Raw genomic sequence first — 57,549 nt, forward strand, 5'->3', positions numbered from 1 at the left:
GGTGCAGAAAAAATTGCCGCGCTGCAGCAGCTGGGCGTGTGGCGCGCCATTGATCGCCATAGCGAAGATTTTGTGGCGGTGATTCAGACGCTGACCCGGGAACGCGGCGTGGATGTGGTGCTGGATAACGTCGGCGGCGACTACATTGCGCGCAACCTCAGCGTGCTGGCAGCGGGCGGGCGGCACGTCAGCCTCGCCTTTATGCAGCGGGCCACGGTGGAGATCGATTTACAGCTGATTATGCGCAAAGGCTTAAGCCTGACCTCTTCCACGCTGCGACCGAAAAGCGCAGCGGAAAAAGCGCGTCTGGCGCAGTGCGTGCGCGCCCATCTGCTGCCTTTACTGGCCGCCGGGCGCATCACGCCGCAGGTGCATCAGCGATTGCCGCTGACGGCCGCCGCGCAGGCGCACCGCATCCTCGAAGCCAATGCCAATATCGGCAAAGTGCTGCTGCTGCCAGATGCGGAGGCTATGCCATGATGGAACTCTATTACGCCTCTACCTCGGCTTACGTGCGAAAAGTGATGGTGTGCGCCCAGCTGCTGGGTCTGGCGCCGGAGATCACCCTGCTGGCGTCGGCGGCGCACCCCATCGAGCGCGATGCGCGCATTGCCGCGTTTAATCCGCTGGCTAAAGTGCCGGCGCTGCGCACCGAACAGGGACTATGTTTATACGACAGCCGGGTGATCTGCGAATACCTTAACCACCGCGCCGCGGGCCAGTTGCTGCCGGCAGACGGCGAGGCGCGCTGGCTGTGCCTTACGCGCCAGGCGCTGGGTGATGGGCTGCTGGACGCCGCGCTGCTGGCGCGCTACGAAACCAGCGCCCGCCCGCTGGAAAAGCAGTGGTCAGCGTGGCGCGATGCGCAGCTGACCAAAGTGGCGGCTGCGCTGGCGGCCATTGAGCAGCAGGCGGAGGCGTTCAGCCGCACGCCTGACGATCTCGGGCTGATCGCCATCGGCTGCGGATTGGGCTACCTCGACTTCCGTTTTGCTGAACTCAACTGGCGCGCCACGCATCCGCAGAGCGCCGCCTGGTTTGCCCTCTTTGATGCGCATCCGGCGATGGCCGCGACGCGCCCGCACCTGTAACGGAGCCGCAATGTCTCAGATTTTCTTTCTCAATGGGCCCAATGCCAATCTGTACGGCATGGATCGCCACGGTACTTACGGCAGCGACAGTTTCGCCAGCATCGGCGAGCGCTGTCAGCGGCGCGCCGACGCGCACGGCCTCAGGCTGCAGTTTCGTCAGAGCAACCATGAAGGAGTGCTGGTGGACTGGATTCAGGAAGCGCGCCAGCAGGCGGACGGGCTGATCATCAATGCCGCCGGGTTGTCGTACCGATCAGTACCGATTCTGGATGCGCTGCTGATGTTCGATGGCCCGATCATCGAAGCGCACATGAGCAATATCTGGCAGCGCGAGCCGTTTCGTCATCAGTCGCTGGTGTCGAAAGCCGCCACCGGCGTGATCGCCGGGCTGGGCGCGCTGGGTTATGAACTGGCTATCGATGCGCTGGCGACGCTGCTACAGGAGCCCAGCGCATGACGACGCTGGTGTTTTATAGCGAGTTCGACAGCTTCGAGGCGTGGTCGGCGCTGCTGGCACCACAATTACCGGATGTCACTATCTGCCGTGCCGATCAGGTTGCGGATGCCGATAGCGTGCAGTTTGCGCTGGCGTGGAAGCCGCCGCGCGGCTTTTTTGCCCCGTATCGCCAGCTGAAACTGCTGGTGAATCTGGGCGCGGGCGTCGACTCGCTGGTGGGGCGCGACGACCTGCCTGACATCCCGATCGTCCGGCTATCGGACCCGGATATGGCGCGCATGATGGCCGGTTACGTGCTGTTTGCCGTGCTACGTTACGCGCGTGACATACCGGCATTTGAGCGCGCACAGCGTGAACGTCGCTGGCATTATCTGCATCCGCGCGAGCCGGCGTCGATTCGCGTGGGCGTGTTGGGGCTGGGCGAACTGGGTGCGTACGCGGCGCGCGAGCTGGCGCGTCAGGGCTTCGACGTGCGCGGCTGGTCGCGGTCGCCCAAAGCGCTGGACGGCATTCACTGCGTCAGCGGTGCGCAGGCGCTGGATGCGTTTCTGGCCAGCAGCGACATTCTGGTGGTGATGCTGCCGCTCACGCCGCAAACCCATGGTTTGCTGGATGCGCAGCGTCTGGCGCGGTTGCCACCGGGTTGCGCGCTGATCAACGTGTCGCGCGGCGCGATTATCGATCAGCCCGCGCTGACCGCGGCGCTGCAGAGCGGACAGATCGGGCACGCCACATTAGACGTGTTCGATCGTGAGCCGCTGCCGCCCGACGATGCGCTGTGGGGCATGGAGAATGTGCTGATCACCCCGCATCTGGCGTCGGTGGCGATCCCTGCCAGCGCCGCGCGTCAGGTGGCTGATAACATCCAGCGGGTGATGCGCGGCGAGCCGGTGCTCAACCAGGTGTTTCCCGCGCGGGGTTACTGAGCGCGTCAGGCGACGCGCACCACCTGCGGGTCGAAGTAGCTTGGCGCGGCCATGCCGGGAATGTATTGATCGGAGATGAACATGCGGCAGCGTTCGGCGAAGGCGTTGACCACCATCGACTGCTGCACGTGGGCCACCGTGGCGTATCCCAGTAACATCGGCCGGTTCACGCCGGCAAGGCGCACGCGGATCACCCGTTTGCCATCCTGCGACAGATTGGCTTTGGGCCGCACATTGGCGATGCCAAATCCCACGCCGTTGGCCACCATCGCGCGTACCACTTCCATATTGCCAGAGCGCATCACAATGTTGGGCGTGACGCCCGCTTCGCTAAACAGGCTGAGAAAATATTCGCGGCTCCATGGCATATCCAGCAGCACCATCGGCACCGTAGCGAGATCCTGAATGGTCACCGCAGACTGACTGGCAAACGGGTGATGTTCGCCGACCATCACATACGGCGGCAGCTGCGCCAGCGACTGAAACGCGATGTCGCTGGCCGGCACCAGATCGTAGGTCAGCGCGATATCGATATCGGCGGCGCGCAGCTGTTTCAGCAGCTGTTCATGATTGCCCTCCACCAGCGTGATGCGCACGCCGGGGAAGGCACGGCCAAAGCCAAACACCAGCTCCGGCGTCAGCATCGGGGCCAGCGTGTCGAGACAGCCGACGCGCAGCGGGCCGCGCACGTTATTCAGCGACTCTGAGGCGATGGTATACAGATTCGACATCTGTTCCAGAATCAGCTTCGCCTCTTTTAATACCTGATGGCCAATGGCGGTGAGCGACACGCCCTGCGCGTGGTGGCGCACAAACAGCTGCACCCCCAGCTCGGATTCGATGTGGGTAATGGCGGCCGAGATCGACGGTGACGACACGTGAATACGTTCGGATGCGCCAATAATGCTGCCGGCTTCGCCGGACGCGACGAAGTATTCCAGCTGGCGCTGGGTGATGCGACTGAGCATGCAGATTCTCCTGGTGTCGCCAGCGCGATCTTGTCGCGCCGGCTTTTCTATTTACCCCTGTTTCCATGCATTTATCATGCCGGACAGCGAATGGCAGCATAATCCCCTGCCTGGGCCTTCACGCCCATTCGCTTCTGCCTCACTAAGGCTTAAGAAAATCCGTTGCAAAGCAGCGACTTTTTTAGCGTCAGAAATTCCGATGCAACGGCGAGGAAAAGGCTGTTTTACCGCAGCAGCGGCCAGCGGCAGAATCGCTGTGACACCTGCTTTTCACTTTCGCACTGTTTTGGCGCAGCGCGCCGTGGCGAATCAACGGTGGTTCAGAGCAGCGATAACAGCCTTTTCATTCACTGGGGACAAAAATATGTTGCGTAAGATGTGTGCCTTAACGTTGTTAACCACGGGAATTCTGAGCGCAGGGAATGCCATGGCCGCCGACAAGCTGATTGTCAGCACCTGGGGCGGCAGCTTTAAAGATCTGATCGATCAAACCATCGCTAAAGAGTTCACCAAAGAGACCGGCGTCGAAGTGCAGTTCGTCACCGGCGGCACCATCGATCGCCTCAACAAAGCCAAACTGGCGGGCGGTTCGCCGGAAACTGACGTGACCTTTACCACCGCGCACGTCGGCTATCTGTATGCCAACAGCGGCCTGTTCGAGAAGCTCGACATGAGCAAAATTCCTAACGCGGTCAATCTGGTGCAGCAGGCGAAAGTCAGCCCGTATCATCTTGGCGTGTGGGGCTACGTCTACACCATTGGCTACCGTCCGGATTTGGTGCCGAAAGGGGAAACCTTCACCAGCTGGAACGACCTGTGGAAGCCGGAGCTGAAGGGCACGCTGGCGCTGCCCGACTGGGATCCGAGCCACATCATCGCCGTGGCCGCCAAACTCTCCGGCAGCGATGCGGCGCACTGGCAGCAGGGCCAGGCGAAGCTGAAAGCGCTGATTCCTAACATCAAATCGTTCTACACCGATGATGCCAACAGTCAGCAGCTGATCTCCACCGGAGAAACGCCGGTGCAGGTGATGCTGTCGATGAACGCCTACAGCATGATTGCGGAAGGGGTCAACATTAAGCTGGCGATACCGAAAGAGGGCGCGATCCTCGGCGTGGATACCGTCGGCATCAATAAAGGCAGCAAACATGCCGATCTGGCGTACAAGTTCATCAACATCGCACTGAAACCGGAAATTCAGCAGCAGGTGGCGAAGATCTATCGCGGTAGCCCGACGGTGACCAACGCGCATATCGATCCGGAGCTGGCGAAACTGCCAGGCATGCTGACCACGCCGGCGCAGTGGAATGCCACCATCAATACCGATCCCCAACTGCGTGCGGAGAAAACCGCCGAGTGGCGTCAGTGGTTCTCTGAAAACATCATGTCTCACTGATTGTCCTGGTGCTGCGGCGGGGCGGGTGCCTCGCCGTAGCCGGTAACACCTATGCAGGCAGTAACGTCCATGACGAAAAAACCGACATTTTTACCCTGGTTCATTCTTCCCGCCACGCTGACCGCGATGGGGCTGGTCGTCGCGATGTTTGCGGTGATGCAGTTCAGCGTGCGTGCATACATCCCCGGCTCGCTGGATGTCGGCGGCTTTACGCTGGCCAATTTCAGTGGCCTGTTCAAACGCATCTATGGCGACGCGTTTCTCAATACCGTGCTGCTCAGTGCCAAAACGGCCCTGTTTGGTTTGCTGATGAGTTACCCACTGGCCTATGCGCTGGTGCGCACCCGCACTGCGTGGATCAAATCCACCATTCTGATCATCGCGATTACTCCGCTGTTTCTGGGGGAAGTGGTGCGCACCTATTCGTGGATTATCGTGCTCGGTAATAGCGGCTTTCTTAATAGCCTGCTGCTGGCGCTGGGCATCATCAGCCAGCCGATCCAGTTTATGTTTACCCAGACCGGTGTGGTGGTCGCGCTGGTGCATGTCACCATGCCGATCATGGTGCTGATGCTGGCGACGGCGCTGTCACACATCAATCCGGACTACGAAAAAGCCGCCACCAGCCTTGGTGCCGGGCCGGTCCGCGCGCTGCTGACGGTGACCATTCCGCTGTCCATTCCCGGCATCATCGCCAGCCTGACCACCGCGTTTGCCTGGACCTTCAGCGCTTTCGCGACACCACAACTGATTGGCGGCGGGCGCGTCAGTACCGTGGCTACGCTGGTGTATCAGCTGGGCTTCTCCTCGATGAACTTCCCGTTTGCCGCAGCGCTGAGCATTGCTGGCCTGCTGCTGACCATTCTGCTGCTGCTGGCGCTGAAGCGCATGACGCGCTTCCTGCACGCCATGGGAGGGCACTGATATGACCCGTTCTCACAACGACAAACTGATTGCGCTGCTGGGTAAACTGCTGGTGATCGCCATTCTGGCGTTTGTCATGTTGCCCACCGTCGTGGTGTTTATCTCGTCGTTCAGCAGCACCTCCGTGCTGTTCTTCCCGCCGAAAGGCTGGTCGCTGCGCTGGTTTGAGCGGGCGCTGAGCTACGACGATTTTCGTCACGGCTTCTGGTCCGGACTGATTGTCACAGCATGGGCGTCAACGCTGGCGGTGGTCATCGGTGCCACGCTGGCGATTGCCATCGAGCGCTATCGCTTTCCCTGCAAACAGGTGCTGGAGAGCATTCTGCTGTCACCACTGTTTATTCCGCATTTCACCATTGGCCTCGGCCTGCTGATGCTGGTGTCGCAGCTCAACCTGGGACGCGGCTACGCGCTGGTGATTTTCTGCCATGTGGTGTTGGTGCTGCCGTTCGTGCTGCGCAGCGTCTATGTATCGCTGAAAAATCTCGAGCAGCGGATAGAACTGGCGGCGGCCAGCCTCGGCGCATCGCCGCTGCGCGTGGTATGGACCATTACCGTGCCGCTGATTCTGCCGGGCCTGTTTGGTGGCTGGCTGTTCGCGGCAATTCTCTCATTCAATGAATTCACCGCCTCGCTGTTTATTACCACCCAGGCGACGCAGACGCTGCCGGTGGCGATGTACAACTACGTGCGCGAATTTGCCGACCCGACGCTGGCGGCGCTGTCGGTTATTTATATTGTGGTGACCGCCGCGATGTTAATTATCGCCAATAAGTTTTTCGGGCTGGGGAAAATATTAAACGTTGAGGCCGGGCATTAATTTCGCTGTGCCATCGGGCCGCCGTTAAACATGACAACCTGGTGTTAATCGCCAGCGGCGCAATATTTGCGCCGCGCTGGTGGCATGCCAACTATTCGGGGATGACCTATGTCAGTAGAAAAAATCAATACCGTGATTGTCGGAGCGGGCCAGGCGGGTATCGCCATGAGCGAACATCTGGCGCAGATGCAGATCCCGCACGTGGTGCTGGAGCGCAGCCGCATTGCCGAGCGCTGGCGCTCCGAACGCTGGGACTCGCTGGTGGCAAACGGCCCGGCGTGGCACGACCGCTTTCCTTCGCTGAAGTTTGATAACATTTCACCGGAGGCGTTTCCGCCGAAAGAGCGCATGGCGCAGTATTTCGAGGATTACGCAAAGATGCTCAACGCGCCGGTGCGCACCGGGGTTGAAGTACAGCAGGTGACGCGGCTGCCCGGACGCAGCGGCTTCCGGGTGGTGACGTCGGTGGGAGAATTCGACGCGGACAATGTGGTGGCTGCCACCGGGCCGTTTCAGAAGCCCGCGTTCCCGGCCATCGTGCCTGAAGGCGCGGTGCCGCAGCAGATCCACTCATCGGCGTACAAGAATCCACAGCAGCTGGCGCCCGGAGCGGTGCTGGTGGTGGGTGCGGGTGCGTCCGGCACCCAGATTGCCGAGGAGCTGCGTCAGGCCGGCCGCGAGGTGTTTCTGTCGGTCGGCGAGCACTACCGCCCGCCACGCGCCTATCGCGACCGTGATTACTGCTGGTGGCTTGGCGCGCTGGGGCTGTGGGACGAAGTGAAAATCAAGCCGAAGAAACAGCACGTGGCCTTTGCCGTCAGCGGCTATGAAGGCGGTAAAACCGTGGATTTCCGCCGGCTGGCCCATATGGGCATTACGCTGGTCGGCATCACCGAGCGCTGGGATAACGGCGTGCTGCGCTTTGCGCCGGGGCTGGCTGAGAACATCGCCGAAGGTGACAGAGCTTATTTCGAGGTGCTGCGCGATGCGGATGCGTACATAGAACGCAACGGGCTGGATTTACCGGCCGAGCCGCAGGCGTGGGAGCTGTTGCCGGATCCGGACTGCCTGTTAAATCCGCTGATGCAGCTGGACGTGCAGGCGGCGGGCATCAGCACCATTATCTGGGCCACCGGGTTTAAATTTGATTTCAGCTGGCTGCAGGTGGATGCGTTTGATGAACAGGGCCTGCCATTCCACAAGCGCGGTATTTCTGCCGAGCGCGGTATTTATTTCCTTGGCCTGCCCAATCTGGTCAACCGGGCGTCGTCGTTTATTTACGGCGTGTGGCACGATGCGAAATATATTGCCGACCACATCGCGCTGCAAAATGCCTATTCGGATTATGTGAAGTCGTAATTATTTTCCCAGGTGCGCATGAATGCGCACCCTACGGAAGATTCACAAAGCCCGCACGTACTGTTGCCTTGCAACCTTTGAATTAGCACGATAAATCGTGCCGCTACACCAGGTGCGGTTGGAAGATGCAGTAATCACAACGCGCACAAACCGTAGCGGCGCAATTTATTGCGCAACAGGCAGCAGTGCGATGGACAACTAGCACGATAAATCGTGCCGCTACATAAGGTGCGGCTGCAAGGTGCAGTAATCACAGCGCGTACAAACCGTAGCAGCGCAATTTTATTGCGCAATCTGACACAGCATTCAGCCAATCCTCAGACAAAAAAATGCCGGTGGGCGATTACTCGCGCACCGGCATCGGTTCGATTGACTCAGCGATGGCGCTATTACAGCGCCATATCCTGCTTCGCGGACTCTTCGCGCGGTTTGGCCTGCGCAGGTGCCGACTGCTGATCGTCCATGTTAATCACTGGCGGTTTGGTCAGCTGCAGCACGGATGCGGTGTTATCCCATACCTGCTGGGTCAGCGCGGTGTTGCCGTTCAGCTTCTGGCCGAAGCTTGGCACGATAGCGCGGATCTTCTGCTGCCACTCTGGCGACGCGAACTGCTGCGGGAACAGCTTCTGCATCACGTTCAGGGTGATCGGTGCCGCAGTTGATGCGCCCGGAGAAGCACCCAGCAGGGCCGCCACGGTTTTCTGCTGATCGGTCACGATTTCGGTACCCAGCTTCAGCACGCCGCCTTTCTCAGCATCTTTCTTGATGATCTGCACACGCTGGCCGGCCTGAATCAGTTTCCAGTCCTCTTTACGCGCGTTCGGGTAGTACTCTTTCAGCGCGGCAAAGCGGTCGTCATCGTTCAGCATCACCTGACCAATCAGGTATTTCACCAGGTCAAAGTTATCGATGCCCACGTGCGTCATCGGCATGAAGTTGCTGGTGGTGGTGGCGCTCAGCAGATCGAACAGCGAACCGTTCTTCAGGTATTTGGTCGAGAACGTGGCGAACGGTCCAAACAGCACCACTTTTTTACCGTCGAGGTTACGGGCATCGATGTGCGGTACCGACATTGGCGGTGCGCCTACGGAAGCCTGACCATACACTTTCTGCAGGTGACGGCTGGTGATTTCCGGGTTTTCGGTCATCAGGAACGAACCGCCCACCGGGAAACCGCCGTAGTTATCGGCTTCAGGAATACCGGTTTTTTGTAGCAGCTTGATCGCCGCACCGCCCGCGCCGATGAATACGTATTTCGCATCCACTTCACGGTTTGCGCCGCTCTTCACGTCTTTGATGGTGACGTGCCAGGAGTTGTCGCTGTTGCGTTTGAAATCGGTGACCTCAGAGGAGGTTTCCAGCTTGAAGTTCTGATCTTTCTGCAGGCTGCCGATCAGCTGACGGGTAATTTCACCGTAGTTCACATCGGTACCCACCGGCGTCCAGGTGGCGGCCACTTTCTGATTCGGATCGCGACCTTCCATCACCAGCGGTGCCCACTGCTCGATCTGTTTGTGATCGGTAGAGAACTTCATGCCCTGGAACAGGGTGGTTTTCTGCAGCGCCGCATAGCGTTTGGTCAGGTATTCGACATTTTTGTCGCCCCAGACAAAGCTCATGTGCGGGGTGGAGTTGATGAACGAACGCGGATCGTGCAGCACGCCACGCTGTACCTGGCTGGTCAGGAACTGGCGGGTAATCATGAACGATTCATTGATTTCCAGCGCCTTACTCACATCGATGGAACCGTCTGCACGCTCTGGCGTGTAGTTCAGCTCCATATTGGCAGAGTGGCCAGTACCGGCGTTATTCCAGCCGTTGGAGGATTCCAGCGCGACGCCGTCGAGACGCTCAACCATCAGTTGTTTCCAGCCCGGTTGCAGCTCCTGCAGCCAGGTACCGAGCGAGGCGCTCATGATACCGCCGCCAATCAGCAGCACGTCGGTTTTTTCTGGTGCGTTCTCAGCGTGAATCGCTGAAGAGACAAGCAGTGCCGTCAGCGAAAGCGCGGACACAAGTTTTTTGGTCTGAGTCATGCCAGTCCTGTTTATTCTTTGCAGATGAACGTTAAAAATTCGGTTGGCAAATTAAAAGATTGTTACGAAAAGATTAACTTGTTTTTAGTTAATTAACTATTGATGGCAATTAATTAACTTTCATAAAAGCGGGATGGCGAAATAAACGGCAGGAATACAGCAGCAGTGCGGGAAAAAGCAACAATATATCCGCTAACGGAGCGCGGTTATTATTTATAACCACGGGCAAGACTTAGGTCAAATTAAATCCGCCGGCGCGATGACAAATCATGCACTATCACTGCACGGAGCGTGTTGATGATCTGACGCCGAATGGGTTTACCCTAAGGTCTCTGATGACTTGTTTAACTTTCGCGTGGACATGAGCATGGCGGGCAAAACCCTGTATGAAAAGCTGATCGAACAGCATGTGGTACGTCACCTGGACGATGAGGGGCACGTGCTGCTCTATATCGACCGGTCAATCCTCAATGAATACACCAGCCCGCAGGCGTTTAGCGGTCTGCGCGACCGGTCGCGTCGCGTGCGCCATCCGGCCACTATTCTACTCAACGTCGACCACGTGAACCCGACGCGGCCAGTGCGCGATGCGGCGATGACCGACGCTGGCGGTCAGCTGCAGGTCGATTACTTCCGCAAAAATGCTGAACACTTTGGCATCGAGCTGTTTGACGTGCTCGACCCGCGACAGGGCATTGAACATGTGGTGGCGCACGAGCAGGGGCTGGTGATGCCGGGGATGGTGATTGCCGCCGGCGACAGCCATACCACCACTTACGGGGCGTTTGGCGCGCTGGGCTTCGGCATCGGCACCTCGGAAATCGAGCACCTGCTGGCGACACAGACGTTGATTTATCGCACGCTGAAAACCATGCGCGTTGAAGTCACCGGCGAGCTGCCGTTTGGCTGCGCCGCCAAAGACATCGTGCTGGCGTTGATCGAACAGATTGGCGCATCCGGCGCTACGGGGTATGCGATTGAGTTTACCGGCAGCGCGATTGATGCGCTGAGCATGGAAGGGCGTATGACGCTGTGTAACATGGCGGTGGAAGCCGGCGCGCGCGGGGCGATTATCGCGCCGGATGACAAGGTCTACGCTTACATTGCCGGCAAACCGCAAATGCCGGTGGGCGAACTGTGGCAGCAGGCGCTGGCCGAGTGGCGCACGTTGCGCAGCGATGATGATGCGGTATTTGACCGGCAACTGACCATTGATTGCAGCGATCTGGAACCGAAAGTCACCTGGGGCATCAGCCCGGATCAGGCCTGCGCCATCAGCGGCCACGTGCCTAATCCGGCTGACGAACCCGATCTGGTGAAACAGCAGGCGATGAAAAATGCGCTGCACTACATGGGGCTGCAAGCCGGCACGCCGCTGGCCGGCATTGCCATCACCCACGCGTTTATCGGCTCCTGCACCAACGGGCGCATTGAAGATTTGCGCGCTGCGGCAGCGGTGATTGGTACCCGCAAAATCGCGCCGCACGTGCGCGGCATCATCGTGCCGGGCTCAACCCAGGTTCGGCAGCAGGCGGAGGCGGAAGGCCTGGCGGCGATCTTTATCGACGCCGGCTTCGAGTGGCGTCAGTCGGGCTGTTCGATGTGTCTGGCGATGAACGAGGATGTGCTGGCATCGGGCGATCGCTGCGCATCGGGCACCAATCGCAACTTTGCCGGCCGTCAGGGCGCGGGCGCGCGCACTCACTTAATGAGTCCGGCGATGGTCGCCGCCGCTGCGCTGGCGGGCCATCTGGTTGATGTTCGTCACTATCTGCAATCCGGGGTGTAATATGCAAGCTTTCACTACCATCACCGGCAAGCTGGCACCGCTGCCGGCTGCTAACATCGATACCGATGTGATTATGCCCAAGCAGTTTCTCAAAGGCATTGACCGGCAGGGGCTGGATCGCGGCGTGTTCTTTGACCTGCGCTTTCTGGCCGACGGTGCACCAAACCCTGATTTCATCCTTAATCAGCCGGGCTGGCAGAACGCGACGTTTTTGCTGGTCGGTGCCAATTTTGGCTGCGGCTCCAGCCGCGAACATGCGGTGTGGGGGCTGAATCAGCTGGGCATCCGCGCGATTATCGGCACCAGCTTCGCCGGCATTTTTGACGATAACTGCCAGCGTAACGGCGTGCTGACGCTGAGTCTGAGCGAGGCGGATTATCAGCGTCTGAGCGCGGTGGCCGCCGATGCGCAGCGCAACACCATCAGCGTGTCGCTGGAGCAGCAAACCATTCAGTTCGCGGATGAAGTGATTCACTTTACGGTCAGTGCCCTGAAGCGCGAAATGCTGATCGGTGGCGGCAGCGCGGTGGACTGGACGCTGCAATATGAAGCGGATATCAGCCAGTTTGAAGCGCAGCACTTTGCGCAGCGTCCGTGGCTACAGCGCACCAGGGAGCAACCATGAGTAAGATTATCGACCGCGGCCCGTCGCCGTTTATCGCCGGTTTTACCCTGCAGGATGTGACGCTGGATAATGGCGTTACGCTGCGCGTGGCCAGCGGCGGCAAGGGCTCGTCTTTACTGATGCTGCACGGCCATCCGCAAAATCATCTGGCCTGGCGTAAAATCGCACCACAGCTGGCGCAGCATTATCAGGTGATCCTGCCGGATTTGCGCGGCTACGGTGACAGCGACAAGCCCGCCAGTGACGCTGAGCATCTGCCGTATGCCAAACGCAGCATGGCGCAGGATATCAGCCAGCTGATCGACGCGCTCGGCCTGCAGCGCGTGGCGTTTGTCGGCCACGATCGCGGCGGGCGCGTCGGGCACCGGCTGGCGCTCGATCATCCGGAGAAAGTCAGCTGCTGCGTGTTTGTCGATATCGCACCCACTGCCACCATGTACGCGCTGACCGATCAGGCGTTCGCCACGCGCTATTTCTGGTGGTTCTTCCTGATTCAGCCGCACCCGCTGCCGGAGACCATGATTGGTCACGATCCGGCGTTCTTTTTGCGTAAACACATTGATGGCCAACTGAAAACGCCGGGCGCGACCGAAGCGGCGGTGTTTGAAGATTATCTGCGCTGCTATCGGGATCCGGCGATGATCCACGCAGTATGTGAAGATTATCGCGCCGCCGCCAGCATCGATTTGCAACACGATGCCGCTGACAGCGACCGGCGCATTGCCTGTCCGCTGTTACTGCTGTGGGGCGAAAAGGGCACGGTCGGTCAGCTGTATGATGTGGTGCACACCTGGCAGGACAAGGCGCTGCAGGTGCAGGGCGAGGCGTTACCGTGCGGCCATTCACCGCAGGAAGAGGTGCCAGAGCGGTTTCTGCACTCGCTTCAGCGCTTCCTGGGATCTGTGTTATAACCACGTGGCGTTCACTCACCATGTGCTGTTATGAAAATACTGCTTGCCGGAAAAAGTTATCAGAAGCCGTTACAGGGTTGGCCGTCGATTGAAGACCTGTACGTGTTTATCAGCGTGGCGCGGCATGACGGTTTCGGCCGCGCGGCGATTGAGCTGGGTCAGTCACCGTCTTACATCAGTAAACGCATCGCCATTCTGGAAAAACAGCTGGAGACGCGGCTGTTTTTCCGCACTAACCGCGTGATGCGCCTGACGCCGGAAGGTGAAAAAGCGCTGGAGGGCGCGTTGCAGGTAGTGCAGGAAATGGATGGCTTTCTCAATAATTTCCGTCAGTGGCGCGGCGAGCTGACCGGGGAAATTACCGTCGGCTGCTCATTTGGTTTCGGTCAGGACTATTTATCGGATGCGGTTTCGGCATTTATTCACCAGCATCCGTCGCTGAATATTAAACTGATGCTAAGCGATCGGGCATTCGATTTGCTACAGAGCGGCACGGATGTGGAAATCTGCGTTGGCGACGATCTCAATCCTTCCTATATTGCCCGCCGGCTGATTGCCAACCGGCGCATTTTATGTGCCGCGCCAGCGTATTTATCCCGCGCCGGTATGCCAGCCTCGCTGGATGCGTTAATTCATCACAGCTGTCTGATCATTAATGAACGCGATAATTCATTTGGTAACTGGGCATTGACCAATGGCGAGCAGCAGGTGTTGTGTCGCCTGAACAGCCATTACTCTTCCAATAGCGGCAAGGTGATTCTGCACTGGGCGTTGCAGGGGCATGGTATTGCGCTGCGTTCAGCGTGGGATGTGGCGCCGTATCTGGCGACGGGCGAGCTGGTGGCGGTATTACCGCAGTGGTATCAGGAAGCCAATATCTGGGCGGTGTATACGCAACGCGGCGCAGAATCGCAGCGTATTAAAGTTTTTCTCGATTTTCTCGCCGCCTATTTTAATGAAAAAAGCCTGCCGGAAATGACGGGCAGGCCATAAACAGAAAACGCGTTAATCCGAGCATCAGCCGTAAGCCACCTTATCATTGATGTGATACAGCGTGGCGGTGGCCGCCATCACGTGCTGGCCGTCGTGGCCCGGCTCATGCGATTCAACGTCGGTGATGTGATAACCGACGGCTCCGGCCGCCTGGGCTTTTTTCACAATGGCGTCTGTTAACTCTTCCATTGACGTGGCCCAGCTTACGGAGGTCACACCCGCTGGATGGATTGAAGATAATTCGCGGTGCGTCAAATCGGCGCGAATTAAAACCGGTTTAACATTTTGCGGCGTAAAAATGGAAATCACATCGTTAATTAACGCTTTCATGGTCTTACTCCTCAAAAATAACAACAGAGCCGGAAGTGAATTAACCGATCCTGAGATCGTTGTTTATTGGTTTATACATTCCGGCAAAGCGCACGGTGAATCATCATGCCGGTAGGGTTAATAAACACCTTTTGAGGTTATGCGTTTTAGCTTTAATTGCTAATCAGATGTTAAGAAAAGTTCCGCCACAACTCCGGTAATGTTTCGCTAATATTTTTTCATCTGCTTACATTTACCGCGCAGAATAAAAGGCGGGAGGAGCAGGCCATCCGTGGCCTGAGGTTTAAAATTCGCGCTGACCGCCCAGCTCAATCACCCGGTTGGGCGGAATATGAAACTGCTCATGGGCACGTAATGCATTGCGCTGGCAGAAGTGAAAAATTCCGCCGCGCACCCGCGCCAGACCGCGGCGTTTTTTCATCACCAGCGTATCGTGTGCGGTAAAAAATGACGCTTCATTCACCGTGCAGCCAAAACCTTCCAGTCCGCACAGATGCAGAATCTCGGCCATCGACGGCACTTCACGCCAGCCGTAGGCGGCAGTGACCTGCCAGAACGACGGCGACAATTGCGTAATGCTGATGCGCTGCTGGTTATAGACGCGCGGCGTATCAGTGGTGCGGATATGCAACAGCACCACGCGGCGGTGCAGCACGCGGTTATGCTTGAGGTTGTGCAACAGCGCCTGGGGAATTTCAAACTCCTTACGCGCGAGGAAGATGGCGGTGCCCTCGACGCGGTTCGGCGGATTGCTCTCCAGCGATTTTATCAGCGCCAGTAAACCGTCCTGATCGTTATTCAAACGGCGAATCAGGCGGTTACGCTCGCTGCTCCAGATCAGCATCAATCCCATCATGGTCAGCGCCAGCAGCACCGGTACCCAGCCGCCGGACAGCAGTTTCATCAGGTTGGCGATGAACAGCGGCACGTCGACCACCAGCATACACAGCAGGAACAACAGCGCCAGCGGCAGCGGCCAGCGCCAGTTACGCAGCGCCACCACGCCCGCCAGACAGGCGGTGATCACCATGGTGCCGGTCACTACGATGCCGTACGCCGAGGACAACGCCGACGACTGACGGAAAGCCAGCACAATCAGCATCACGGCGGTGAACAGCAGCCAGTTCACCACCGGAATGTAAATCTGCCCGGACTCGGTATGCGAAGTAAAAATGACGCGCATCGGCGGTAAAAAGCCCTGGCGAATGGCCTGATGCGTCAGGGTATAGACGCCGGAAATCACCGCCTGCGCCGCGATGACCGTGGCCAGCGTTGACAGTACAATCAGCGGAATCTGCGCCCAGCCGGGAGCCAGATTAAAGAACGGATTGTTCAGCGCCTGCGCATCGGCGATCACCAGCGCGCCCTGGCCGAAGTAATTCAGTATCAGCGCCGGCATGGCGATCACCAGCCAGGCGAGACGAATCGGCGCTTTGCCCAGGTGGCCCATGTCGGCATACAGCGCTTCCGCGCCGGTCACCGCCAGCACCACCATGCCCATCGCCGCGAGCGAGAGCGCTTTGTGGCTGAGCAGGAAGGTCAGCGCATAGGACGGACTGAGCGCGTGCAGCACTTCCGGGTTGAGCAGAATACCGCGTATACCAAGTGCGCCGATGGCCACAAACCAGACAAACATTACCGGGCCAAACACCCGGCTGACCTTTTCCGTGCCGTGTTTCTGGATAATGAACAGCAGCGCGAGAATGGTGAGCGCCAGCGGCACCACATATTTTTCCAGCCCGGGCGAGACCACCTGAATCCCTTCAATGGCCGACAGCACCGAGATGGCCGGGGTGATCACGCCATCCCCATAGAAAAATGCGCCGCCAATCAGACCGGCCAGCACGATGATATGACCGGCTTTGCGGCCAACGTTGCGGCGTGCCAGTGACATCAGGGTGAGAATGCCGCCTTCGCCGTCGTGGTCGGCGCGCATCACGAAGCAGACATATTTCAGCGTGACGATGAGCGTCAGCGCCCAGAATATCAGCGACAGAAAGCCCATCACCGCCAGCGCCGACGGCGCGCCGTCCGGCAAAATCGACAGACACTCTTTGAGGGTATACAGCGGGCTGGTACCGATATCACCAAACACGATGCCGGCGGCGGCCAGCATGCCAGCAGGCAGAGACTGTTTCTCTGATTGACTCATACATTTCCTGTTTTTTCAGGGAGAAAGGGCGAGCGCCATCAACCGCACTGGCGTGTCGCAATCACCCACTTTTATGCTGGCGAAGATAGCGTTTCAGCGGCGTAATCGGTAGGGGTTGGCGTTTTTTTGTACGCGATTTTTATACCAATCGGCCAAATTTTTACGCCATTTTTACACCGCTGCGGCTTTTTCAACCTGAAGTGTAGACGATTCAGACAGCAGGAGAAGCGGGCTGGCTGGCAGAAAATGGGATGGGGAAGCGCAGATAGCGAGATGACTAAAAATACAGGAAATAGCGATGCTAAGACTTTGTACCAAAAATTATGTCCGTACCCTCTGACCGCACAATTTGTAGCGGCGCGATTTATCGCGCTAAGTTAAACACTTCACAGTTGCCGGAATGCGCAATGAATTGCGCCGCTACGATCCGTGCGGCATTGTATTTCGGCACCACCATCCTGCACACATTGTAGCGGCGCGATTTATCGCGCTGAGTGAAACACCGCACAACTGCCCGAATGCGCAATAAATTGCGCCGCTACGATGGGTGCGGTAATCCTGTTCCTGCCTGCATCAACAGGCAGGTAATCCTTACCAACCCTTAATAATATCGCCTTTATAAATCTCGTTGGCTTTATCCAGTACCGGCTGTGACTGGAACGCTTCTTTCAGCTTCTGCACGTTCGGGCTGTCTTTATTATCTTCGCGCGCCACAATCGCATTCACATATGGCGACGCTTTGCCTTCCATAAACATCCCGTCACGCGAGGCGGATAAATTCACCAGCGCGGCAAAATTATTATTAATGATCGACAGATAAACCTGCGGATCGTCCAGCGTGCGCGCCAGCTGCGGCGTATCCACTTCCACAATCTTCAGCTTTTTCGGGTTATCGGTAATATCCAGCGTGGTCGGCAGCAGACCGGCTTCGGGTTTCACCTTCAGCAGGCCCTGCGCCTGCAGCAGCAGCAGGCTACGCCCCAAGGTGGTCGCCTCGTTAGACACGGTCACGGTAGCGCCATCCGGCAGATCCTGCAGTGATTTAATCTTGCGTGAATAACCGGCAATCGGGAATACGAAGGTATTGGTCACGACGGCAAATTTATATCCGCGCTCTTTGGACTGCATCTCCAGATAAGGCAGGCTCTGGAACGCGTTGGCGTCGACATCTTTATTGTACAGCGCTTCGTTCGGCTGCACGTAATCGTTAAACGCCACCACATCGACATCGAGCTGATATTTATCGTGTGCCACCTGCTTCACGGTCTGCCACAGCGCCTCATCCGGTCCGGTATTGATCGCAACTTTGATTTTGTTGTCGTTGTGGTTGTCACAGGCGCTGAGCAGGGTGACAGAGGCCGCCAGCAGGGCGGTAAGCCATGTTTTTTTCATTGTTTGCAGGTTTCCTTATGTTTGCAGGAAACCGACTATAGTATACGTCCAGACGTCTGTACATCCGTGCGCGGTGCGATCGCCTGGTATTTATCCAGCGCGCCTGTGTAAGCGCTACGGCTGTGGATGTTGCAGACAGGCCAGATAGCGGCGGCCCGACTGCTGCACCGCCTCATCGGCACGCGCGAGAATTTCGCGGCCGGCAAACGCGCCGTACAGGCGCGTAAACTTCACGTCCTGCAACCGCTGCAGCATGGCTGTCACCGTGGCGCCGGCCAGCGGTAGCATATTGGGATAGCTCCACATAAACGAAACCGCACTGGCACCGGGCGTTACCTGCAAAATATCGCCGCTCATCAGCACGCCGCCGTCGTGCGCCCAGTGCAGCACCGTGCCGCCGGCAAAGTGGCCGCCGAGACGTAACAGCCGCACGCCCGGCAGCAGATCACAGCTGTCGCCGTGCCAGGGCTGCAGACGGGGCGATGCGCGCATGATCCACTCGCTGTCGCTGGCGTGCAGATACACCGGTGCGTCGAAGGCGTCGGCCCAGTCCTGCATGGTGCTGTAATAGTGGGGATGGGAGATGGCGATGGCGTGCAGGCCGCCGAGCGCACGCAGCAGCGTGACGGTGGCGTCATCCAGATGCGCGATGCAATCCCACAGGATATTGCCGTGCGGCGTTTGCAGCACAAAGGCGCGCTGGTTGATGGCAAAATCCGGTACGGTTTGCAGGCTGAGCAGCCCGGGCGCCAGCTGTTGCCACTGGTTTTGATGCGAGGCGCGCAGCGCAGACTGATCGATCCACTGCTGCCCGCCGGGCGGCACAAACTGGCGTTCATCCTGACAAATGCGACACTGCGTAAGGGCAGGTTGCTGCTGCTGATAAGACGTGCCGCAGGCGGTACAAATGGTGATCATGGCTTCTCCTCACAGTCCAGTGAGGATCAGTGTAGGCAAGGTGCGAGGTTAGCGCGCGGTGTCCTGCTGTGGCTGCAGCTGATAAATCCACGCCGTCCGCTGCTGGCCGTCGGACGTAGTGACCTCGACCGGCACCCGCTCGTAACCATCCTCAAACTCATCCAGCATCGGCCAGTGCAGCGCCAGCCGATCCGAGATGAACAGATAACCCGGCACGCGCGCGCCGTGCTCATCAAGTACGATGCCGGGAAAATCGGCGGCCGCGCCCCAGCCGTTGGCATAGTAAGTGCCGGCGACCGTCCCTGCCAGCCACTCACCGCCGATGTTTTCCAGGATATGCGCATTGCACTGGCCCGGCTGCAGCGTGCCGTAAACGAAAAGCGTGTTCATTTTCCCTCGTAAAATCATGCAAAAGCGTTACTTTACCTGCCTGCTGCCGCCCTGTCATCCGCCAGGGAAAGGCCACACCGGCAGCGAAATTCTGCGTTACCGGTTGTGCGATGGCTCGTAATGTGAGGACGCGCGCGGCATAAAACGGTTAACGTAGCCGCAGATGTTTACCGCTGCTGCCAGCCAGCTTTCTCATTTTCGAGGTATCCGCGCTATGTTGAAGGGTTCCAGCCTCTGCCGGGGGGCAATCAGGGAGTATCCGCACTCCGCCCAGTTTGATGGCAAAAAGTTTCGCAATGTCCAGCCGCGTCAGTCGCTGAGCTTTGGCGACTACCGCAAAATGCTGTGGGATTTCCTGTTCAATAAACCCAAAGATACCCAGCCGCCGGCCGCGCTGCCGTTGCAGCCCATCACGGCCGCCGCGCTGGCACAGGCCGCGCCCACCAGCGTCTTTCGCCTCGGCCACTCTTCGCTATTGCTGAAGCTCAATGGCCAGTTCTGGCTGACCGATCCGGTGTTCGCCGAGCGCGCGTCGCCCTTTAAGCGACTGGGACCAAAGCGCTTTCAGCCAGCGCCAATTGCCGTGGCCGATCTGCCGCCGATCGAAGGCATTATTTTGTCGCACGACCATTATGATCATCTCGATTACCACACCATCATGCAGCTGAAAGATCGGGTAAAGTACTTCCTCACGCCGCTCGGTGTCGGTGATTTGCTGATTAAGTGGGGCGTTGCGCCGGAGAAAGTCATCCAGCTTGACTGGTGGCAGTCGCGGGATATGGGCGGCATCCATTTTGTCGCGACGCCGTCGCAGCACTTTTCCGGACGCGGCCTGTTCGACAGCAACAAACGGTTGTGGTGTTCGTGGACGCTGATTTCTGACCAGTTCCGCCTGTTTTTTGGCGGTGACTCCGGTTACTTCGACGGTTTCAAAGCGATTGGCCGGAAATACGGCCCGTTTGATGCGGCGTTTCTGGAAAATGGCGCTTACGATGCGCGCTGGGCCGACATTCATATGCTGCCGCAGGACACGTTGCGCGCGTTTCAGGACCTCAACGCGCGCTGGCTGTTTCCGATTCACAACGCGGCTTTTGATTTAGCTTTTCACCGCTGGGACGATCCATTTACCCAAATCGTCCAGCTGGCGGCAGAGCATCAGGTTGCACTGTGTCTGCCGATGCTGGGCGAGGGCATTGATCTGTTACAGCCGCAGCCCACCGCGGCCTGGTGGTAAAGCACGCAACCCGATGGCCGTTTGGCTATCGGGTCGCGCTGGTCAGGCCGTGAGTTCGTCGTACAGGTTGCGCAGCCGGGTGCGCAGAAACAGAACCGCTTTATGTTTGCGCGACAGCAGCGCCTGCACGCTGTCGCCGCTTTCGGCGGCAAGATCCTGATAGCTGAAGCCGAGCAGCTCGGTCTTTTCAAATACCTCGCGCTGCGCAGCAGGCAGTTCCGCGAGCGCATCGTCCAGCTCTTCCCACAGCAGCGTTTTCAGATACTCATCCTCCGGCGTCTGCGCCACGCCAAACAGCGTTTCAGCAATTTCATCTTCGGGAAAATCCTCGTCTCCGGCGGCGTTGAACAGCGAGAGTTCGCGTTTTTTTCGCGATCGATCGGTGATCTCGTTGCGCGCGGCGCGAAACAGCCAGGCGCTGACGTTCTCCACCGGCTGTTCCACCTGCAGCAGTTTCCAGCTGATCTCCTGCAGGATATCTTCGGCCTCATCGTGCCGCTCGCTGCGGCCGCGAATAAAGGCGCTGAGCTTAGTGCGGCAGGCGGCGAGGGCCGCCAGCAGCCGCGAATCCTGCGGCATGCTGTTTACTCTGCATCCGGGGATTTGGCGGGCGCATCGTCCGCGGGCGGGCGCGGATCGTCACGCTGGCTGCGGCGATCGTGCCAGTCACAGCGTCCGCCATGATGACCACGACCGCCAAACCGCTCGCGCCGCTGCTGCATAAAGGCTTCGCGCTGCTCCGGGGTCATCTGCATCCAGCGTTCATGCATGCGGCGACGCGCCATGCCAAACATACCGGGATGGAAGCCCAGCCCGCCGAACAGGATGCGACACAGCACCAGTAGTCCCAGCGCCTGCCAGAAGCCAATACTTTTTACGCCGGTCAGTTCCGGCAGCAGCGCATTCCACAGCGACATTACCAGCAGGCCAAGGGCAGCAAACAGCACCACGCCGAGCAGCAGCGGTTTCGCCATACGGTGATGACCAAAGCGGTGACTACGTGAATGCTGATGCCTGTCAAAATCTCTCATTGGGGTTCCTCATTACAGTGACAGAATAGGTTAGTGATGAGGTAGACGAATCAGCGATGAAAATATTGCTGAAAAAATAAAAAAAGTGCGCGCTGCACGCCAGGCCGCTGGCTTGACTTCTTCCCTGCCTGCCAGTAGGTTGACCGATCTCTGTTGTTCTACCGGATTGCGTTATGACTGCCCGTTCCTCTAAAGCCCGCGAAATCATGGCCTGCACCCGCCAGTTGCTCACCGCCGGCGGCTATAAAAGCTTTAGCTATGCCGATATTGCCGCCCAGGTGGATATCCGCAAGGCCAGCATCCACCACCATTTTCCCGGCAAAGCCGATTTGGTGAAAGCGGTGGTGGAGGAATATCGTGCTGAGGCGCAGGCGGGCATGCAGGCGATGGATGAACAGATCAACGATCCGCTGAACGAAGTGAAAGCCTACGTCGATTACTGGGCGCACTGCATTAAAGAGGGGGCTTCGCCTTTCTGCATCTGCGCGATGCTGGCGGCGGAAATGCCCACGCTGCCGCCGGATGTCGCCACGGAAGTCAGCGGCCACTTCAGCGATCTCTCCGGCTGGTTAGCGCGCCAGCTGAGCAAAGGCGCCGCCAGCGGCGTTTTCCAGCTCAGCGACAGCGCTGAAAACGAAGCCAAAACGCTGATGGCCAGCGTGCACGGTGCGATGCTGGCGGCGCGGGCATTTAATAACGCCGGGATGTTTGAGCAGATTACTCATCCGCTGCTGCATAAGCTGATCAAAAACGCCTGACGGCGTGCAATCAGTGCGCGCCGGCCTGGGCGGATGTGGTTTGCTGACGCAATGAGGCTTCCATCCTGTCCACCAGCGTTAGCGCTTCCCGCAAATGCAGCAGGATAATTTCCCTGTCTTCCTGCATTTCCGCCAGCTCTTCCAGCATTTCGCACTGCTCCGTCAGCTGACGGATGCCGGTGACGCGCAGCGATCCGGTGATGCGATGAAACAGGCTGGCGGCAGCCGCGAGATCGCCGCTTTGCACCACGTCAATTGCCTGCGTCAGATCGGTGCGTGCTTCATTAATCACGATGTCGAGAAAATCCGCGATCGCGCCGGGGCTGTTGGGCATATATTTCTCGATTTCGGCGATATCCACCCAGTCAGAAAAATCATCACTGACCGACAGCGCGCTGGCGCTGTGAATCTGGCTCAGAATGGTGGTTAACTGCGCCAGTTTAACCGGCCGGAACACGCACTCGTTCATGCCCGCTTCGAGGCAGCGCTGACGCTCCGACTGCTGCGCGTTGGCGGTAATGCCGATGATGTAGGTGCTCTTATCTTCCCGGCGGATGTTGCGCGTCATATCCAGACCGTTCATCACCGGCATATTGCAATCGGTAATGATCACATCCGGCTTCTGCTGCCGCCACTGCGCCAGGCCTTCTTCACCGTTGTTCGCTTCGCGGAAACGATGACCTAACAGCGTTAGCTGACGCGAAATCAGCAGGCGGTTGGCCGGATGATCGTCAATGATCAGCACATTCAGCGCGACCTGCGGCGCAGCGGGCAACGGTTCCGCGACCGGAGACGGCAGCGGGGTAGCGATATCACGCACGCTGACCGGCACGGCGACGTTCAATACCGTGCCGACGCCGGGTTCGCTCTCCAGAGAAATGCTGCCGCCCATCAGGCGGGTGATCTCCTGACAGATAAACAGGCCCAGCCCGGTGCCAGCGTTATCCGACAGGCCCGCCTGTTCGAACGGGCGGAACAGCGCATTTTGCGCTGCTTTATCGATGCCGCGTCCGGTATCGGCCACCTGGATCCGCAGCTCGGTATGGCTCTCCAGCGGCGTCAGACCCACCGTAACCTTCACTTCACCCTGATCGGTGAACTTGACGGCGTTACCCACCAGATTAGACAGCACCTGGCGTACGCGGCTGGCATCGCAAAACAGATCGTCATCGCCGACCGGCAGCATCAGGTTCAGGTTGATGCCTTTTTGCCGCGCCAGGCCGTCGAAGGCACAGATCACCGGACGCACCAGCGCATGCAGGCTGACCCACTGCGGCTGCAGCGTCATGCGTCCGGACTCAATCTTCGCCATATCGAGAATGTCGCCGACGATATCCATCAGGCTGACCGCCGCTTCGTGCGCCACGCGAATCAGTTCGGTATCGGCGCGGCCTTCCTGCGTCTGCAGTTCCAGCAGGCCAATCACCGCGCTGAGGGGCGTGCGAATTTCATGGCTCATGGTGGCGAGGAAGTCGCTTTTGCTCTGGCTGGCCAGCTCGGTGGCTTCGCGCGCCAGCGAAAGATCTTCCAGCAATTGCAGGTAGTCGGTGACATCCTGCCAGCCGCAAATCAGCCCGCCGCTGCCGACTTCATCGCCGGTGTACGAAGTCATCCAGTGGCGGATATGGCGCTTCTGCCGCCCGTCATCGATAACAAATTCCGCCTCTTCCGGAATGTCGCCGGGCTGGATGTTTTTGTCGATCTGCTGCCACACGTGATACAGCGGATGGCGACAGTCATACAGCGAATAGCCCAGATGGGTTTGCTCTTCCGGGGTGAAAAACTGGGTAAACGCCGGATTGGTGTGTACGATCATCCCATCCAGCGAGGCCACATAAAATGGCCGCGGCGGACCATTGATCAGGCGATCGCGCAGCTGAATTTCCTGGCGCAGCAGCGCTTTGGTGCGGCGCGTCCGTTTGACCTGCCGCATCAGCAGCACCGCCCAGACAAAGGTGACGGCGATGATAGTGGCTGCGCCCAGCGCGCCGACATAAAACTCTTTACGGTACAGCTTCCAGGTGTCGAAATGCGCGGCGGGCGTGGCCTGCCAGTGGGTTAATACATCGGTCATCATGCCGGCCGGAATGGCGGCCAGCGCTTTGTTCATGATGTCCTGCAGTTCCGGCTCGCTGCGGCTGACGCCAAAGGCGATAGCCGCTTCCTGCGCCGGTTTCAGCTCAGTTAAGCGCAGTTTGCCGGGATACAGACCTTCAGAGAGATAGCGCGCACCCACCAGCGTATTAATGGTGGCGTCGGTTTGCCCATCCGCCACCCACTGCATCGCCAGGCTGGGATTGCCAACATAATCGACTGACACATCAGGATATTTTTTCAGAAACCAGTGGGAGGCATCCTGCTCGCGCACCAGCGCGGCGCGCTTTGGCGGCGCATCCTGCGCGGCCGTGTTGGTCACCAGCACTTCCGGCGTGAACATAAACGGTGTGGTCATCAAAAAGTCACGGCTGCGCTGCTGGCTCCAGATCAGCGGTGCGGCAATCGTGACATCGCCGCGTTTCATCCGCGCGGTCAGATCACGACTGTCGCTGATCTCAATAAAGTTGAAGCTCAGCCCGGTGCGCATTTCAATCAGGTTGAGCAACTCCGGCACGATGCCGGTGATTTCGCCCTGCGCGTTTTTGATAAAGAACGGTGCCACCAGGTCCGTGACCGCCATGTTGATTTGGCTGTGCGTCTGCAGCCAGGCCTGCTCGGTGGGCGTCAGCGCCAGGGGCGTGGTGACAAAGCGCGTGATGTTGGCGATATCCCAGCGTGCGGCAATGATCTCACCGGCCGCATGGCGCTGCAGGGCGTCAAACGCAATGCGCATCGCCCGCGCCAGCACGTGTTCTTTACTGTTGACCACAAAGCGATACGGCGAACTGAGATCGGGCAGAATGTGATCGATGGTTAGCGTATTCAGATAGTTGCGTTCAATCAGGTAATAGGCTTCCACCGCCGGCACATCGGCATAGGGCAGGGTGCCCATCGCGACCTGCGGCAGCTGGCTGTAGGGAGAGGTTATCGCCGGACCGGGTAAAAACTCCTGACCGGCCAGCGGGTTACTGCTGTTGCGCACCACCCGAACAGGGCTGGCTTTCAGCGCGGTTACGCTGATAGTGTCGTTAACATGCGCCGGCACCGCCTCACCGGCCGGCACAAATATCATATCCAGCTCTTCGCGCGCCAGCGCGGCAAAGGCTTCGGGCGCGGTGTCATAATGTTTGACGCGAAAACTGATACCCAGGCTGTGCAGCGCAGCGTAAGCCGCATCGGGGATGTAACCAAACACTCTTCCTTCAGGATTGGTGCGCAGCATCGGTGGCCGATCCGGCCCATAGATGCCAATCACGCTGTCGCGCTTTTGCCCCAGCCAGTGCCAGTCGCTGTCATTGAGCATCGGCGCGGGCAGCGCCGGCAAATCGTTGGGCTGATAATTAAGCTGCTGCACCGCCGCGCGCAGTGGGGCGACCAGCAGCAGCGCGCAGCACAGCGCGCACAGGAAAAAAAGTCGCATCAGTTAATCTGGTTCCGGCGGGTGAAATCGAGTAAATCCTTTTGATTTTTCAGCGATAACTTTTCCATCAGTCTGGCTTTATAGGTGCTGACCGTTTTATTGCTGAGCTTCATGCGGTTGGCAATTTTGACAATCTCGGTGCCTTCACCGAGGTAACGCAGCACTTCATATTCGCGATGCGACAGCAGCAGCAGTTTGTCGCTGTCCTGCACCAGCTGATCGCCCTCTGCCTGGTGACTCAGGCGCAGCGGGAAAAAACCATAGCCGGACAGTACCGCGTCGACGGCGTGGGTCAGATCATTGAGGTTGTTTTTTTTACTGATAAAGCCATTGGCACCGGCTTTTTTACTCTCGTAAGCGTAAAATTCCGCGTTTTTTCCGCTCATCACGATCACCGGGATCAATGATCCGGCGGTGCGAAGGTTCTTAACCGCTTCAATACCGCCAATGCCGGGCAGATCAATATCAATAATTGCCGCATCGGCACCTTTCTCTTTGACCAGGCTAAATATATTGTCGCCGTCGCCAGCCTCTGCTGAAACACGATGTCCGGCATTTTCCAGCACCAGCCGTATCGCCACGCGCACAATAGGATGATCATCCACAATAACAAAGTTAGCCATACGTACTGCCTTTCTCTTAATTAATCTGAGCACGCTCATTCAAAAGCACACTTATATAACGGCATCTTAATCAACTCAAGACCATTCTGTTTGCAGGCATTTATTTTTAAATGTAGTCCATAACTTACAGTTGATTTCTGATTGTCTTATTTACAACGTTTCAATCTGTACTGCGACTTTTCTGCATAGCACAAAGATTATTCACCAAAGATAAACGACGCCAGTTACCCGAACTTAAGCGCGAAAGATTAAATGTTTGTCAATCTGTTCTGGTTTTAGTTGCTAAATATCCTTCTCACATTAATTTATTATAAATCAACAGCCTATGTGGAATTTCTGGTTCGTGATTGTTGTGACTTTGTTAAATGATGTATTAACGGGTAAATGATTTATTTAGAGGTTTAGCTGTTTGTATTGCATTTAAGTTGCGCCACATGCGTATTGAATTCTGATCAATTTAATAAACGTAAAATTAACCGTCCGGCATTCTGCCTTGCGCGGGTGGAATTCGTGCTTATTCTTTCCCGGCCAGATTTGTGCTGATGCATGGTTTTTAACTCATTTAAATTTATCGGTTTAGTAAACTGTAGTCCTTAGCCTACGGCGTAATGTGATTTTTTTATTTATCCCGAAGGGAAAGTTTTGAGACAGGTCTTAGATCAGATAAGACCGGTCTCAACGTTAGAATTCAGCCAAATCCGGTTGCTTTAATCATTTCTCAGCGCGATGCGACAGAAAAATAACCTGTTGCAGTGCGGCTGTTTTACCCGTTAGGTCATTCCGCTGGTGGAGCGACATAACCTGAATCAGGAAAAAAGCATGAACAAAAATTATCGTGTTATCTGGAATTATGCCCAGCAATGTTATGTCGTGGCCTCGGAACTGGCGCGCGGTAAAGTGAAATCATCGCGTTCAGGAAAAACGGCAAATAAAGCCTTATTCATCAGCGGCGCGCTCGGTTCAGTGCTGCTGCTGGCCGCTTCACCGGCGGCGCTGGCGGCAAACGGTGCGACTGCAACCGGCCCGGAAGAAACCCTGAATCTGAGCAACCAGACACTGCAGGCGACGGGCAAAGATCATCGCGGGCTGCTGGTTGAGAACGGCGCAAAGGCCAGCGCCACGGATGTGAAGGTATTGACCGATGGCACTGATGGCTACGGTGTATTCTCCACCCTGGCGTCTTCGGCCATTGAGATGACGCACGGCAGCGTGCAAACCACGGGCGACGGCGGCTACGGCGTGGTCGCCAGCCTGACCGGCACATTGAAACTGGATGGCACCCGCGTGGAAACCACGGGAAAAACTGCCTACGGCGCCTATGCCTCTTCGGCCGGGATCATTAACAGCCTGAAAGCAGATTATGTCACCCACGGCGACGGTGCCTATGGTGTTTACTCTCGTGGCACCGGTTCACTGATCGATATCGCAGGTGGCAGCGTCACCACCAGTGGCACTAAGGCTTATGGTCTGGTGGCGGGTTCCGGCGGCAGTATGACAGCGGATGGCGTAAATGTGGTCACCCATGGCGACCAGTCCTTTGGTGTTTTTGCTAACCTGGCCGGGACAAAAGTTACGCTGGCAGGCGGAGCAGTAACCACCAGCGGCTCCAACGCTTACGGTCTGGCAGCGATTTCCGGTGGCAAAGTCAACGCCGGCGGCGTGCAGGTTGCGACCAGCGGGCAGGATGCCCACGGTCTGTACGTTGGTGGCTCGGGGATGATGACCACCTCAGATGCTCACGTCAGCACTTCTGGCCGGAATGCACACGGCGGCTACGCCAGTGGCGAGGGTTCTGTGCTGAACGTGGACAATAGTACATTTGTAGTCAGCGGCGCAGGCTCCAATGGCCTGAATGCAGACGCAAAGTCGACGCTCAATGCCTCAAATTCTCAGATAGACGTCGCTGGCAGCGGCTCGGGCGTGATCGCCAATGATTCCGGAACGGTGCTCAGTCTCTCTGACAGCCGAATCAACATTGGTCGCAATGGCGGATACGCCGCATTAAGCTATAACAATGCAATCATCAACCTGAAAAACGTCGATATTACCACTGATGCAGACAATGCAGCCCTGTCTTCAGGTTTTTCAGCCAATATCGATGCTGAAAATGTTTTCGTACAGGCGCGCAGTGGCGGTTATGGTCTTGAGGTGCAGGATGGCAGCACATTTACAGGAAATAATATCACCATTGATAAAACGGGGTCTGATGCGGAAGGTTTCAATGCTGCAATTAATGTAGTGGGTTTAGTCAATCCGGATTTACTCACCAGTGTTTACCTGACGGATTCGAACATTACCGTTACCGGCGATAATGCCACCGGCATTGTCTCCAAACAACAGACCACGCTGGCGGATATTAAACTCGCCAACACCCGTATCACCGCCACCGACGGCACCGCCGTTAACGTGCTGACCGGCACCAGCATGAATATCGACGCCGACAACTCGGTGCTGAGCGGCAGCACGCTGCTGAAAACCGGCTACAGCACCACCGCTGGCGCGACCGCGGGCTCGGTGGTACTGAACGGCAGCAACCACTCGCTGTTCATCGGTGACGTGGACATCGACCGCAGCCAGACGCAGGACAGCCAGATCAACCTGAGCGGCAGCTCGGTGTGGACCGGCGCGTCCAGCGGCCTGCAGATGCTGACGCTCAGCGACAACAGCCAGTGGAACATCATGGACAACAGCAGCGTCGACGCGCTGACCGCAAATAACAGCGTGATCAACGTGGCGCACAACACCGCGAACTTTACGGTGCTGACCGTTAACGGCAACTACACGGCAGATAACGCCACGCTGGTGATGAACGCGGCGCTGGGTGGCGACACCTCGGCCACCGACCGGCTGCACGTGCTGGGCGACGTGAATGGTAACACTGAGGTGGCGGTGAACAACGCCGGCGGCAGCGGCGCGCAGACCATTCAGGGGCTGCAGCTGATTCAGGTGGACGGCGCGGTCAACGGCGACTTCCGCAAGAAGGGCCGCATCGTGGCCGGCGCCTACGATTATGACCTGGTAAAAGGCCGCGGGGCCGACGGCCACAACTGGTATCTGGTAAGCGACAAAAACGGCAGCGATACCACTCCGGCTGAACCGAACCCGGTGACCACGCCGGGCGAAGGCGCGGGCGGGGACCTCATCGCGCCGCCGGCGGAGCTGCACAACATGATTGTGCGCCCGGAAGCGGCCAGCTACAGCGCCAACATCGCGGCGGCCAACACGCTGTTCGCCACCAGCATGGACGACCGCCCGGGCGTCACGCAGTACACGGACGCGAACGGCCGGCAGCAGCACACCCGCCTGTGGCTGCGCAACAGCGGCGGCCACAACCACCAGAAAGACAGCAGCGGCCAGCTGAAAACCGACACCAACCGCTACGCGCTGCAGCTGGGCGGCGACCTGGCGACCGGCACGCTGCACGGCACGGACAGCCTGCGCCTCGGCGCGATGGCCGGCTACGGTAACGCGCAGAGCAAATCGCGCTCGGCGGTGAGCGGCTACCAGTCGCGCGGCCAGGTGCACGGTTACAACCTGGGCATTTACGGCACCTGGCAGCAGAACGCGGCCGGGCGCAGCGGCGCGTTTATCGACAGCACGCTGAGCTACAGCTGGTTCGACAACAGCATCAAGGGCGAGGATATCGGCGAGGAGTCCTACAAATCGAAGGGCATCCTGGCGTCGCTGGCCGGCGGCTACAGCGCTGAAGTGGCAAAAATCACCGAATCGACCGGCTTCTGGCTGCGCCCGCAGGCGATGCTGAACTGGCAGGGCGTGAAGGGCGATGACCTCACCGAAGGCAACGGCACCCGCGTGCACGGCACCGGCGAAGATAACCTGCAGAGCCACGCCGGCGTGCGCGCCTCGCTGCGCTCCGCGCTGGACCAGGGCCGCAGCGTTGAGCCGTACGTGGAGGCCAGCTGGGTGCACAACACCCGCACGCTGGGCACCTCAATGAACGGCGTCACCATCCATCAGGCCGGCACGCGCAACGCCGGTGAGCTGAAGCTGGGCGTAGACGCCACGCTGAATGCAAACGTTAACCTGTGGGGCGGCGTGGCGCAGCAGCTGAGCAGCCACAGCTACAGCGACACCAGCGCCATCGCCGGCGTAAAAGTCAGCTTCTGATGACAGACGGCTCCCGCAGCGGGGGCCGTTTTTTTATCCCCGCCATTTACCCTCGCCCTCAGCAGACTTCTTCTGCAGCCAGGTTTTCTCCGCTGCATTGCACGATTTATTGATCCTGAACATAGCGCGACAGCTTGCTTTTTGTAGTCCGGCGACTACAGCCGCCTGCCGGTGCTCTCATGTTCACCCCCTGACGATTTTGGGAAGATTTTTTCATCGGCCACTTCAGGCTGAACGGCAGAAAGAGAGTTAAGCCGCAAGATTTTGATTGAATCCGGGTCAGGAAAATTATGAACAAAAGTTATCGCGTTATCTGGAATTATGCCCTGCAATGTTATGTCGTCACCTCTGAACTGGCGCGCGGCAAAGTTAAATCATCCTGCTCCGGCAAACCGGCGAATAAATCAATACTGGCCGGCGGCGCGCTGGGTTCGGCGCTGCTGCTGGCCGGTTCACCAATGGCGCTGGCCGCCAACGGCGCGACCGTCAACGATCCGGCGCAGCCGGTGGAGCTGAATAAGCAGACACTGCAGGCGACCGGCGACAAATACTACGGGCTGCTGGTGCAGAACGGCGCAAAAGCCACCGCCACCGACGTGACCGTGCTCAACGCGGGCACCAGCGGCTACGGTGTGTTTTCCACCGCCGGCTCTGCCTCTGCGGAGATGACGCGCGGCAGCGTAACCACCAGCGGCGCGGGTGGCTACGGCGTGGTGGCCAGCCTGACCGGCGCGGTGAAAACCAGCGGCACAAAAGTGGAAACCTCCGGCCAGACCGCCCACGGTGCCTACGCCTCTTCTGGCGGTATCATTAACAGTACGGATACCGACTATGTTACCCACGGCGACGGCGCGTACGGCGTTTATTCCTGTGCCACCGGTTCACTGATCGATCTGAGCGGCGGCAGCATCACCACCGACGGCAGCAAAGCCTATGGTCTGTACGCAGGCTCCGGCGGCCAACTCAATGCCAGCGGGGTGCAGGTTATTACCAGCGGGCAAAATGCTCATGGTGCCTACATAACCGGCGAAGACTCTCAGTTAAGAGTGGATGGCAGCACGATTGAGACCCGTGGGCAGGGAGCAAATGGATTAAATGCAGATGGAAAATCAACGCTTGATGCTACTAATACTGCAATCAAAATCACCGGAAGCGGGTCAGGCACCTCAGCTTCAGGCGCAGGGACAGTGCTCAACCTCTCTGACAGCCAAATCGAAATGGGACAGGGTGCAGGAAATGCCGTTCTGAATATATTGAATAGCACAACTAATCTTAAAAATGTTGAGATTCTCACTGACTCCAGCTACTCAGCACTGGCAAGCGCGTTTGGTGGGACGTTAAATAGCGACGATATCAGTGTGAAGGCGCGCAGCGGCGGTTACGGTATTGAAGTTCAGGATGGCAGTACCTTCAGCGGTAAAAATATTACCATTGAAAAAAGCGGTACAGATGCTGAAGGATTTAATGCGGCCATCAACGTGCTGAATTTATATTATCCGGATGCACATAATACGCTTTCCCTGAACGATTCCGCTATTAATGTCTCCGGCGAAAGCGCCACTGGTATTGTCTCCAAACGACAGGCCACGCTGGCGGATATTAAACTGGCGAACACCGCCATCACCGCCACCGAGGGCACCGCCGTTAACGTGCTGACCGGCACCGACATGCACATCGACGCTGATAACTCGCTGCTGAGCGGCAGCACGCTGCTGAAAACCGGCTACAGCACCACCGAAGGCGCGACCGCCGGCTCGGTGGTACTGAACGGCAGCAACCACTCGCTGTTCGAAGGCAACGTGGACATTGACCGCAGCCAGACCACCGACAGCCAGATCAACCTGAGCGGCAGCTCGGCATGGACCGGTGTGTCCAGCGGCCTGAATACGCTGACGCTGAATGACAACAGCCAGTGGAACATCACCGGCGACAGCAGCGTTGATGCGCTGAGCGCCAGCAACAGCACGCTGAACTTTACCCACGACGGCGCCGGCTTCAGCACCCTGACGGTCAACGGCAACTACAGCGGCGACAACAGCACGCTGGTGATGAACGCGGCGCTGGGCGACGACCACTCCGCCAGCGATAAGCTGCACATCCTCGGCGACAGCAGCGGCAGCACCGACGTGGTGGTGAACAACGCCGGCGGCAGCGGCGCGCAGACTATTCAGGGCCTGAACATTATTCAGGTGGACGGTGCCAGCAACGGCGAGTTCCGCCAGAAAGGGCGTATCGTCGCCGGTGCCTATGACTACAACCTGGTGAAGGGCGCGGATCAGCACGGCTGGTATCTGGTGAGCGATAAAAACAGCAGCGAACCCGATCCGGTGGTGACGCCGGGCGAAGGCGAGGGCGGTGAAGTCGTCGAGCCACCGGTGAGCCAGCACAACATGATCGTGCGTCCGGAAGCGGCCAGCTACAGCGCCAACCTCGCGGCGGCCAACACGCTGTTTACCACCAGCATGGACGATCGTCCGGCTGAAACCTTCTACACCGACGCGAACGGCCAGCAGCAGAGCACGCGCCTGTGGCTGCACAACAGCGCCGGCCACAGCCGGGTGAAAGACAGCAGCGGCCAGCTTAAGTCCGACACTAACCGCTACGCCATCCAGCTGGGCGGCGACGTGGCAAGCGGCACGCTGACCGGCAGCGACAGCCTGCGCCTCGGCGCGATGGCCGGCTACGGCAACGCGCAGAGCAAGTCGCGCTCGGCGGTGAGCGGCTACCAGTCGCGTGGTCAGGTGAACGGCTACAGCCTGGGCGTGTACGGCAGCTGGCTGCAGAACGCGGCAGAGCAGAGCGGTGCATTTGTTGACAGCGCGCTGAGCTACGGCTGGTTCAACAACAGCGTGAAGGGCGATGACATCGGCCAGCAGTCGTACAAGTCGAAAGGCATCAGCGCGTCGCTGGCCGGCGGTTACCGCGCAGAAGTGGCGACGCTGAGCGACAGCACCAGCCTGTGGCTGCGCCCGCAGGCGCAGCTGAACTGGCAGGGCGTGAAGGCGGACGACGTGAAAGAGCTGAACGGCAGCCGCGTGCAGGGCACCGGTCAGGACAACCTGCAGAGCCGCCTCGGCGTGCGCACCTCGCTGCGCACGCTGCTGGATCCGCAGTCGCACAGCGCCATCGAGCCGTACGCTGAGGCCAACTGGCTGCACAACAGCAAGGCGTTCGGCACCGCGCTGAACGGCGTCAACATCCAGCAGGCGGGCACGCGCAATGCCGCCGAGGTGAAGCTGGGCTTGGACGCGCGGCTGAACGCGAACGTCAACCTGTGGGGCGGCGTGGCTCAGCAGCTGGGCAACCACAGCTACAGCGACACCAGCGCGGTGGCGGGCGTGAAAGTCAGCTTCTGATGATAAACGGCTCCCGTAGCGGGGGCTTTTTTATTCCTGCCAGCGCTCATTGTCTTTATTTAATCCCTTTCTTATTTATTAACTCTCTCCGCCGCATCACGGGATTTATTAAATCGAAATGTATTACTGCGGCTGACTTTTTGTAGTCCAGCGACTACAGGCAGCTGCTCCCATTCTCATATTCACTCTTCCACGATTTTGCGAATATTTTTCTATCGGCCGCTTCAGACTGAACGGCAGGAATAGATTGAAGCCATATGAACAGCGCTGCGTATTAAATAGCGTAATGTCCTGTTCATTATGCTTTTGCCAAAAGGAAATGGTTAAGTCCAGTCAGGAATATTATGAACAAAAGTTATCGTGTTATCTGGAATTATGCCCTGCAATGTTATGTCGTCACCTCTGAACTGGCGCGCGGCAAAATAAAATCCTCCTGCTCCGGTAAAGCGGCCAGTAAATCACGGCTGGTCGGCGGTGTGCTGGGTTCGGCGCTGCTACTCGCCGGTTCGCCGGCAGCGCTGGCGGCTAACGGCGCGACAGTAGACGGGCCGGCAGAAACGCTGGAATTTAGCAACCAGACTCTGCAGGCGACCGATAACGATCATTACGGACTGCTGGTGCAAAACGGCGGCAAGGCGAGCGCCACGGATGTCACCGTGCTGAACGATGGCAACAATGGCTACGGTGTTTTCTCCACCCTCGCGTCTTCAGCTACTGAGATGACGCGCGGGAGCGTGCAAACCACGGGCACCGGTGGCTATGGCGTGGTTGCCAGCCTGACCGGCACATTGAAACTTGATGGTACCCGTGTGGAAACAACAGGAAAGACCGCCTACGGCGCCTATGCCTCTTCGGCCGGGATCATTAACAGCCTGAACGCAGACTATGTCACCCATGGCGACGGTGCCTACAATGTTTATTCCCGTGGCACCGGCTCACTGATCGATATTACAGGTGGTAGCGTCACCACCAGTGGCACTAAGGCTTATGGTCTGGTTGCGGGCTCAGGCGGTAGGCTTATTGCCAGCGATGTGACCGTGATTACCCAGGGTAACGATTCATCGGGTGTTTTTAGTAACCTGGCCAGCACTGAGGTCACTCTGCAAGGTGGAACAGTGACAACCAGCGGTACTAAAGCCCATGGCCTGGTGGCGGCTTCCGGCGGTAAACTCAGCGCCAGCGGCGTGCAGGTGACCACCAGCGGTAACCAGTCGAATGGCGTGACTGCAAACAATGCGGGCACGGTAGTCACGCTGACGGGCGGGACGTACTCCACCAGCGGTGAAACTGCTCATGGTATTTATACCGGGAACGCCGCAACATTGCGCGCCGGCGGTGTGCAGGTCACCACCACTGGCATGGGTGGGCACGGCGGCTTCGTCAATGGCGAAGGTTCAGTACTGAACGTGGATAACAGTGCGTTTGTGGTCAGTGGCGCAGGCGCTAATGGCCTTAATGCAAACGACAAATCAACGCTGAATGCGTCAAATTCTGAGATAAACGTCACGGGTAGTGGTACAGGCGTGGTCGCTAACAGTACCGGAACGGTGCTGAATCTCTCTGACAGCCGAATCAACATCGGTCAGGGTGGTGGATACGCAGCCTATAGCTATGACAGCAGTACTGTTAACCTGAAGAACGTGAATATTGTCACTGATGCAGACAACGAAGCCCTGGTGTCAGCATTTTCAGGCGATATCAATGCCGAAAATGTTTCAGTAGAGGCCCACGGCGGGGGTTCCGGAATTCGGGTACAGGATGGCAGTACCTTGACCGGGAAGAATATCACCATGGCTAAAAGTGGTATCGATAATGACGGCTTTAACGCTGCCATTAGCGTTCAAAGTGTGTATGACCCTGATTTAATCAATCACGTTCATCTGACTGATTCAGCTATTAACGTCACAGGCGAGAACGCCACCGGGATTCTTTCCAAATGGCAGGCCACGCTGGCGGACATTAAACTCGCCAACACCCGCATAGCCGCCACCGACGGCGCCGCCGTCAACGTGCTGACCGGCACCAGCATGAATATCGACGCCGACAACTCGGTGCTGAGCGGCAGCACGCTGCTGAAAACCGGCTATAACACAGCGGAAGGTTCAACCGCCGGCTCGGTAGTACTGAACGGCAGCAACCGCTCGCTGTTCGAAGGCAATGTAGACATCGACCGCAGCCAGACCACCGACAGCCAAATCAACCTGAGCGGCAGCTCGGCGTGGACCGGCGCGTCATCCGGCCTGAATACGCTGACGCTCAGCGACAACAGCCAGTGGAACATCACCGGCGACAGCAGCGTCAATACGCTGAGCGCCAGCAACAGTACGCTGAACTTCACCCACGACGGTGACGGCTTCAGCACCCTGACGGTTAACGGCAACTACAGCGGCGACAACAGCACGCTGGTGATGAACGCGGCGCTGGGCGACGATCACTCCGCCAGCGATAAGCTGCACATCCTTGGCGACAGCAGCGGCAGCACCGACGTGGTGGTCAACAACGCCGGCGGCAGCGGCGCGCAGACCATTCAGGGGCTGCAGCTGATTCAGGTGGACGGCGCCAGCAACGGCGAGTTCCGCCAGAAAGGGCGTATCGTCGCCGGCGCTTATGATTACAACCTGGTGAAGGGCGCGGATCAGCACGGCTGGTATCTGGTGAGCGATAAAAACGGCAGCGAGCCCGATCCGGTGGTGACGCCGGGCGAGGGCGAGGGCGGCCAGATCGTCGAGCCGCCGGTGGATCAGCACAACATGATCGTGCGTCCTGAAGCGGCCAGCTACAGCGCCAACCTGGCGGCGGCCAATACGCTGTTTACCACCAGCATGGACGACCGTCCGGCAGAGACCTTCTACACCGACGCGAACGGCCGGCAGCAGAGCACGCGCCTGTGGCTGCACAACAGCGCCGGCCACAGCCGGGTGAAAGACAGCAGCGGCCAGCTGAAGTCCGACACCAACCGCTACGCCATCCAGCTGGGCGGCGACGTGGCGGGCGGCACGCTGACCGGCAGCGACAGCCTGCGCCTCGGCGCGATGGCCGGCTACGGCAACGCGCAGAGCAAGTCGCGCTCGGCGGTGAGCGGCTACCAGTCGCGTGGTCAGGTGAACGGTTACAGCCTGGGCGTGTATGGCCGCTGGCAGCAGAACGCGGCAGAGCAGAGCGGTGCGTTCGTCGACAGCTCGCTGAGCTATGGCTGGTTCAACAACAGCGTGAAGGGCGATGACATCGGCCAGCAGTCGTACAAATCCAAAGGCATCAGCGCGTCGCTGGCCGGCGGCTACCGCGCCGAAGTGGCAACGCTGAGCGACAGCACCAGCCTGTGGCTGCGTCCGCAGGCGCAGCTGAACTGGCAGGGCGTGAAGGCGGACGACGTGAAAGAGCAGAACGGCAGCCGCGTGCAGGGCACCGGTCAGGACAACCTGCAGAGCCGCCTCGGCGTGCGCGCCTCGCTGCGCACGCTGCTGGATCCGCAGTCGCACAGCGCCATCGAGCCGTACGCTGAGGCCAACTGGCTGCACAACAGCAGGGCGTTCGGCACCGCGCTGAACGGCGTCAACATCCAGCAGGCAGGCACGCGTAACGCCGCCGAGGTGAAGCTGGGCGTGGACGCGCGGCTGAATGCGAACGTCAACCTGTGGGGCGGCGTGGCGCAGCAGCTGGGCAATCACAGCTACAGCGACACCAGCGCGGTGGCGGGCGTGAAAGTCAGCTTCTGATGATAAACGGCTCTCGTACGGGGGCCCTTTCTTTTTTACTTGAGTTGAACTATCCCCAATATGGGGATATGATGTCCCTTAGATGGGGACAGGGAAAGGGCCATGCAAGCGACGTTTATTGAGCTTTCCAGCTTTCAGAAATACCGGGCAGATTACCTGAGCGACGATCAATTCAGGCTGTTTCAGAATATGTTGCTGGCCGACCCCGAAAAGGGCGACGTCATTCCCGATACGGGCGGGCTTCGTAAAGTTCGTTTCAGGGATGAACGCCGGAACAAGGGATCGCGGGGCGGGATTAGAGTTATCTATTACTGGACGAATGAAAAAGGCCAGTTCATCCTGTTCAGCATATATGATAAAGATCAACGCGACGATCTGACCAAACAACAGCGCGATGCCCTGGCGGAGGCGCTGAACGTGATCAAAAAGGGGCTGAGACATGACTGAACGCGATATTTTCAGTGAGCTGATGGCGGGTATGCAGGAGCTGAAAGACCACCAGGACGGAAAAATCACGCTCAAGACCTATAAGGTCAGTAAGCGCGCGCCTGTCACCATTGCGCCGCAGGAGCTGCGCGACGTGCGCGAAAAGCTTAACCTGTCACAGGCCGTTTTTGCGCACTATCTTCACACGGGCGAAACCACCTATCAGAACTGGGAGCAGGGCAGGGCAAAACCTAACGCTCAGGCCGTACTGCTGATTCGCATGGTGCAGCAAAATCCTGAAACACTGCAGACTCTCGCGCAATTCTGATGCGCCTGAAACCGCGCTCACCAGCGCGGTGGCGGGCGTGAAAGTCAGCTTCTGAAAAGTGACATATAATTAAACCGGTGGGGCGTGTCGCCTCACCGGTTTTTTGTATCTGTAATGCGGAGGTCAGGTGTCATCATCTGTGCAACCCGAGTCCGCCCAGCCGATCATTCTTTATGATGGACAATGCAAGCTGTGTAATGCCTGGGTGATTTTTCTGCTGCGCCACCGCTTGCCGCGCGATTATCACTTTGCGGCGATCCAGAGCGAGCGCGGCAAACAGCTGCTGCAGCGTGCCGGATTACCGCACGATAACATCCGCACCATCGTGCTACTGCGCGATGGGCAGCACTGGCTGCGCGCGCAGGCCATCTGTCGCATTATGCACTCGCTGCCCTGGCCATGGCGCGCCTGCGGCGTTCTGCGTTATCTGCCGGACGGGCTCACTAACCTGATCTACAACCTGATTGCCCGCAATCGCTATCGCCTGTTTGGCCGTTACGACCAGGTGCACGCGATTGAAGCAGATTATCCCGGACGATTTCTGACCGACTAAAGACTGACGCGCCGGCCCTGGGCATCAATCACCACCTCACCATCCTCTTTAGTAAACGGACCGCGCTGCGCATCGGGCAGGATATCCAGCACCTGCTCAGAAGGACGGCACAGACGCGTTCCCAGTGGCGTCACCACAATCGGGCGGTTGATGAGAATCGGCTGCGCCAGCATGACGTCCAGCAGCTGCTCATCGCTCAGCGCTTCACGTGCGGGCCCCAGCGCCTGCCAGGCGTCGGTGTTTTGGCGCACCAGCGCGCGCAGACCAATCCCCATGGCGTCGATCAATTGCTGCAGCGTTTCACGCGTGGGTGGCGTAACCAGATAAAGCACAATGGTGGGCTCGACGCCGCTGTTGCGAATCAGTGCCAGCGTATTGCGCGAGGTACCGCAGTCCGGGTTGTGATAGATCGTAATGTTAGTCATTGTCAGTCTCTAAATGGTTAAAGGGAAAGGCGCAGCGCCAGAGCCGCCAGCGTCACGGCCAGCACCGGTAACGTCAGGATGATGCCGACGCGAAAATAGTAGCCCCAGCTAATGCGAATCTCTTTTTGCGCCAGCACGTGCAGCCACAGCAGCGTTGCCAGACTGCCAATCGGGGTGATTTTCGGGCCCAGATCGCAGCCGATAATGTTGGCGTAAATCATCGCCTCGCGCACCACGCCGTGCGCCGTGCTGGCATCAATCGCCAGGGCGCCCACCAGCACCGTCGGCATATTGTTCATGATGGAGGAGAGCAGGGCGCTGAAGAAGCCCGTGGCAAACGTTGCGCCCCACAGGCCGGTCGCAGAAAAACTATTCAGCAAACCGGTGAGCCAGACGGTCAGCCCGGCGTTGCGCAAACCATACACCACCAGGTACATGCCGAGCGAGAACACCACAATCTGCCACGGCGCGCTGCGCAGCACTTTACGCGTATCAATCACCTGACCCCGCCGCGCCACCAGCCACAGCATCAGTGCGCCTGCGGCGGCCACGGCACTTACCGGTACGCCCAGCGGCTCAAGAGCAAAAAAGCCAGCCAGCAATAAGAGCAGCACCAGCCATCCCGCGCGGAAAGTAGCTCGATCCCGAATTGCCGCCGCGGGCGACGTCAGCCGGGCGCAATCGTAGCTGAGCGGTAGCTCTTTGCGGAAAAACACATGCAGCATCAGCAATGTCGCCAGTACTGCCGCGAGCGTGACCGGCACCATCACGGCGGCGTAATCGCCAAAGCCGAGCCGGAAATAGTCGGCCGAGACGATGTTAACCAGATTGGATACCACCAGCGGCAGGCTGGCGGTATCGGCGATGAACCCGGCCGCCATGACAAACGCCAGCGTGGCCCCCCGGCTGAAACCCAGCGCCAGCAGCATCGCGATCACGATAGGCGTCAGAATCAGCGCGGCGCCGTCATTGGCAAACAGCGCGGCGACTGCGGCACCCAGCAGGATAATAAAGGAGAACAATTTCTTACCGCTGCCACCGCCCCAGCGCGCCACATGCAGCGCCGCCCAGGCAAAAAAGCCAGCCTCATCAAGCAGCAGGCTAATGATGATCACCGCGATAAAGGTGGCGGTGGCGTTCCAGACAATCTGCCACACCGCCGGGATATCGCCGGGATGCACCACGCCCGTCAGTAGCGCCAGAAGCGCGCCGGCGCTTGCACTCCAGCCAATGCCCAGCCCGCGCGGTTGCCAGATCACCAGCAGTAAAGTCATGGCGAAAATAGTCCCTGCCAGTAACATGTTTCCTCCGGAAAGTCAGGTTGTGTTCGTTTCATATATGGTGAATCGAATATGTATGGGTAAAATTTTTTACAGACACACCGCCCGGCCATCGGTGGTCAGCTGGTCACGCTGCACCGGCAGCAGCAGGGCATGGATCGCATCGCGCTGGCATTGCCATGCCTGTTCGATCACCGTCGCTGCCCACACCGGCATATGTGGCGAAAGGCGATAGTGGATCCACTTGCCGTCACGACGATCGCTCAGCAAACCGCTGTTGCGTAGCAGCGCCAGATGACGGGAAATCTTCGGCTGCGGCAGTTGCAGAATGGCAGACAGCTCGCACACGCACAGCTCCTGACGTTCTTTCAGCAGCAGCACCAGCGTCAGACGCGTCTCGTCGGAAAGGTTTTTAAACAGCTGCAGTGGCGTTAGCGGCGACATAATCCCTCCTGAATGGAAAGCCGACAGTGTGGTGCGGCGACGTGATGAAGTCAACTACATATGCGAAAAAAGAGATGTGTTTATCTTGTGATGCGCCAGGCTCACCGTGAGCGGCTTGAAGCGGGTCACAAATCTGTATTGTGGTGCCCGCGGGCCTGAGCGGAGTAAAAACGGGGCTGGCTTTGTTAACTCATTGTTAATATTGAGGGCGGCCCGTTGCCGGCAGCGATTAATGCGTCAGACGCATCACGCCATGCGTTTATTGCGCTTATTAACCTTAACGTTCTGATCCAGTCTTCCGAAGCAGGCGCGATTGATAACAGCGCCAGGGACAAACTGGAGATACTTATGCATTCCTCTGCCTTACCGATGACCACCCGAGCCCGGGTTGGCGCTATTTTCCGCGTCACCTCCGGCAACTTCCTCGAACAGTTCGATTTCTTCCTGTTCGGTTTCTATGCCACCTATATCGCGCACACCTTTTTCCCCGCCAGCAGCGAATTCGCGTCGCTGATGATGACCTTTGCGGTGTTCGGTGCCGGCTTCCTGATGCGACCGATTGGCGCGATTGTGCTGGGCGCTTATATCGATAAGGTTGGCCGGCGCAAAGGGCTGATCGTCACGCTGTCGATCATGGCGGCGGGCACCTTCCTGATCGTGCTGATCCCGTCGTACCAGTCGATTGGCCTGTGGGCGCCGCTGCTGGTGCTGATTGGCCGTTTGCTGCAGGGCTTCTCGGCCGGGGCAGAACTGGGTGGCGTGTCGGTTTATCTGGCAGAGATTGCCACGCCAGGGCGCAAAGGTTTCTACACCAGCTGGCAATCCGGCAGTCAGCAGGTTGCCATCATGGTCGCGGCCGCAATGGGCTTCGCGCTCAATGCTGCGCTGGAGCAGAGCGCCATCAGCGCCTGGGGCTGGCGTATTCCATTCCTGTTTGGCTGCCTGATCGTGCCGTTTATCTTTATTCTGCGTCGCCGTCTGGAGGAAACGCAGGAGTTCAGCGCGCGCCGTCATCATCTGGATATGCGTCAGGTATTTAGCACGCTGTTACAAAACTGGCCGGTGGTGATTGCCGGGATGCTGATGGTGGCGATGACCACCACCGCGTTCTACCTCATTACCGTCTATGCACCTACCTTCGGCAAAAAAGTGCTGATGCTGAGCGCCTCGGACAGCCTGCTGGTGACGCTGCTGGTGGCGATCTCCAACTTTATCTGGCTGCCAGTTGGCGGTGCGCTGTCGGACCGCTTTGGGCGTAAACCGGTGCTGCTGGCGATGACGCTGCTGGCGCTGGCGACCGCCTACCCGGCACTGACGCTGCTGGCGCAGACGCCGACCTTCAGCATGATGCTGAGCGTGCTGCTGTGGCTGTCGTTTATTTACGGCCTGTATAACGGTGCGATGATCCCGGCGCTGACTGAAGTGATGCCGGCAGAAGTGCGCGTCGCCGGTTTCTCGCTGGCCTACAGCCTGGCAACCGCGCTGTTTGGCGGCTTCACGCCGGTGGTGTCTACCGCGCTGATCGAATACACCGGCGACAAAGCGTCACCGGGTTACTGGATGAGCTTTGCGGCGATTTGCGCGCTGCTGGCGACGCTGTACCTGTATCGCCGCCGCGCGCTGACGTTGCAAACCGCGCGTTAAGCGTGCTGAGACTGTTCGATAATCAGCTTTTCCAGCTCCGCAGCGACGTAAGATTGCATACGTCCGCTGCGGCGAATTAATCCTACCGAACGGGTGACCTGCGGATCGGTCAGCGCCAGCTGGCGCAGCAGCGGATGCCCGTTCGCCGGCATCGACATCGCGGGCACGGCAGCAATGCCGATGCCCGCTTCTACCATCCCCAGCAGCGTCGTGACATGGCGCGTTTCGCAGATACTTTGCCGGGCGGGCGTAAGATGCGCCAGCGCACTGTCCAGCAGATTGCGGTTACCGGACACCTTATCCAGCGCCACATAATCCTGCAAAAAATACTCCTGCCAGCTGAGCTGCTGGCGCGTCGCCAGCGGATGATCGTGGCGACAGGCGGCGACGTAAACATCCTCCACCAGCGGCGTGAAGGTGAGCTCCGGCGGTAAATTGCGCGCAAAGCAGATACCGAAATCGGCCTGTCCGCTGCTAACTGCATCCATCACGTTGCCGACGCTGCTATCAATCAGCTTGATGCGCACGCGCGGGTAACGCGTCTGAAAGCGGCGGATCACCTCCGGCATAAAATAGTAAGCGCCTGAGGGCACGGTAGCGACGGTGATCAGGCCAGTGCGATCCTGGCTGGCGCGCTCGACGTCGGCCAGCATCGATTCGACATTATCCAGCAACTGCTCCGAGCGCTGAGCAAAGTTCTGACCATACAGCGTCAGCGTGACGCGCCTCGTGGTGCGGTCAAACAGCCGGGCACCGAGCGCCGCTTCCAGCTTCTCAATTCTGCGGCTGAGCGCTGATTGCGACAGGCAGATTGACTCCGCCGCCAGACGAAAGTTGCCGTACTCCACCAGCGCGCGGAAGGCGTAGAGATCGTTGAGGTCAAAATTGACGGGCATAACCGCGACTATCCTGCGTAATAACGCCAGCACACTGCGCCGCTGACGTTAAAAAGTTGTTATAGCCGACGAGTGTAACAGGCTGCAGGGCGTTTCCGGCGGCGCAGAGGGAAAAAATCCGCTTTTAGCGCATCAGCGGCACTCAGCGCATCCAGTCAGCGATGAGCTGCCCGTAAATCTGCTCTGCCTCGCTCAGACGGCTCACCAGGCAGTATTCATCAGTCTGGTGCGCCTGCGTCGGCTCACCGGGACCGAGAATGATGCAGGGCGGATCGCCGAGCGCCGGCAGCAGCAGCGAGGCATCGGTAAAATAGGGCACGATGCGCGCTTCCGCAGGTTGCTGCGTCACGGCTTCGCAGGCACGGTACACCGACTGAATCCACTGGTGCCGCTCCGGGCTTAGCACAGCCGGCAGATCGACCAGCGTGCTGATGTGCACGCTGTAACCGAGAAAGGTCGCCAGCTGCTGGCGAATCACCGCGTGTTGCAGGTTGGGCGCGCTGCGGATATCCACATCAAACGCGGCGCGGTCCGGCACCGAGTTAATGTTGAGGCCGCCCTCAATGCGGCCGACGTTCAGCGTCGGCTGTTTCATCAGCGGATGCGGCGCGCCCGGTGAAAAGTGACGAATTTTACCCAGCGCATCGGCCGCCAGGTAGATGGCGTTGATACCCAGCTCCGGCATGGCTCCGTGCGCGGTTTTGCCACGCGTTTCGCAGCGCAGCCACAGCGCGCCTTTGTGGCCGATCACCGGCTGGTTGGCGGTCGGCTCGCCCACGATCAGCGCGCCGACTTCAGGCAACTGCCCGGCCGCGATCAGCGCCTGGGCACCGTGGCAGCCGGTCTCTTCACCGCCGGTCAGCAGCAGTACCACGCCGCGCCCGGCGGCAATCGCCGCTTTGTGCTGCACGCAGGCCAGCACAAACGCCGCTACCGCCGCTTTCATATCGCTGGCGCCGCGCCCGTACAGCCGGTCGCCATCAATGTCGTGACCAAACGGATCAAACTGCCAAGGCTGATTACCCAGCGGCACGGTGTCCAGATGGCCAGTAAAGGCCAGCGGTTTGCCCGGCATCTGGCCCGGCAGGCGGGCGATCAGGTTGGCGCGCTGCTCGCCAAACGCTGTCAGTTCGACCACGAAGCCCTGCTCCTGCAGCCACGCGGCGAGGAATTGCACACAGGCCAGCTCATTGCCCGGTGGATTGATGGTATCAAAGCTCAGCAGCTGCTGCGCCAGAGGCAGTGAGCGCGCTGACATCAGTCACGCTCCGTCAGCCAGTCGAGACAGTTAATCCACAGCTGGCGATAGCCCGGCCAGCGGCTGAACTCTTCCGGCAGCCAGTGGGCTGACATGTCACTGGTCCACACCAGCGAGCGGCCTTGCTGATATTCGCGCACCGCCAGCAGCGGATGACCGGTGCCCGCCACGGTGGCCAGCAGCGTGCCTTCTGGCTGCATCTCCACTTCGTTGTAACCGAGCAGCCACGGCCAGTCGCCGGAAAGATCGGTAACCACTTTGTGTGACATTGTCACCTCGGCGTAACTGCCCTCCGGCGTTTCGATGCGGTCATCCCAGGCCAGACAGCGCACCGGCAGCACTTTCTCCACCAGCGTATTGCGATAGCGTGCGCCACCGTTAATCCCCTGAAAACTGTAATAACCGCCCACCATCATCAATGCGCCACCTGCGGCAACATAGTCGTGAATCAGCGCCAGGCGATTGGGCGTACGCCGGCTTTTCAGCCAGGTGTCCGGATGCAGCAGCAGGGTATTGGCACCGATATCGGACAGAATAATCACGTCCCAGCGCTGCAAATCCTCCAGCGTCTGCGGAAAATCAGTGGCGGCGGCGTGGGCCGGCATATGCGTCACGGCATAGGCGCTCTCCTGCAGCGCGGCAAGGAAATCCGCCGCACCGCTGTGCCAGGTGGCGGTAGCAAACTGATCAAAGCCTTTTACGTGCGTTGCGGTACTGGTCCAGGATTCACCGACCAGCAAGACGTTCTTTTGCATGCCAACTTCTCCGTTTATCCGCCAAACACCCGTTGCGGATTAGTGATCATCAGGGTTTCGAGTTGTTCGCCGCTGACGCCATGACGTTTCAGGCGCGGCACAAAATGTTTGAGGATGTAGCCATAGCCGTGACCGCCGTAGCGCGTCAGCATGGTTTTCAGGAACACGTCCTGGGACAGCAAAATCTGCTGCAGGTAACCGTCGTCGATCAGCTCGCAAATGGCGCGCGCATTCTCCTCATCGGACGGAGACTGCGCCGATTCGTCGGCGTAGTAGTAGCTCATGCCGATCATGTCGTATTCGAGGAACACGCCGCGATCCGCCAGCTCGCGCTGGTAGGTTTTGTCGGCAAAGCTGGGGTTCATGTGACACAGCACGGTGTGGCGCAGATCGGCACCTTCCTGCGCCAGAATATCCAGCACCTTATGGCCGAGCCGCTCCCAGCCCGGCAGATGCACCTGAATCGGCACGCCGGTGGCCGCACTGGCGCGCCCGGCGGCACGCAGCGATTTTTCTTCATCGGGCGTGAAGCGGCTGGATATGCCGATTTCACCGATCAGCCCGGCCAGCACCTCCGGCTTCTCCGGCAGTCCGCCGAGGTCGAAAATCAGCTTGTCGGTCAGCTGTTCCACGCTGATGGTTTTTACCCACTCGGGATGCGACGGCTCCAGATACAGACCGGTGCCCATCACAATATTCAGGCCGGTGAGACGGGCAATGCGCTGCAGCGCTTTACCATCGCGGCCGATGCCGATATTGGTCGGATCGATCACCGTTTCGCCGCCCAGCGCGCGGTATTTCATTAGCTCTTCAATTGCGGTGTCGACGTCAAACAGCTGGCAGTTGTCGCGACTCATCAGCGGGTTGAGCGACAGCTCGCCGAGGTTCTCGATGCGCACCGGCATTTCAGCAATGTGGCGGTCGCTACAGCAGCAGGGCGGCACCCATTTACCGGAGGCATCCAGTAAAATGTGCTCGTGCATCAGCGTGACGCCCATCTCCGCCACCGGCAGCGGACCGAGCACCGTCATCACCTGACCGCTGCTGACGCCGAGCGGCAACGGATCCGCATGGCGAAAAATTGATCCTTTCATGGGCTATCCTCTGGCGGGCGCGCGGCTCGGGTTGAGAATGCGGGTGTTGAGCCAGATGGCGAGCAAAATGATGGTGCCAGTGGCGATCTGGGTATAAAACGGTGAGATATGCGATAAAATCAGGCCGTTCTGGATAATGGCAATCGACAGCGCGCCGAGCAGCGTACCGATCACGGTTCCAAAGCCGCCAAACAGGCTGGTACTGCCCAGCACCACCGCCGCAATCACCTGCAGTTCAAAACCTTCGCCCTGGTTAGAGGAGCCGCTGCCGAGGCGCGCGGTGATGATCATGCCAGCCAGCGCCGCCGCCATGCCGCTGAGAATGTACACTTTCATGGTCACCGCTTTGGTATTGATACCGCTGCGGCGTGCACCTTCCGCGTTGGCACCGATGGCGGTGACGTAGCGGCCAAAGCGCAGGTGATTAAGCACAATGTGACCGGCCAGCAACACCACGATGCCGATCAGTGCCGGCATGGGAATCCCCAGCACCCAGGCGCGACCCATAAAGGTGAACAGGCTGTCAGCCGGCACCGGAATCGAATAGCCCTGCGTCACCAGCAGCGCGATGCCGCGCACCACTGCCAGCGTGGCCAGCGTGACGATAAATGCCGGTATCCCTTCCCAGGCGATAAAGAAGCCGTTGATGGCGCCCACCAGCGCGCCGAGCAGCAGCCCGCCAATCAGCACCACCGGCCACGGCAAGCCCCAGTTATTGAGCGCAATGGCCGACAGCGCGCCCACCAGCGCCAGCGTCGAGCCGACCGATAAATCGATGCCGCCGGTAGTAATCACCAGCGTCATTGCAGTGGCGACGATTAGCAGCGGCGCGCTTTGCCGGATGATGTTCAGCCAGTTGGTACTGGTAAGAAAGTTGCTGGTGATCAGCGAAAACACCACGCAGCAAAAGACAAAAAACAGCGCGATGCTTACCACACCCGAATGGTTATGCAACAAGCGGCGCGGCAGAGAGTGCTGGATCATGCGTGAACTGCCTAAATTCATGATGCTCATCCTGTTACCTCAGTGTGCTGCCGCGGACTGCGCGGTAAATTTCTCACCTACGATCAGGTTGACGATATCGCTCAGGCTGGTGTCCGCCACACGGCGGTCGGCCACGTTGGTGCCCTCGTACATCACCATGATGCGATCGCACACCAGGAACAGATCCTGCAGCCGATGGGTGATGAGGATCACACTGACGCCTCGCGCCGACACGCGGCGAATCAGCTCCAGCACCGCCTCGACTTCCGCTACCGCCAGCGCGGCAGTGGGTTCATCCATAATCAGCACTTTAGGATCGAACGCGGCGGCACGGGCGATAGCAATGGCCTGACGCTGCCCGCCGGAGAGGTTACGCACCAGCAGACGGGTATCGGGAATCGAGATGCCCAGACCTTTCAGCATCTCACGCGCCTGCGCATGCATTGTGGCCTGATCGAGAAACGGCACGCCAAGGATGCGTCTGGTCGGTTCGCGGCCCATGAACAGGTTACCGGCCACGTCGACCGTGTCGCACAGCGACAGATCCTGATAAACCATTTCGATATGGCAACGGCGCGAATCCGCCGGATTACTGAAGTGCTGCTGTTCGCCATCAATGCGGATCGCGCCGCTGGTGGGGATCACCGCGCCGGACAGCACTTTGGTCAGCGTCGATTTGCCGGCGCCGTTGTCGCCCACCAGACCGAGCACTTCACCGGGGGCCAGCTGCAGATTGACGCCGCGCAGAGAACGAATTGAGCCGTAGGTTTTAGTGATGTTAATCATCTCCACCCGGGCCGGAAGAGCTGGTAATTGCTGCATTGGATCACTCCCATCAACGCCTGTGGGAAATGTTTAGCCGGTCGCGAAAAAGAGGCTATCTGACACGATTTACAATCTAGTAAACCGGTTTACCTGCCAGATAAACCCTTAATTCACAGCAACAGGGTAAACGCTACAATGATATTTACTCGCCAGGTATGACATTGCAGCATCCATGCCAGCCTGAATAACAGGCACTGCACTCGCGGCTAACTTGTTGTAATACATCGTATGTTATGTAATCACCAAGTAAACCGGTTTACTCACTATACCGCTAACGGAAAAAATCGCTCACTTTTTGCGCCATGATTGTGCAGTTTTGCCTCATTTTGGGACATTGCTAACAAATCCCACCGAATCGCGACCAATCCATTCCACCGGTAAACGTGTCTCCATCGGGATGCTGCTGTCGTTGTTGAGCAGGCGCAGCATAATGCTTACCGCCGTGTGGCCCAGCTGGCGCGCTGGCTGGCGGATGGTGGAGATGCGCGGCTGGGTCAGATCGCTGTAGTTGGCGTCATCGAAGCCGACCAGCGAGAGCGCCGCCGGTGCCTGCAGGCCGATGGCGCGCAAACCGTCGAGCAGTCCCAGCACCAGATAGTCACTGGCGGCGAACACGGCGGTAGGGCGCGGCGTGCAACGGAACAGGTGCTGCAACGCCTGCTGACCAAATTCGCGTTCGTAGTTGCCATACATCACCCATTGCGGCGGTACGGTTAAACCGGCCTGCTGCATCGCGGTGCAAAAGCCAAGATAGCGTTCGCGCACGCTCATCAGCTGCTCCGGGCCGCCGATAAACGCAATCTGCGTATGCCCGGCGGCGATCAGCTGCTCAGTGGCCATGCAGCCACCCTGCACGTTATTTGCAAAGACCTTCGGCACGTTACTGCCGGGAATGTCTTCATCCAGCAGCACCACATGGCGCTGGCGCTGGATCTCGTCGCGCAGCAGGCCGTTGTCCGGCCGGTTGGTGGTGAACAGCAGGCCATCCACCTGGCGCGTATCCAGCCAGCGGATAAACTGCGCCTCTTTGTCCGGGTTGTTGCGCGTGATGCACAGCACCAGACTGTAACCGTGTGCCGACGCTGCTTCTTCGGCGGCATCCGCCAGTTCGGCAAAAAACGGGTTAGTGATATCCGGCAGTACCAGGCCTAAGGTTTCGCTGCCGCCTTTGCTTAAACGCCGCGCAAGAGAATTACCGCGATAGTCCAGCGTGCGGATCGCGCTTTCAATGCGGTCAACGGTGTCCTGCGGCAGCACAATACTGTGATTCAGATAGCGTGACACCGTGGCTTTTGACAGGCCAGCCAGCTTTGCCACGTCAGATAACAACACGCGTTTTGTACTCATCCATTTCGCCATGTTTGCCGGGGTGGCTTATCTGTAACACAGTTAAGCGCGACTAATACAGCGCTTTCCCGATTGCGTTGCTGGAGAAATAAACACTTGACAAAAAAATTCGTCGGGCGAATTGTATAAAGCGTTTACCGCAGTACCGGGATTAACTTCCCAACCCGACATTGTTTTTTTCACCCCGCACTCCCAGTGGATGGGATGCCGAAAAAGACGACGCCGGCGGCATCAAAACACGGGATTATCGCCGTGCTCAGAATCATTGAACTGATATTTACCTGCCAAAAAAACGCTCAGCGGTAGGTCGCTGAGAAGCGCTGGTTATTATTATTCCCGACGAGGAACTCAATGATGTCATCTTTCAGCGGAAAACTGCGTTCACTGTTTATCGCGAGTGGTTTACTCGCCGCAGGTTCATTATGCGTTCAGGCTCACGCCGCACCCACTTATGCGTTAGTCCAGATTAATCAGCAGGCGCTATTTTTTAACCTGATGAATCAGGGCGCACAGGAAGCGGCCAAAGCCAGCGGTAAACAGCTGGTGATTTATAACGCCAACGATAATCCCGTGGCGCAAAACGATGCGATTGAAAACTATATTCAGCAGGGAGTGAAAGGCATTCTGGTGGATGCAATCGATGTCAACGGTATTATGCCAGCGATAAAAGAAGCCGCAGCGGCGAATATTCCGGTGATTGCGATTGATGCCGTATTGCCTGCCGGTCCGCAGGCAGCGCAGGTGGGCGTAGATAACCTCGAAGGTGGAAAAATCCTCGGCAAATACTTTGTCGATTATGTTGCGAAAGAGATGGGCGGCAAAGCGCGACTGGGAATTGTCGGCGCGCTCAATTCGGCCATCCAGAACCAGCGTCAGAAAGGTTTTGAAGAGACGATTAAAAGTAACAGCCAGATAACGGTCGCCGATGTGGTCGATGGCCAGAATATTCAGGACAACGCCATGACCGCTGCCGAAAACCTGATTACCGGCAACCCGGATCTCACCGCGATCTATGCCACCGGCGAGCCGGCGCTGCTGGGTGCCATTGCCGCAGTAGAAAACCAGGGACGGCAGAAGGACATCAAGGTATTCGGCTGGGATCTGACGGCAAAAGCCATCAGCGGCATTGACGGTGGCTACGTTACCGCCGTGCTGCAGCAGGATCCGAAGAAAATGGGTGAAGAAGCGCTGAAAGCGCTGAATAGCCTGACGGCCGGCAAAACTGTGAGCAAAACCATTCTGGTTCCGGCCACGGTGGTGACCAAAGCCAACGTCGACAGCTACCGTTCGCTGTTTAAGTAACCGCCAGGCGCAGACGCGAACGTCTGCGCCCGGGCTTAGCGCTGCGCCAGAATACGTTGTAATTCATCAGCATCGGGAAACGCGTTCAGCGTGCCAGTGCGACTGACGGTGATCGCCGCCGCCGCGCTGGCATGCTGCAGCGCCAGCAGGTCGGGCGCGACGCCGCGCAGCAGGGCAGACGCCAGCAGCACGGCGAGGAAGGTGTCTCCGGCGCCGGTGGTATCGACGGCCGCGACGTTGATCGCCGGGCAGTACACGCGCTGATTGCCACGCATCAGCAGCGCACCGGCGGCACCCTGAGTAATCACCAGTGTGTTAACGCCGGCGGGTTGCAGCAGATCGGCTTCCGGTTGATTGACCACCGCGATGTCAATCAGTGGCCAGAGATCGGCGAAGTCCGGATTGACCGGTGAAGGATTAAATACCGTGGTTAAGCCGTGCGCCTTTGCCCAGCTAAATAACCGGCGGGTTTTATCCGCAGAAAAATTGCCCTGCTGCAGCAGAATATCGCCGGCTGCGGCATCGGCTAAGTAAGCCAGGATAATATCGGCTGCCAGCGCGTCGGCCGCGGCGGTGGTAGTAATAATGGCATTATCGCCATCGCTGCTATTAAAAATAATTGAGGTGTCACTGTGAGCAGACAAAAACTGAGGCGGCAGCAAGGTTAATGTTTCGTGCCGGATGCGTTCGCGGATCCACTGGCCGTTAATATCATCGCCGGTGGCGCTAATTAAGCGCGTGTCGATGCCGCAGCGCGAAAGTATGATTGCCTGATTGGCGCCCTTGCCACCGATATCCTGCGCAATTTTTTTGCCATGAATTGAGGCGCCTTTTTCAGGGAGTTGATCGATGGACCAGGTTTCATCCACCACAATATTGCCTGCAACATAGACACGCATAGTTTTCTCGTTAATAAGGTGAAAGAGATGGCTTCTATATCAGCAGAAAAAAGTAACGCGATACAAGATATTTTTTCACGCAGTAAGGCGGTGATTGGTGTTATTCACTGTGATGCTTTTCCCGGCTCGCCGAAATATCGCGGCAAACCGGTGAGTGAAATTATAGATTGTGCCCTGCGCGATGCGGATAATTATCTGGCTGGCGGCGTACACGGTTTGATCGTTGAGAATCATGGCGATATTCCCTTTGCCAAGCCCGACGATATTGGTCCGGAAACGGCAGCATTTATGGCGGTGATCACCGATAAAATTCGCGAGCGTTTTGCTGCACCGCTGGGAATTAACGTGCTGGCCAATGCGGCAATCCCGGCAATTGCCACGGCATTAGCCGGCGGAGCGGATTTTGTGCGCGTTAACCAGTGGGCCAATGCCTATATCGCCAATGAAGGTTTTATCGAAGGGGCAGCCGCTAAAGCGCTGCGCTATCGCAATCAGCTGCGGGCCGATCATATCCGCGTATTTGCCGATAGCCATGTTAAACACGGCAGCCACGCCATTGTCGCCGACCGCTCGATTCAGGAGCTGACGCGTGACGTTGACTTCTTCGAAGCCGATGCGGTGATCGCCACCGGCCAGCGCACCGGCGACAGCGCCACGCTGAGTGAAATCGACGAAATCCGCGCCGCAACGGCCTTGCCGCTGCTGGTGGGCTCAGGCGTAACGCCGGACAACGTCTGCCAGATCCTTGGTCGCACACAGGGGGTGATTGTCGCCAGCACGCTGAAAGTTGATGGCGTGTGGTGGAACCCGGTGGAACTGGCGCGCGTGAAGCACTTCATGGCGGTGGCGCAGGCTGCGCTGGAGGAGGCGTAATGGAAAGCTTCAGCGATCGGCTGCTAACGCAGCATCAGGCGCTGTGGCAGGCGATGCAGCAGCACCGCTTTGTCGTCGATATTGAGCACGATCGGCTGCCGGACAGCGTGTTTAATCGCTATCTGGTGTTTGAGGGTAACTTCGTCGCCACCGCCATCGCTATTTTTGCGCTGGCGGTGAGCAAGGCGCCCGGCATTCGTCAGCAGCGCTGGCTGATTGGCGTGCTCAATGCGCTGGTGGATACGCAAATCGCCTGGTTTGAGGCGGTGCTGGCGCGGCGCGGCATTCGGCCAGCGGATTATCCGGACGATCTGCCCGGCGTCAGCGCATTCCGCGATGGCATGCTGAAAGTCGCGCAGCAGGGCAGCTATGCGGAAATCATCACCCTGATGTTCGGTGCCGAGTGGATGTATTACCACTGGTGCCTGCGCGTCAGCGCGCAATCGCAGCAGGACGCTGACGTGCGCCGCTGGGTAGAGATGCATGCCGAAGACGAGTTCCATCAGCAGGCGCAGTGGCTGAAAACCGAGCTGGACCAGTGCGCACTGACGCTCAGCGCGGCGCAACAGGCGCAGCTGTCGCAGCTTTACGCCCGCGTGCTGCAGTGGGAGATCGATTTCCACAGCGCGGCTTACCCGGAGAGCGCCCATGACTAGCTGTTTCATCGAAGCGCGCAACATCGGCAAACGCTTCGGCGCGTTAACGGCGCTTAGCCAGGTCAATCTGTCGATCCATCGCGGTGAAGTGCTGGCGCTGCTGGGTGACAACGGCGCGGGCAAATCGACCTTTACCAAAGTGTTATCCGGCGCGTACAGCGCCAGCGACGGTGAGCTGTGGGTAGACGGCAGGGCGGTGAAATTCACCTCGCCACGCCAGGCCGCCGAGCACGGTATTGCCACCATCTATCAGGAGCTGGCGCTGGCAGAGAATCTGTCGATTGCCGAGAACGTGTTTCTTGGCCGCGAGCTGAAGCGCCGCGTGCTCGGCATTCCGTTTCTGCGTCGCCGCGCGATGCGCGAAACGGTGGATCGACTGCTGAACGAACTCGATGCGCACATTTCCGATGCCGAAGCGGCGGTCGGCAGTCTGTCCGGCGGCCAGCGCCAGGCGGTAGCGATCTGCCGCGCACTCAATCTCAACGCGCAGCTGGTGATCATGGATGAACCCACCGCCGCGCTGGCGGTCGCGGAGACGCAGAAAGTCCTGCAGCTGACGCGCCGCCTGGCGGAACGCGGCTGCGCCGTGGTGCTGATCAGCCACAACATCAGCGATGTGTTTGCCGTGGCCGATCGCATGGTGGTGTTTCGTCGCGGCCGCAAAATCGCCGAGCGCCGTCACGCGGACACCACGCCAGACGAAATCGTTGCACTCATTACCGGTGCGCATCCTGATGCGCGCATTTTCGAAAACACCTAAGCACTCACACCAGGGGAAATCATCATGCATCGCATTGCTACTGCTGTTTGTTCGCTGTCGTTGCTGGTATCGGGTTACGCCTTCGCGGCACAAAAGGTGGCCTTCGTGCCGCAAATCATCGGTATTCCCTATTTTCAGGCGATGGAGGCGGGCGGCAAGCGCGCCGCGCACGATCTCGGCGTGGAGTTTGTCTACAGCGGTCCGGTAGATACCAACCCGATGGATCAGCTGCAGATCGTGCAGAACCTGATTGCGCAGAAGGTCAATGCGATTAGTATCAGCGTGCTGGATGCCTCCAGTATTGCGCCGGTGATGGCGCAGGCGCAGGCGAGTAATGTGCATCTGTTCACCAGCGACAGCGATGCGCCCGACAGCGGGCGGCCGGTCTATGTGGCGCAGGCCACCGATGAGGGCCTGGGCGATACGGTGATCGATGAGATGGTCAAACGTGTCGGCGAGCGCGGCAAAATTGGCATCGTCTCCGGCGAAGCCACGGCGTCCAACCTCAACAGCTGGATTGGCTTTATGCAGCAGCGGGTGAAAAGTAAATATCCGCACATTACGCTGCTCAAACCCCAGTACGCCGGCGGTTCCGCCAGCCGCGCGGCGCAAATCACCACCGATTTGATGTCCGCTAACCCCGATCTGAAAGGGGTGATTGCCATGGCCTCTACAACCTGTCCGGGCGTGGCGCAGGCCATCGAAACCGCTGGCAAAAACGGCAAGGTGATTGGCAGCGGTTTCTGCAGTCCGAACACCGCGCGCGCCTACCTGAAAAGTGGGGCGTTTGGCTACACCGTGTTGTGGGACCCGGAAAAGCTTGGCTATCTGACGGTGTGGGCGGGCAAACAGCTGATCGACGGGAAAGCGTTTGCCGCCGAAAATCACGTTCCCGGCTTTGCCCAACCGGTGACCTTTGACAGCAAAACCGGTGTGCTGCTGCTCGGCAAGCCAGCGGTTTTCACCAAAGATAACGTCGACCAGTTCAAATTCTGACGAGGCCTGTGATGCATATGACTTCGCGGGAAATCGTCCTGCTGGCGATCGCCGTGCTGGCTGGCGCCTGCTTTACGTGGTTTTCACCGTGGTTTGCTACCGCTGACAACCTGCTGACCATTCTGCGCAACAGCAGCGAACTGCTGTTGATCGCGCTGGGTATGACGCTGGTGATCGCCATGGGTGGCGTGGACGTCTCGGTGGGCGTGGTGATGGGCGTGGCCGCGTGGGGTGTCGGACAACTGCTGATGCTGCAATCCCCGCTGCTGGCGGCGCTGGCCGGACCGCTTATTGGCCTGCTGGCAGGGCTGATCACCGCGCTGGTGGTGGTGATCGGCCGCATTCCGGCAATTGTTGGCACGCTGGGGCTGTTCGGCGTCTGGCGCACGGCGCTGTTTGTGCTGCTGGGCGGGCAGTGGCTTTCCGGTCTGCCGGGCGATCTGACGCACGCACTCATGCGGCCGCTGCTGGGACTGCCGCTGATGGCCTGGCTGATTGTCGCGGCCTGGGCGCTGGTATGGCTGGCGCTGCGCCATACGCCGTACGGGTTATGGCTGCTGGCCGCCGGCAACTCCGAAGAAAAAGCGCGGCTGGCGGGCATACCGGTAACCCAGGTGCGTGTCGCGACTTTTGCCCTCAGTGGCGTGCTGTGCGGCCTGGCCGCCACCTGCTACATCGCCACCTATCGTAACGTGGAGATGACCGTCGGCGGCACGCTGGCACTGGAGGCGATTGCCGCGGTGGTGCTGGGCGGCACGCGCATTACCGGCGGCTCCTGCAGTCTGCTCGGCACGCTGCTCGGCGTACTGCTGTTGCGCATTCTGCAAAATGGCCTGCTGCTGATTGGCGTGCCCTCGCTGTGGCAAACCGTGGTCACCGGGGCGGTGCTGTTGCTGGTGCTGAGCAGTGAAGCAGCCAGTGGGCGGCTGTTATCGCTAAGGAGGCTGGCATGAAACTGTGGCGCAAAGCCCCCGATCTGACGCTGCTGCTGGCGCTGTGGCTGTTGCTGCTGGGCGGCATCGCGATTGTGCTGCCGCAGATGCTGGCGGCATGGTCGCTGACCTCCATCCTGCAGTTTGCCACGCTGCTGTCGCTGGTGGCGCTCGGGCAGTCGCTGGTGGTGATGACTGGCGGCGGCGGCATTGATTTGTCGGTTGGCGGTAACGTTTCGCTCTCGGCGGTCATCGGCATGCTGGCACTCGATCAGGGTATTGCGCCCGGCTGGCTGCCGCTAATTTGCCTGCTAAGCGGCAGCCTGGCCGGCGCGCTGAACGGCCTGCTGGTGGCGCGCTTACGCCTCTGGCCGCTGATCGTTACGCTGGGCAGTTTTTATCTGTTTTCCGGCCTGGCGCTGGCATTGACCGGTGGTGCGGCGCTGGCCGGCGTGCCGCCGCTGCTGACGCAGTGGGGTCGGGCGGCCATGCTGTCCGTTCCGTTGCCTTTCTTAACCTGTGTCATCCCGGCGTTTCTGCTGGCGTGGCTGATCCTCAGCAACAGCGCGTGGGGCAAATGGATTTACGCCTGCGGCTTCAACGAGCACGCCACGCGGCTGGTGGGCATTCCGGTCGATCGCCTGCGGCTGCTGGTTTACTGCCTGAGCGGTGCGCTGGCGGGCTGCGCCGGCTTTATTTCCCTGTGCTGGCTCGGCAGCGCCCGCCCGGAAATCGGCGTGAATCTTGAGCTGGAGTCGCTGACCGCCGCGCTGCTGGGTGGCGTGGCGATCTTTGGCGGGCGCGGCAGCGTAGCTGGCGTTCTCGCCGCCGCGCTGATGCTGGTCACCCTCAAAACCTGCATGTTGCAGCTGGGGCTGAACAGCGTGTGGCAACTGGGCGTGGTGGGCATGCTGTTAATCATGGTGTTAATGGCACAACGACTTTTTATCTATCGGAGATAACACATGAGTCTGACTGAAAAAATTAGCGCGCACGTCGATGCCAGCGCGCAGCGTATCGCGCAGACATTAT

Annotated in this window: 51 protein-coding genes (2 of these 51 running past the window's edge); 29 read left to right on the top strand and 22 right to left on the bottom strand. The window is 58.8% G+C overall.

The window, feature by feature from the left end:
- The 4 genes in view from K7H94_RS19785 to K7H94_RS19800 are tightly spaced (at most 10 nt apart) and all read left to right on the top strand, a layout consistent with a single transcriptional unit that may run on beyond the window.
- Window positions 1-480: the 3' end of an NAD(P)H-quinone oxidoreductase gene (locus tag K7H94_RS19785; protein WP_058758802.1), read on the top strand. It extends 528 nt beyond the left edge of the window; 480 of the gene's 1,008 nt are visible here — the last part of the coding sequence; its start codon lies beyond the left edge, outside the window; it ends in the stop codon at window positions 478-480.
- Entirely contained in the window at window positions 477-1,091 is a 615-nt protein-coding gene (locus K7H94_RS19790) for a glutathione S-transferase (protein WP_222952330.1), read from the top strand. The genes K7H94_RS19785 and K7H94_RS19790 overlap by 4 nt, the downstream gene beginning before the upstream one ends.
- A gap of 10 nt (window positions 1,092-1,101) precedes the next feature.
- A complete protein-coding gene (locus tag K7H94_RS19795) occupies window positions 1,102-1,548 on the top strand; it encodes a type II 3-dehydroquinate dehydratase (protein WP_058758800.1) in 447 nt (148 codons plus the stop codon).
- Window positions 1,545-2,474 carry a 2-hydroxyacid dehydrogenase gene (locus K7H94_RS19800; protein ID WP_222952331.1) on the top strand — a complete coding sequence of 310 codons (930 nt, stop codon included), beginning with the start codon at window positions 1,545-1,547 and terminating at the stop codon, window positions 2,472-2,474. Before K7H94_RS19795 ends, K7H94_RS19800 begins: the two co-directional genes overlap by 4 nt.
- Before the next feature lie 5 nt (window positions 2,475-2,479).
- Here K7H94_RS19800 and K7H94_RS19805 read toward each other — a convergent pair whose 3' ends face one another.
- Window positions 2,480-3,442, bottom strand: coding sequence for a LysR family transcriptional regulator (locus K7H94_RS19805; RefSeq protein WP_021509493.1), 963 nt, complete (start codon window positions 3,440-3,442; stop codon window positions 2,480-2,482).
- Between the two features lie 364 nt (window positions 3,443-3,806).
- On the opposite strand from K7H94_RS19805, the gene K7H94_RS19810 reads away from it, so the two are divergent.
- From K7H94_RS19810 to K7H94_RS19825, 4 genes are all read left to right on the top strand, one after another.
- On the top strand, window positions 3,807-4,838 hold the full coding sequence (locus tag K7H94_RS19810) for a polyamine ABC transporter substrate-binding protein (RefSeq protein WP_058758799.1): 1,032 nt from the start codon (window positions 3,807-3,809) through the stop codon (window positions 4,836-4,838).
- Between the two features lie 69 nt (window positions 4,839-4,907).
- Window positions 4,908-5,762, top strand: a complete 855-nt coding sequence (locus K7H94_RS19815) for an ABC transporter permease (protein ID WP_021509491.1) — start codon at window positions 4,908-4,910, stop codon at window positions 5,760-5,762.
- 1 nt (window position 5,763) lies between these two features.
- Window positions 5,764-6,582, top strand: a complete 819-nt coding sequence (locus K7H94_RS19820; protein ID WP_021509490.1) for an ABC transporter permease — start codon at window positions 5,764-5,766, stop codon at window positions 6,580-6,582.
- Window positions 6,583-6,690: 108 nt separating this feature from the next.
- Entirely contained in the window at window positions 6,691-7,941 is a 1,251-nt protein-coding gene (locus K7H94_RS19825; protein ID WP_058775056.1) for a flavin-containing monooxygenase, read from the top strand.
- Window positions 7,942-8,330: 389 nt separating this feature from the next.
- Here the strand turns inward: K7H94_RS19825 and mqo are convergent, their stop codons facing one another.
- Window positions 8,331-9,977, bottom strand: a complete 1,647-nt coding sequence (gene mqo / locus K7H94_RS19830) for a malate dehydrogenase (quinone) (RefSeq protein WP_222952332.1) — start codon at window positions 9,975-9,977, stop codon at window positions 8,331-8,333.
- 367 nt (window positions 9,978-10,344) lie between these two features.
- Here mqo and leuC point away from each other — a divergent pair, with 367 nt between their 5' ends.
- From leuC to K7H94_RS19850, 4 genes are read left to right on the top strand one after another with little or no spacing between them, the layout of a single operon-like run.
- Window positions 10,345-11,766: a 3-isopropylmalate dehydratase large subunit gene (gene leuC, locus K7H94_RS19835; RefSeq protein ID WP_222952389.1), complete on the top strand. Its 1,422-nt coding sequence runs from the start codon at window positions 10,345-10,347 to the stop codon at window positions 11,764-11,766.
- 1 nt (window position 11,767) lies between these two features.
- Window positions 11,768-12,391, top strand: coding sequence for a 3-isopropylmalate dehydratase small subunit (gene leuD / locus K7H94_RS19840; RefSeq protein WP_058775054.1), 624 nt, complete (start codon window positions 11,768-11,770; stop codon window positions 12,389-12,391).
- Entirely contained in the window at window positions 12,388-13,302 is a 915-nt protein-coding gene (locus tag K7H94_RS19845) for an alpha/beta fold hydrolase (protein WP_141496038.1), read from the top strand. Before leuD ends, K7H94_RS19845 begins: the two co-directional genes overlap by 4 nt.
- 30 nt (window positions 13,303-13,332) lie before the next feature.
- Complete coding sequence (locus K7H94_RS19850) at window positions 13,333-14,295, top strand: LysR family transcriptional regulator (RefSeq protein ID WP_141496037.1); 963 nt, start codon at window positions 13,333-13,335, stop codon at window positions 14,293-14,295.
- 24 nt (window positions 14,296-14,319) lie between these two features.
- On the opposite strand, the gene K7H94_RS19855 is transcribed toward K7H94_RS19850, so the two are convergent.
- From K7H94_RS19855 to K7H94_RS19875, 5 genes are all read right to left on the bottom strand, one after another.
- Window positions 14,320-14,625 carry a YdgH/BhsA/McbA family protein gene (locus K7H94_RS19855; RefSeq protein WP_021509483.1) on the bottom strand — a complete coding sequence of 102 codons (306 nt, stop codon included), beginning with the start codon at window positions 14,623-14,625 and terminating at the stop codon, window positions 14,320-14,322.
- A 283-nt stretch (window positions 14,626-14,908) separates the two neighbouring features.
- The gene (gene kup / locus K7H94_RS19860; protein WP_215800960.1) at window positions 14,909-16,777 is read right to left on the bottom strand and encodes a low affinity potassium transporter Kup; all 1,869 of its coding nucleotides are present in this window, start codon (window positions 16,775-16,777) and stop codon (window positions 14,909-14,911) included.
- Between the two features lie 591 nt (window positions 16,778-17,368).
- On the bottom strand, window positions 17,369-18,169 hold the full coding sequence (locus tag K7H94_RS19865) for a MetQ/NlpA family ABC transporter substrate-binding protein (protein ID WP_222952333.1): 801 nt from the start codon (window positions 18,167-18,169) through the stop codon (window positions 17,369-17,371).
- A 114-nt stretch (window positions 18,170-18,283) separates the two neighbouring features.
- Window positions 18,284-19,087 (bottom strand): MBL fold metallo-hydrolase, encoded by an 804-nt coding sequence (locus K7H94_RS19870; RefSeq protein WP_222952334.1) that lies wholly within the window; start codon window positions 19,085-19,087, stop codon window positions 18,284-18,286.
- Window positions 19,088-19,135: 48 nt separating this feature from the next.
- The gene (locus K7H94_RS19875) at window positions 19,136-19,477 is read right to left on the bottom strand and encodes a gamma-glutamylcyclotransferase family protein (protein WP_150059055.1); all 342 of its coding nucleotides are present in this window, start codon (window positions 19,475-19,477) and stop codon (window positions 19,136-19,138) included.
- 214 nt (window positions 19,478-19,691) lie between these two features.
- Here K7H94_RS19875 and K7H94_RS19880 point away from each other — a divergent pair, with 214 nt between their 5' ends.
- Window positions 19,692-20,711, top strand: a complete 1,020-nt coding sequence (locus tag K7H94_RS19880; RefSeq protein ID WP_222952335.1) for an MBL fold metallo-hydrolase — start codon at window positions 19,692-19,694, stop codon at window positions 20,709-20,711.
- A gap of 42 nt (window positions 20,712-20,753) precedes the next feature.
- Here the strand turns inward: K7H94_RS19880 and K7H94_RS19885 are convergent, their stop codons facing one another.
- Together K7H94_RS19885 and K7H94_RS19890 are read right to left on the bottom strand one after the other, a co-directional pair.
- Window positions 20,754-21,290 carry an RNA polymerase sigma factor gene (locus K7H94_RS19885; protein ID WP_222952336.1) on the bottom strand — a complete coding sequence of 179 codons (537 nt, stop codon included), beginning with the start codon at window positions 21,288-21,290 and terminating at the stop codon, window positions 20,754-20,756.
- Window positions 21,291-21,295: 5 nt separating this feature from the next.
- Complete coding sequence (locus K7H94_RS19890; protein WP_215800963.1) at window positions 21,296-21,742, bottom strand: hypothetical protein; 447 nt, start codon at window positions 21,740-21,742, stop codon at window positions 21,296-21,298.
- Between the two features lie 173 nt (window positions 21,743-21,915).
- Between K7H94_RS19890 and K7H94_RS19895 the strand changes: the two genes are divergently transcribed.
- The gene (locus tag K7H94_RS19895; RefSeq protein ID WP_150059051.1) at window positions 21,916-22,500 is read left to right on the top strand and encodes a TetR/AcrR family transcriptional regulator; all 585 of its coding nucleotides are present in this window, start codon (window positions 21,916-21,918) and stop codon (window positions 22,498-22,500) included.
- 10 nt (window positions 22,501-22,510) lie between these two features.
- On the opposite strand, the gene K7H94_RS19900 is transcribed toward K7H94_RS19895, so the two are convergent.
- Window positions 22,511-26,017, bottom strand: a complete 3,507-nt coding sequence (locus K7H94_RS19900; protein ID WP_222952337.1) for a response regulator — start codon at window positions 26,015-26,017, stop codon at window positions 22,511-22,513.
- Window positions 26,017-26,640 carry a response regulator gene (locus K7H94_RS19905; RefSeq protein ID WP_058758781.1) on the bottom strand — a complete coding sequence of 208 codons (624 nt, stop codon included), beginning with the start codon at window positions 26,638-26,640 and terminating at the stop codon, window positions 26,017-26,019. Before K7H94_RS19905 ends, K7H94_RS19900 begins: the two co-directional genes overlap by 1 nt.
- Before the next feature lie 819 nt (window positions 26,641-27,459).
- Here K7H94_RS19905 and K7H94_RS19910 point away from each other — a divergent pair.
- From K7H94_RS19910 to K7H94_RS19935, 6 genes are all read left to right on the top strand, one after another.
- Window positions 27,460-30,768, top strand: a complete 3,309-nt coding sequence (locus tag K7H94_RS19910; protein ID WP_222952338.1) for an autotransporter outer membrane beta-barrel domain-containing protein — start codon at window positions 27,460-27,462, stop codon at window positions 30,766-30,768.
- Between the two features lie 290 nt (window positions 30,769-31,058).
- Complete coding sequence (locus K7H94_RS19915; RefSeq protein WP_222952339.1) at window positions 31,059-34,124, top strand: autotransporter outer membrane beta-barrel domain-containing protein; 3,066 nt, start codon at window positions 31,059-31,061, stop codon at window positions 34,122-34,124.
- Window positions 34,125-34,468: 344 nt separating this feature from the next.
- Window positions 34,469-37,840: an autotransporter outer membrane beta-barrel domain-containing protein gene (locus K7H94_RS19920; RefSeq protein WP_222952340.1), complete on the top strand. Its 3,372-nt coding sequence runs from the start codon at window positions 34,469-34,471 to the stop codon at window positions 37,838-37,840.
- A gap of 102 nt (window positions 37,841-37,942) precedes the next feature.
- On the top strand, window positions 37,943-38,287 hold the full coding sequence (locus K7H94_RS19925) for a toxin (RefSeq protein ID WP_141496026.1): 345 nt from the start codon (window positions 37,943-37,945) through the stop codon (window positions 38,285-38,287).
- Window positions 38,280-38,594: a helix-turn-helix domain-containing protein gene (locus K7H94_RS19930; RefSeq protein WP_058758775.1), complete on the top strand. Its 315-nt coding sequence runs from the start codon at window positions 38,280-38,282 to the stop codon at window positions 38,592-38,594. Before K7H94_RS19925 ends, K7H94_RS19930 begins: the two co-directional genes overlap by 8 nt.
- 127 nt (window positions 38,595-38,721) lie before the next feature.
- Complete coding sequence (locus K7H94_RS19935; protein ID WP_222952341.1) at window positions 38,722-39,147, top strand: thiol-disulfide oxidoreductase DCC family protein; 426 nt, start codon at window positions 38,722-38,724, stop codon at window positions 39,145-39,147.
- Here the strand turns inward: K7H94_RS19935 and arsC are convergent.
- From arsC to K7H94_RS19950, 3 genes are all read right to left on the bottom strand, one after another.
- Complete coding sequence (arsC, locus tag K7H94_RS19940) at window positions 39,144-39,572, bottom strand: arsenate reductase (glutaredoxin) (protein ID WP_059012276.1); 429 nt, start codon at window positions 39,570-39,572, stop codon at window positions 39,144-39,146. The genes K7H94_RS19935 and arsC overlap by 4 nt on opposite strands.
- Before the next feature lie 17 nt (window positions 39,573-39,589).
- Window positions 39,590-40,873 (bottom strand): arsenic transporter, encoded by a 1,284-nt coding sequence (locus tag K7H94_RS19945; RefSeq protein ID WP_222952342.1) that lies wholly within the window; start codon window positions 40,871-40,873, stop codon window positions 39,590-39,592.
- A gap of 69 nt (window positions 40,874-40,942) precedes the next feature.
- Window positions 40,943-41,296, bottom strand: coding sequence for a metalloregulator ArsR/SmtB family transcription factor (locus K7H94_RS19950; protein WP_021509466.1), 354 nt, complete (start codon window positions 41,294-41,296; stop codon window positions 40,943-40,945).
- 348 nt (window positions 41,297-41,644) lie between these two features.
- Here K7H94_RS19950 and tcuC point away from each other — a divergent pair, with 348 nt between their 5' ends.
- The gene (gene tcuC, locus K7H94_RS19955; protein WP_222952343.1) at window positions 41,645-42,940 is read left to right on the top strand and encodes an MFS transporter; all 1,296 of its coding nucleotides are present in this window, start codon (window positions 41,645-41,647) and stop codon (window positions 42,938-42,940) included.
- Here the strand turns inward: tcuC and psrA are convergent.
- The 7 genes from psrA to K7H94_RS19990 all read right to left on the bottom strand — a co-directional run bounded on the left by psrA (window position 42,937) and on the right by K7H94_RS19990 (window position 50,111).
- Window positions 42,937-43,836, bottom strand: a complete 900-nt coding sequence (psrA, locus tag K7H94_RS19960; protein WP_104093600.1) for an L-proline-binding transcription factor PsrA — start codon at window positions 43,834-43,836, stop codon at window positions 42,937-42,939. The two genes, tcuC and psrA, sit on opposite strands and share 4 nt — an antisense overlap.
- Before the next feature lie 142 nt (window positions 43,837-43,978).
- Window positions 43,979-45,094, bottom strand: a complete 1,116-nt coding sequence (locus K7H94_RS19965) for a M20 family metallopeptidase (protein ID WP_222952344.1) — start codon at window positions 45,092-45,094, stop codon at window positions 43,979-43,981.
- Entirely contained in the window at window positions 45,094-45,849 is a 756-nt protein-coding gene (locus tag K7H94_RS19970; protein ID WP_222952345.1) for a glutamine amidotransferase, read from the bottom strand. Before K7H94_RS19970 ends, K7H94_RS19965 begins: the two co-directional genes overlap by 1 nt.
- A gap of 14 nt (window positions 45,850-45,863) precedes the next feature.
- A complete protein-coding gene (locus tag K7H94_RS19975) occupies window positions 45,864-46,943 on the bottom strand; it encodes a phosphotriesterase family protein (protein WP_222952346.1) in 1,080 nt (359 codons plus the stop codon).
- 3 nt (window positions 46,944-46,946) lie between these two features.
- Window positions 46,947-47,948: an ABC transporter permease gene (locus K7H94_RS19980; protein WP_222952347.1), complete on the bottom strand. Its 1,002-nt coding sequence runs from the start codon at window positions 47,946-47,948 to the stop codon at window positions 46,947-46,949.
- 18 nt (window positions 47,949-47,966) lie between these two features.
- Complete coding sequence (locus tag K7H94_RS19985) at window positions 47,967-48,713, bottom strand: ATP-binding cassette domain-containing protein (protein WP_021509459.1); 747 nt, start codon at window positions 48,711-48,713, stop codon at window positions 47,967-47,969.
- Window positions 48,714-49,073: 360 nt separating this feature from the next.
- Window positions 49,074-50,111: a LacI family DNA-binding transcriptional regulator gene (locus K7H94_RS19990; protein WP_222952348.1), complete on the bottom strand. Its 1,038-nt coding sequence runs from the start codon at window positions 50,109-50,111 to the stop codon at window positions 49,074-49,076.
- Window positions 50,112-50,450: 339 nt separating this feature from the next.
- Between K7H94_RS19990 and K7H94_RS19995 the strand changes: the two genes are divergently transcribed.
- Window positions 50,451-51,401: an ABC transporter substrate-binding protein gene (locus K7H94_RS19995; protein ID WP_058758765.1), complete on the top strand. Its 951-nt coding sequence runs from the start codon at window positions 50,451-50,453 to the stop codon at window positions 51,399-51,401.
- Between the two features lie 35 nt (window positions 51,402-51,436).
- Here K7H94_RS19995 and K7H94_RS20000 read toward each other — a convergent pair whose 3' ends face one another.
- Entirely contained in the window at window positions 51,437-52,300 is an 864-nt protein-coding gene (locus tag K7H94_RS20000) for a PfkB family carbohydrate kinase (protein WP_222952349.1), read from the bottom strand.
- Between the two features lie 27 nt (window positions 52,301-52,327).
- Here K7H94_RS20000 and K7H94_RS20005 point away from each other — a divergent pair, with 27 nt between their 5' ends.
- The 7 genes in view from K7H94_RS20005 to K7H94_RS20035 are tightly spaced (at most 24 nt apart) and all read left to right on the top strand, a layout consistent with a single transcriptional unit that may run on beyond the window.
- Window positions 52,328-53,173 (top strand): BtpA family protein, encoded by an 846-nt coding sequence (locus K7H94_RS20005; RefSeq protein WP_058758763.1) that lies wholly within the window; start codon window positions 52,328-52,330, stop codon window positions 53,171-53,173.
- Entirely contained in the window at window positions 53,173-53,829 is a 657-nt protein-coding gene (locus tag K7H94_RS20010; protein WP_222952350.1) for a TenA family protein, read from the top strand. Before K7H94_RS20005 ends, K7H94_RS20010 begins: the two co-directional genes overlap by 1 nt.
- Window positions 53,822-54,589 (top strand): ATP-binding cassette domain-containing protein, encoded by a 768-nt coding sequence (locus K7H94_RS20015; protein ID WP_222952351.1) that lies wholly within the window; start codon window positions 53,822-53,824, stop codon window positions 54,587-54,589. Before K7H94_RS20010 ends, K7H94_RS20015 begins: the two co-directional genes overlap by 8 nt.
- A gap of 24 nt (window positions 54,590-54,613) precedes the next feature.
- On the top strand, window positions 54,614-55,585 hold the full coding sequence (locus tag K7H94_RS20020) for an autoinducer 2 ABC transporter substrate-binding protein (protein WP_222952352.1): 972 nt from the start codon (window positions 54,614-54,616) through the stop codon (window positions 55,583-55,585).
- A gap of 11 nt (window positions 55,586-55,596) precedes the next feature.
- Window positions 55,597-56,538, top strand: a complete 942-nt coding sequence (locus tag K7H94_RS20025; RefSeq protein WP_058758759.1) for an ABC transporter permease — start codon at window positions 55,597-55,599, stop codon at window positions 56,536-56,538.
- Window positions 56,535-57,479 carry an ABC transporter permease gene (locus K7H94_RS20030; protein ID WP_222952353.1) on the top strand — a complete coding sequence of 315 codons (945 nt, stop codon included), beginning with the start codon at window positions 56,535-56,537 and terminating at the stop codon, window positions 57,477-57,479. Before K7H94_RS20025 ends, K7H94_RS20030 begins: the two co-directional genes overlap by 4 nt.
- Before the next feature lie 3 nt (window positions 57,480-57,482).
- Window positions 57,483-57,549, top strand: partial view of a M20 family metallopeptidase gene (locus K7H94_RS20035; RefSeq protein WP_058758757.1) — the 5' end (the start) only. 1,268 nt of this gene lie beyond the right edge of the window; only the first 67 of its 1,335 coding nucleotides appear in the window; it begins with the start codon at window positions 57,483-57,485; the stop codon falls past the right edge of the window.

This window comes from Pantoea dispersa (genome assembly GCF_019890955.1).
In the GTDB taxonomy this organism is placed as follows: domain Bacteria; phylum Pseudomonadota; class Gammaproteobacteria; order Enterobacterales; family Enterobacteriaceae; genus Pantoea; species Pantoea dispersa.

What these genes read in the sequence shown, in the direction of transcription:
- kup (WP_215800960.1), bottom strand. Translation starts at nt 16,777, where the DNA reads ATGAGTCAATCAGAGAAACAGTCTCTGCCTGCTGGCATGCTGGCCGCC.
- K7H94_RS19875 (WP_150059055.1), bottom strand. Translation starts at nt 19,477, where the DNA reads ATGAACACGCTTTTCGTTTACGGCACGCTGCAGCCGGGCCAGTGCAAT.
- K7H94_RS19950 (WP_021509466.1), bottom strand. Translation starts at nt 41,296, where the DNA reads ATGTCGCCGCTAACGCCACTGCAGCTGTTTAAAAACCTTTCCGACGAG.
- tcuC (WP_222952343.1), top strand. Translation starts at nt 41,645, where the DNA reads ATGCATTCCTCTGCCTTACCGATGACCACCCGAGCCCGGGTTGGCGCT.
- K7H94_RS19850 (WP_141496037.1), top strand. Translation starts at nt 13,333, where the DNA reads ATGAAAATACTGCTTGCCGGAAAAAGTTATCAGAAGCCGTTACAGGGT.
- K7H94_RS19895 (WP_150059051.1), top strand. Translation starts at nt 21,916, where the DNA reads ATGACTGCCCGTTCCTCTAAAGCCCGCGAAATCATGGCCTGCACCCGC.
- K7H94_RS19855 (WP_021509483.1), bottom strand. Translation starts at nt 14,625, where the DNA reads ATGAAAGCGTTAATTAACGATGTGATTTCCATTTTTACGCCGCAAAAT.
- leuC (WP_222952389.1), top strand. Translation starts at nt 10,345, where the DNA reads ATGGCGGGCAAAACCCTGTATGAAAAGCTGATCGAACAGCATGTGGTA.
- K7H94_RS19790 (WP_222952330.1), top strand. Translation starts at nt 477, where the DNA reads ATGATGGAACTCTATTACGCCTCTACCTCGGCTTACGTGCGAAAAGTG.
- K7H94_RS20005 (WP_058758763.1), top strand. Translation starts at nt 52,328, where the DNA reads ATGGCTTCTATATCAGCAGAAAAAAGTAACGCGATACAAGATATTTTT.
- K7H94_RS19930 (WP_058758775.1), top strand. Translation starts at nt 38,280, where the DNA reads ATGACTGAACGCGATATTTTCAGTGAGCTGATGGCGGGTATGCAGGAG.
- K7H94_RS20030 (WP_222952353.1), top strand. Translation starts at nt 56,535, where the DNA reads ATGAAACTGTGGCGCAAAGCCCCCGATCTGACGCTGCTGCTGGCGCTG.
- K7H94_RS19910 (WP_222952338.1), top strand. Translation starts at nt 27,460, where the DNA reads ATGAACAAAAATTATCGTGTTATCTGGAATTATGCCCAGCAATGTTAT.
- K7H94_RS19900 (WP_222952337.1), bottom strand. Translation starts at nt 26,017, where the DNA reads ATGCGACTTTTTTTCCTGTGCGCGCTGTGCTGCGCGCTGCTGCTGGTC.
- K7H94_RS19845 (WP_141496038.1), top strand. Translation starts at nt 12,388, where the DNA reads ATGAGTAAGATTATCGACCGCGGCCCGTCGCCGTTTATCGCCGGTTTT.
- mqo (WP_222952332.1), bottom strand. Translation starts at nt 9,977, where the DNA reads ATGACTCAGACCAAAAAACTTGTGTCCGCGCTTTCGCTGACGGCACTG.
- K7H94_RS19975 (WP_222952346.1), bottom strand. Translation starts at nt 46,943, where the DNA reads ATGAAAGGATCAATTTTTCGCCATGCGGATCCGTTGCCGCTCGGCGTC.
- K7H94_RS19970 (WP_222952345.1), bottom strand. Translation starts at nt 45,849, where the DNA reads ATGCAAAAGAACGTCTTGCTGGTCGGTGAATCCTGGACCAGTACCGCA.
- K7H94_RS20010 (WP_222952350.1), top strand. Translation starts at nt 53,173, where the DNA reads ATGGAAAGCTTCAGCGATCGGCTGCTAACGCAGCATCAGGCGCTGTGG.
- K7H94_RS19965 (WP_222952344.1), bottom strand. Translation starts at nt 45,094, where the DNA reads ATGTCAGCGCGCTCACTGCCTCTGGCGCAGCAGCTGCTGAGCTTTGAT.
- K7H94_RS19870 (WP_222952334.1), bottom strand. Translation starts at nt 19,087, where the DNA reads ATGATCACCATTTGTACCGCCTGCGGCACGTCTTATCAGCAGCAGCAA.
- K7H94_RS19810 (WP_058758799.1), top strand. Translation starts at nt 3,807, where the DNA reads ATGTTGCGTAAGATGTGTGCCTTAACGTTGTTAACCACGGGAATTCTG.
- K7H94_RS19805 (WP_021509493.1), bottom strand. Translation starts at nt 3,442, where the DNA reads ATGCTCAGTCGCATCACCCAGCGCCAGCTGGAATACTTCGTCGCGTCC.
- K7H94_RS19920 (WP_222952340.1), top strand. Translation starts at nt 34,469, where the DNA reads ATGAACAAAAGTTATCGTGTTATCTGGAATTATGCCCTGCAATGTTAT.
- K7H94_RS20015 (WP_222952351.1), top strand. Translation starts at nt 53,822, where the DNA reads ATGACTAGCTGTTTCATCGAAGCGCGCAACATCGGCAAACGCTTCGGC.
- K7H94_RS20020 (WP_222952352.1), top strand. Translation starts at nt 54,614, where the DNA reads ATGCATCGCATTGCTACTGCTGTTTGTTCGCTGTCGTTGCTGGTATCG.
- K7H94_RS20025 (WP_058758759.1), top strand. Translation starts at nt 55,597, where the DNA reads ATGCATATGACTTCGCGGGAAATCGTCCTGCTGGCGATCGCCGTGCTG.
- K7H94_RS19795 (WP_058758800.1), top strand. Translation starts at nt 1,102, where the DNA reads ATGTCTCAGATTTTCTTTCTCAATGGGCCCAATGCCAATCTGTACGGC.
- K7H94_RS19915 (WP_222952339.1), top strand. Translation starts at nt 31,059, where the DNA reads ATGAACAAAAGTTATCGCGTTATCTGGAATTATGCCCTGCAATGTTAT.
- K7H94_RS19885 (WP_222952336.1), bottom strand. Translation starts at nt 21,290, where the DNA reads ATGCCGCAGGATTCGCGGCTGCTGGCGGCCCTCGCCGCCTGCCGCACT.
- K7H94_RS19865 (WP_222952333.1), bottom strand. Translation starts at nt 18,169, where the DNA reads ATGAAAAAAACATGGCTTACCGCCCTGCTGGCGGCCTCTGTCACCCTG.
- K7H94_RS19800 (WP_222952331.1), top strand. Translation starts at nt 1,545, where the DNA reads ATGACGACGCTGGTGTTTTATAGCGAGTTCGACAGCTTCGAGGCGTGG.
- K7H94_RS19985 (WP_021509459.1), bottom strand. Translation starts at nt 48,713, where the DNA reads ATGATTAACATCACTAAAACCTACGGCTCAATTCGTTCTCTGCGCGGC.
- psrA (WP_104093600.1), bottom strand. Translation starts at nt 43,836, where the DNA reads ATGCCCGTCAATTTTGACCTCAACGATCTCTACGCCTTCCGCGCGCTG.
- K7H94_RS19820 (WP_021509490.1), top strand. Translation starts at nt 5,764, where the DNA reads ATGACCCGTTCTCACAACGACAAACTGATTGCGCTGCTGGGTAAACTG.
- K7H94_RS20000 (WP_222952349.1), bottom strand. Translation starts at nt 52,300, where the DNA reads ATGCGTGTCTATGTTGCAGGCAATATTGTGGTGGATGAAACCTGGTCC.
- leuD (WP_058775054.1), top strand. Translation starts at nt 11,768, where the DNA reads ATGCAAGCTTTCACTACCATCACCGGCAAGCTGGCACCGCTGCCGGCT.
- K7H94_RS19890 (WP_215800963.1), bottom strand. Translation starts at nt 21,742, where the DNA reads ATGAGAGATTTTGACAGGCATCAGCATTCACGTAGTCACCGCTTTGGT.
- K7H94_RS19880 (WP_222952335.1), top strand. Translation starts at nt 19,692, where the DNA reads ATGTTGAAGGGTTCCAGCCTCTGCCGGGGGGCAATCAGGGAGTATCCG.
- K7H94_RS19945 (WP_222952342.1), bottom strand. Translation starts at nt 40,873, where the DNA reads ATGTTACTGGCAGGGACTATTTTCGCCATGACTTTACTGCTGGTGATC.
- K7H94_RS19815 (WP_021509491.1), top strand. Translation starts at nt 4,908, where the DNA reads ATGACGAAAAAACCGACATTTTTACCCTGGTTCATTCTTCCCGCCACG.
- arsC (WP_059012276.1), bottom strand. Translation starts at nt 39,572, where the DNA reads ATGACTAACATTACGATCTATCACAACCCGGACTGCGGTACCTCGCGC.
- K7H94_RS19990 (WP_222952348.1), bottom strand. Translation starts at nt 50,111, where the DNA reads ATGGCGAAATGGATGAGTACAAAACGCGTGTTGTTATCTGACGTGGCA.
- K7H94_RS19980 (WP_222952347.1), bottom strand. Translation starts at nt 47,948, where the DNA reads ATGAATTTAGGCAGTTCACGCATGATCCAGCACTCTCTGCCGCGCCGC.
- K7H94_RS19925 (WP_141496026.1), top strand. Translation starts at nt 37,943, where the DNA reads ATGCAAGCGACGTTTATTGAGCTTTCCAGCTTTCAGAAATACCGGGCA.
- K7H94_RS19995 (WP_058758765.1), top strand. Translation starts at nt 50,451, where the DNA reads ATGATGTCATCTTTCAGCGGAAAACTGCGTTCACTGTTTATCGCGAGT.
- K7H94_RS19905 (WP_058758781.1), bottom strand. Translation starts at nt 26,640, where the DNA reads ATGGCTAACTTTGTTATTGTGGATGATCATCCTATTGTGCGCGTGGCG.
- K7H94_RS19825 (WP_058775056.1), top strand. Translation starts at nt 6,691, where the DNA reads ATGTCAGTAGAAAAAATCAATACCGTGATTGTCGGAGCGGGCCAGGCG.